The organism is Xenorhabdus sp. TS4 (genome assembly GCF_014467265.1).
GTDB lineage: Bacteria > Pseudomonadota > Gammaproteobacteria > Enterobacterales > Enterobacteriaceae > Xenorhabdus > Xenorhabdus ehlersii.
The window spans coordinates 1-57,671 of record NZ_NKHQ01000074.1 but is presented as its reverse complement, the minus strand read 5'-3'; the positions used below and the strand labels follow the sequence as shown (position 1 = coordinate 57,671).

Genomic DNA, 57,671 nt, shown 5'->3' with positions numbered 1-57,671 from the left:
AACCAAGATATAATGTCACCAAGATGATAAATATTAATAAATAGGTCGTAAACTGACTGCCATGTGATATGACATTATTGTAAATAATAATGGCAATCAAAATGATAAATATCAGCGCATCAATTCGCTGTTTTCTTTTGAGTTTGATATTTAACAGCGTTTTTCCTTTGAGCTGATTGATAATAAATTCATCATAAATCGCAAAAGCGAGCATTAATACAATTAAAACTATTAGAACAATATCATTCAAACTCATTTTTAATCCCTATTTTTATAGTGCATGGGAAATTATTGTCTTGACAAAGAAAGGGGAGGTAAAACCTCCCCGAATATTCAAGTCATGCAGGAATATCAGATCTAGCCAAGGAAACCAAAACGGAAACCGACGATCCCCAGCACGAAAAAGCCGATGATAATCCATAACGGATTGACTTTCTTCCGCAGTAGCCACATACAGCCAAATGTTAACAACAATGGCATTAGCCCAGGCATTAACTGGTCAAGGATGGTTTGAACTGTAGTCACTTTCATCTCACCCGTGATTGGATCAGGAACTTCAGAAACCACTAGCGGAATATTCACTTTGGTCCATTTGTTGACGAGTGCACCCATGACAAACAAGCCGAGAATTGATGCTCCTTCCGTCATTTTCTGCAAGAACCCCCCCCCCATATCTTTAACGATATCCAATCCTTTTTTGTAGCCATAAGCCACACCCAAGTAACGGGTAAGTAATCGCACTAAATTAAACAGGAGGAAAAACAGAATAGGGCCTAGCAGACTGCCACTCATGGCAATACCTGCACCCAGAGCAGCGAATACCGGACGAACAGTTCCCCAGAAAATAGGATCACCTACACCCGCTAAAGGACCCATCAAACCCACTTTGATACCGTTGATAGCCCCGTCATCAATGTCAGCCCCATTGGCCCGTTGCTCTTCCATTGCCATGGTGACACCAAGAATAGGCGCTGCAACATAAGGATGGGTATTAAAAAATTCCATATGTCGTTTGAGAGCTTGCTTCCTTTCTTCGGTATTCTCTGGGTACAGACGACGAATGGCTGGTATCATTGAGAAGCAGAAACCGAGTGCCTGCATACGCTCAAAGTTCCACGATCCTTGAAAGAGGTTAGAACGGAGGAATACACCACGAATATCGCTTTGTGTCAGCTTTTTCTGACCCATATTTGTTGCCTCTGACATGTTGTTTATCCTCTTAATCTAATTCGTTATCAAGGTCGTTTGGGGTATTACCAGCATGGGTGGCTGCCTGTGATTGATTATATTTTGGGCTAAGCTGGATATATAGGATTGCCATGACAATACCAATCACACCTAATGCGACAAGGTTGAAGTTAGTGAAGGCCGCAGTTACGAAACCAAGGTAGAAGAATGGCATCAGATAACCTGCGCGCATCATGTTAATCACCATTGCATAACCGACAACCACGATCATACCACCGGCGATATTCAGGCCGCTGGTAACCACTTGTGGAATGGAATTCAACATATGCTGAACTTCAGAAGTTCCTACTGATACAGCAACAATCAGGGCAGGGATGGCGATTCGCATAGCCTGGAGCAGCAAAGCTGAAACGTGAATGACGCTAATTGCGCGAAGATTGCCGTTTTCTGCTGCTTTGTCGGCTGCGTGTTGGAAACCAACAGTCAAGGTACGGACAATGATAGTCAGAACCTGGCCCGCTGCTGCCAGTGGAATAGCCAGTGCGATACCGGCACCGACATCTTGCCCACCTGCGATAACCAGAATGGTTGAAATGATAGAAGCCAATGCTGCATCGGGGGCGACTGCTGCACCGATATTCATCCAGCCAAGGGCAATCATTTCCAGTGTACCGCCGATGATAATGCCGGTTTTTATATCGCCAAGCACTAAACCGACTAATGTACAAGCAACTAATGGTCGGTGAAATTGAAATTCATCAAGAATTGAATCCATACCTGCGATACAGGCAACGATGAATATCAACACAAATTGAACAACGGTAATTTCCATTGTTTTTCTCCTGTAACCAAATGTAATTTGGTAAGAATTTTGTTATTGAGTAATGGTTAATAAAATGACATTTGTTTTTATGGTTAAACTTTTTTCAGCAGATCCATCATGTTCAAACGGGTATCACTAGCAACTTTACGAGCTTCAAGTTCTATGCCACGAGAGTTCAGTTTTTCAAAGGCTTCAATGTCAGTCTTATCAACGGAAATCGCGTTGTTGATCTGGGTTTTTCCTTGACGGAAAGCCATGCCACCGATGTTTATGGATTCGATAGCGACGCCACCTTCGACAATGCGCAGAACATCTGTTGGATTGGTGAATAGTAGCATGACACGTTCACCGGCATATTTGGGGTTGTTATAAACCCGAACGCACTTGGCAACGTCTATAACATGAGCGCTAACACCGGGAGGTGCAACTTGTTTCAACAAGGTGGAGCGAACAGTATCCAGGGCAACTTCATCACTGACGACAATGATACGCTTGACGTTAGTTTCCTTAGTCCAACGGGTAGCAACTTGGCCGTGGATAAGGCGATCATCAATGCGTGCGAGGGCAATCTTCATATGGCCGCCCACAGAGGTTGATGAAGCGGAAATGACTGAAACAGGTGCAGCGGGTTTCACGGGTTCAGGTTTGGCAGGCTCTTCATCTTGTTTTGCTTTAAGGGCTCGGATCCCTTCTTTGCCGGTTTCCAATGCAACAGCAACCAGCTCTTCCATCGTTGGATCATCGTCACGACACATGAAAGCTTCAACCAGCATCGGAACATTGACACCAGTAACGATTTCATAGTTGTCTTTATCAATCACAATGCGGTTTGCGGCATTGAATGGACTGCCACCCCAGGTATCGACGAAAAACAGTACGCCTTGTTCTGTATCAAGCGATTCCAGCTTTTGGTTGTATTTCTCGAATAACGTATCAGCATTTTCACCGGGCACAAAGTCGATATAAGAAACATTTTCCTGTTCCCCAATCAACATCTCTGTGGTTCGAAGCAGCTGTTCCGCCGCGGCCCCGTGTGTGCCAATCATAATGGCTATACTCACTTGTTTTCCCCTTTCTATAACAATTGAACTCAGACTACTGCAAGCTCATACTCAATATTTCTAATGTATTTAACTTCCTATCAATCAATAGGATAGTCGTGAACATAAAACTGTTATGGTTTTATATTTTGTTACATAAGTAAATATATAGTTAGAATATCATTTGCAGCCTTCAAGAAAATTGCTATCAGTCAGAAAAATTAAGACAGACTATTTTGACAGGTTAAAACAATATTTTATTCTGTTAAATAATAAAATTTTATTTTAAAATTCTAATAATTTCTTATAACTTGGTGTTTGTTTTTGTTTCCGGTAACATTTTCTTAATTTTCTTATAAAAAAATTGTGATGTTTTTACCGTAAAATGGAAAATAATGTACTTTAGTAACTCGTTTCAGCCAAAAAAATATCCCTACCAGATGGAAGGGATATTATTTCAGCTAAAATCCAAATGTAGAAAAAATAGGCAATAATACTGCTCATTGCATAATAAATGGGCAGTATTTTATATTAGTCACATTGAACTTTTATCGCCAAACCACCGCGTGAAGTTTCACGGTATTTCGCGTTCATATCTTTGCCCGTTTCATACATGGTCTCAATAACTTTATCGAGAGAAACACGTGGTTCACTGGTACGGCGAAGTGCCATACGGGAAGCATTGATCGCTTTAACTGATGCAATGGCATTACGTTCAATACAAGGAACTTGCACCTGGCCTGCAACAGGGTCACAAGTCAAGCCGAGGTTATGTTCCATGCCAATTTCTGCTGCGATACAAACCTGCTCAGGGCTTGCGCCGAGTAATTCTGCAAGACCGGCTGCCGCCATAGAACAAGCAACTCCAACTTCGCCCTGGCAGCCAACTTCCGCACCAGAAATAGAGGCATTCATCTTATATAAGATACCAATTGCACCCGCGGCTAGGAAATAGCGCGTGTATAGTTCCGCTGTCACAGGTTCAATGCAATGGTTGTAATAGGCCAAAACAGCAGGGACAATACCACACGCGCCATTGGTTGGGGCCGTAACAACACGGCCACCAGCCGCATTTTCTTCATTGACGGCCAATGCAAACATATTGATTAAATCGACAACATTCATTGGGTCATTAGACAATTTGTTTGATGATGTCAGCATACGGTGCAGTGCGGCGGCACGACGAGGAACACGCAATGGGCCTGGTAAAACCCCTTCTGTGTTCAGGCCACGCTCAATACAAGCTTGCATGGTTGCCCAGACATCTGCGAAATACTCAGCAATTTCTTCTTTGCTGTGTAGATCCAATTCATTTTTCATCATCAGGCCAGAAACAGACAAACCTGTTTTATTACAGTTCATCAGTAGTTCAGCCGCAGAGCTGTAAGGATAAGAAACAGGTTTGGAATCTTGGGATGGCTTGCCAAAATGTTCTTCATCAACAATAAAACCACCACCGATGGAGTAGTAGGTTTTGCTGTAAACTTTTTCGTCACCGGCGAACGCATGAATTTGCATGCCGTTTTCGTGCAGTGATAAGTTATCGCTACGGAAGTTCATACCGCCATCGCGAGGAAAATCGACTTCGTGTAAACCATTTGCCAGCGGCAAACGTTCAGTTTGCTCAACATCACGAATAAAACCTGGAATTGAATCAATATCAACAGTTGCCGGCATATTACCTGCCAGACCCATGATGATAGCGATATCCGTATGGTGACCTTTCCCGGTTAATGAAAGTGAGCCGTATACATCAACAGCTACACGCGTGATAGAGGACATTACCCCCTGGTTTACAAGATCATCGACAAATTGTTTGCCTGCTTTCATAGGACCAACAGTATGAGAGCTGGATGGGCCAATACCCACCTTAAACATGTCGAAAACGCTAATCACGCCAGACTCCTTTAAAGAAGAGAGATATAGTTATTTATATAAAGCGCGCTACTTTACTGTTATTTGGTAGTGTTGATAAAGGAGTTTACAGTTTTTTTTTAATTATAATAGCAATTGATATGATTATGGATAAGTAATGCACAGTTTTGTGGCGTTTTGTGTCCAATTTAGGGCGTTTTTTGCACTTGCTGTGCTAAACGATAAATAATGGCTGCGGTTAATCCCCAAATCATATGCTCTTGGTGCCAATAAAAATAGACTCGGCGCTGTTGATTGTGGCGTTTTATATCCAGATACCGATAATGGGGAAGGGAAAGTGCATCAAACAGCGGGATTTCAAAAATGCTCGCTACTTCTGCTGGGTTGGTTCGAAAAGAGATTGGTTCGGAAATAAGCCCAATTACCGGAGTGACACGATAACCTCCAATGCTATCCAAGGGGGCTAATTGCCCCAGTATTTGTACCTTATCTTGCGGTAGACTGACTTCTTCTTCTGCCTCACGCAAGGCAGTGGCAATAAGGGAAGCGTCTTCAGGATCTGCCGCTCCGCCCGGAAAAGCAATTTGCCCGGCGTGGGAGCGGAGGCTTGCGGAACGTTGGGTGAATAACAGCGTTGGCTCTGGCTTACATATAATCGGTAATAATACCGCAGCATTCCGTTGGTTGCTGGCTAAATGTACTGGTCGTGCAGGAAGCTGCAATTGAAACCGATGAATGAAGTCAGAGAGCGATGTCATGGTATAGATAGTTCCCCTAATTGAGGTAAGATCCGTCCGAGTTTATCAAATGTTTCCTGATATTCTTTTTCAGCAATACTATCTGCGACGATACCACCCCCTGCCCAACAGTAAATTTTTCCTTTTTCTGTCAGTAAGGTACGAATAGTAATATTGCTGTCCATTGTACCGCAGAAACTAATATAGCCAACAGCACCACAATATCCATGTCTGCGATGTGGTTCCAACTCTTCAATGATTTCCATGGCTCGGATTTTAGGAGCACCCGTGATTGAGCCGCCGGGAAAACAGGCACGCAGTAAATCTGTGGCATGATATGTGTCGGGCAAGGTTGCTGTGATGGTGCTGACCAGATGGTGTACGGCCGGAAAAGGCTCAACAACAAATAATTCAGGTACTTTGACCGAGCCTGGAGTGGCAACTCGCCCAATGTCATTTCTCAACAAGTCAACAATCATCAGGTTTTCCGCACGATCTTTGCGTGAGTTTGCTAATTTCTCTGCTTGCAATTGATCCTCTGTGGGGTTTTGTAATCGGGGCAGCGTTCCTTTTATTGGGCGTGTCTGAATGTGATGATCTTTCAAAAGAATAAAACGTTCAGGTGAAACGCTGATAACACAGTGTTCAGGCAAGCGAATAAAGGCAGAAAAGGGAGCTTGATTACTTTCATTGAGCTGGATAAATGCCTGCCATTCATCTCCCTCATAATTAGCATGGAACCGTTGTGATAAATTGACTTGATAGCAATCCCCTTCTCGTAGGTAGCAATGGATTTGAGCAATTTTTTCGTGGTATTGCTGTGCTGTCATATTGGATTGCCACGGACTTGTCAGGGAAAAACCTTCTTTCCTGTTTTCTCGTAGAGACTCTAACCATGTCAGCCGTTCGTCAATATTGTGGTAGCTCAGTAACGTCGCTTTCTTTAGCTGATGATCAATAATTAATCCCCAATCGTAGATACCTATAGCCATATCAGGAAAGTTCAGTTCATTGGTGGCTAATTCAGGTAACTTTTCAATACGTCGTCCGAGATCGTATCCCCATATACCTAATGCTCCTCCTTGAAAAGGCAGGTCCGGATCAAATTGAGCATCAATACCCCAGGGGTGAAGATGGTCTTTTAATAGCTGGAAGGGATCTTCCTGAGAAAGAGAAACCTTACCATGACAATTAATTTCGGTAGATGCTCTTTGGGTGACAAGGGTTGTCACAGGTTCGGCGACAATAATATCAAATCGATTATGCGGATGTTCGGCGGTTCCAGAATGTAACAGCATGGCCCAAGGTAATGCAGAAAGGGGGGCGAAATAGTGAATGGCGAGATCAGGAGAATACGGTAATTGTCGTTTTTGTAATGCAATTTTCATGACGGCATCAATATTGGTGTTTAGCAATCCATAAGGAATAACATATTAATCCACGGAGATTATCACACAATCTCGCTCCTGACTTGAGATAAAACAGGCTATAATCGCCGTTTGCCATTAATTGTTATGTTTTGTTTGAGGTTATAACGATGTTTTCAGGTATGCCAGCATTATCCCATGAAGAGCAGCAAGCAGCCGTAGAAAGGATCCATCAGCTTATTTCCGAAGGAATGGGCAGCGGAGAAGCCATTGCTATTGTTGCTCAGGAATTACGCGAAAAGCACCAGAACCATGAGCAGATCCATGTTTTATTTGAAGACGGTGAAAACTAGTCGCAACGCATTTTTAACAAAACTCACATAATTACTTTCTACTACATGTTAATTTATCGCAACTTTTAATCCATACTCTTTGGGTGGTAATAGGAGGTAATATGAAGGCAAGTCAATTTATTCGTCGTATTAGTTTATTGAGTGCAGGTGTTTTGTTTTCTGTTTCGTTTACTGCAACCGCTGCTGATAATGAGCGTGTGGCGAAGTTTATTTCTTGTAAAAATTTAACCAAAGATCAAGTAGCGGCACAGGTTAAGCAAGATTTTTTACAAAATCGTATTAATCACTGGGATGAAGACAGAAAGCAATTAGGTACTGTAAAACCGATTGCGTGGGTAAATGTCAATGATATTACTGGTGATAAGGACGCATTGCAGGTTCCTCTGATCGTCCGAGGTACGAAAAAAGATAAAAGTTACAACGTCATAATTGATTGCCAAAAAGAGACTATTAGTTATAGTGAAGTAAAGTAAATAACTTGTCACACCATCTTTTCTTTAAATATGTACGGGATACTGGGAAAGTATCCCGTTTTGTTTAAACAGTGAGAGGGCTTTATGACGGAACAACGAAAACTCTATCCCGCTTATGATGCGTATCAAACAGGGTATCTGGATACGGGAGATGGACACCAGGTTTATTGGGAATTGTGCGGTAACCCGAAAGGTAAGCCCGCAGTATTCATACATGGTGGTCCTGGTGGTGGGATAGCAAACTATCATCGTCAGTTATTCGATCCCGAACGCTATCATATTATGTTATTTGATCAGCGTGGCTGTGGGCGTTCTAAGCCCTATGCTAGTCTGGAAAATAATACAACATGGCATTTGATAGAGGATCTTGAACGGCTGCGTAATCTTATGGGTGTTGAGAAGTGGCTGGTTTTTGGTGGCTCATGGGGATCAACACTGTCTTTGGCCTATGCTGAAAAACACCCGAATAGTGTGTCAGAATTAGTGCTAAGAGGGATTTTCTTGCTTCGTCCACAAGAGTTGCATTGGTATTATCAAGAAGGCGCTTCTCGTTTTTTCCCGGAAAAATGGGAGCGTACATTATCTATCCTGTCGGAGGAAGAGCGTAAAGATGTAATTGCTGCCTATAACAAACGGCTGACCAATGAAGATTTGCAAGTACAGTTGGAAGCTGCACGCTTATGGAGTCTCTGGGAAGGAGAAACGGTAACATTACTGCCTTCTACAAGTTCAGCTTCTTTTGCAGAAGATAATTTTGCCTTGGCGTTTGCACGTATTGAAAACCATTACTTTATCAATAATGGTTTTATGGATGAAACCGAGCAATTACTGGATCATATTGATGTGATCAGACATATCCCTGCTGTGATTATCCATGGTCGCTATGATATGGCATGTCAGATACAAAATGCGTGGGATTTGGCAAAAGCGTGGCCGGAAGCTGAATTGCACATTGTGGAAGGTGCTGGCCATTCTTTTGATGAAGCCGATATTTTACACCAACTCATCAAGGCAACTGACAAATTTGTTGGAAAATAGATTTACTGGAAATAGTTAAGATAACCACCACGTTGCGGGTGGTTATCTTTTCTCATATCATTCCTTCAGCGACTTTTAGGCTCATAAGGCAGGCGTGACAGTAATTTTGATTGCTGGCGGTAATGCTGTAAGCGTTGTTGGAAATATTCCCGCAGATGTGCTGGTTGTGATTGTTCAACAGTGTCAGGAATGACAGGCATGTTATAACGTTCTTTAAAAGCAACACCGGATGCGGCTAAATCAACATTGACCTTATTCATTTCATCTTTAGATAATTTGGCTAAGTTATGTTCCATTTTGGCCTCTCTGAAAACTCATTTTTAATTTCTCTAAAAGAAAATTAATAGACTCTTTTTTGTTTAGCAAGTTGTTTAAAAAAGGGTAAAAATACATCTAATAAACATAAATAATATCAATTCTCATTTTTATTAAAAATGTTTTTTTGAATAAAAATTTAATTAAACAAAACTGATTCTTATTTTCTCATATTTAATGAGATTTATTCTTGTTTATTTGTTGTGAATAAAACCTTATTTATCAAATTCTTATATATTTTTATTTTGTTTTTTGTATTGTGTGGTTTTAATTGGCATAATACGCCAAGTTTAATGAATTATTAGGAGAGTTGGCCGATGTTAAAACAAGAAATGATCAAAAAATTAAATGAGCAATTAAACCTGGAATTTTATTCTGCGAATTTATACCTGCAAATGAGTGCATGGTGCAGTGATAAAGGATATGAAGGCGCTGCAGCGTTTTTAAAGACTCATTCACAGGAAGAGATGCAACATATGCAACGTTTGTTTGATTATTTAGGTGACACTGGTTCAATGCCTGTATTGGGCGCTATTCAGGCCCCGCCTGTAGAATTCAAGTCTATCTCTGATGTATTTAATCAGACTTATGAGCATGAAAAATTGATCACAGAAGAGATTAATAAACTTGCCCATGTAGCGATGACGACACAAGACTATTCCACTTTTAATTTCTTGCAGTGGTATGTTGCTGAACAGCATGAAGAAGAGAAACTGTTCAAATCCATTCTGGACAAACTGGAGATGGTGGGCGAAAGTGGAAAAGCTCTGTTCCTGTTGGATAAAGAACTTAAGGGATTGTCTATGGTACCGGCACACGCCTGATATAGCCTTCGTCTTTCAATTTGATCGGTTTTTCCATCGTAACTCCCGTTTCTTTGCGTGTTTTTTCATGCATGGTGAAACCGGGGTTACGGTTCTCCTTCTTTTATCCCCATTTTTGCGTAGTGTCTCACAGGTCAGGACATTACTCGTCAATTACCGCAGATTAAACAGATTTTTTGGTATAGAATCTCCCTTCAAGTATAAAGAATTCATCTACATATTAAAGGGTTATCTATATGTTTATTCTTAACATCCGTTCATTCTGGACCAAATTATCTACTCTTGTGGTTCTGTTTGTCGGCATGTCTTGTCAGCAGGCTTTGGCCCATGCACATTTGAAAGATCAGACTCCCGCAGAAAATACAACGGTTGAAGCTGCCCCACAAACTATCACCTTGAACTTCTCAGAACGTATTGAACTTGGATTCAGTAAGGTAAAATTGATTGGCCCAGAAAGAGCCGTAGTGAAAACAGGTAAGTTGGAACTCGATCCTGAAACCAAAACCAAGTTAATCCTGCCAGTTGAAGGCAAACTTACTGCGGGAAAATACAGTGTTGATTGGAGTGTACTCTCTGTCGATGGTCATAAAACAAAAGGCGTTTATAGCTTTACCGTAAGATAATGATCTCTCTAGAGGCGCTATACATATTCTGCCGTTTCTCTCATTTTGTGGTCGTCATATTGATGTTCGGCCTTAGCTTATTCACCGTAATGCTTGTTTCTGGGCATTTCTCGATCCTAATGAGAGAACGGTTAAAAGTTGGAATCTTAATCAGCACTGTGCTGGCTTTGATAACCTCAATCATCTGGTTTATTGTACAGGCTGGATTAATGGGGGATGGCTGGCACGATGTTTATGCTCTGGATATCTGGCTGGCTGTCTTGGGAACCTCTTTTGGGCAAGTATGGAGATGGCAGTTATTGATAGCTGTACTTGCTGTTGGTGGACTGTTCCTTTCCAATATTAAAGTCAGAAATTTCCTGTTGTTAGGTTGCTCGATTATTTTACTCTCAAACCATGCTTTCATTGGACATGCAGCTATGTATGAAGGAAGCATAGGGCTATTACTTCAAGCCAATCAGGTTATCCATTTACTCAGTGCAGGTTACTGGTTTGGTGGATTGTGGCCATTCTTAGTGTGTCTGCAATTCTTGCGATTACGGCCGTCAGCAGAAACAAACTTATCGCCGAATGCGACTAACCTATATGCAGATAGCGTAATAGTCATGAGAAAATTCTCTCTTTATGGGCATTTTGCCGTGTTTCTGGTGATTGTGACAGGAATTGTGAGTAGTGTGATTCTCATTCCAGATTGGCCCATTTTCAGTCGAGCTCTGTCTGAATACCAATCCATGCTATGGTTAAAAATAGTTTTGGTTATTGGAATGGTTCTTTTGGCTTTGATTAACCGCTATATTTTAGTTCCTAAGTTAAAACAGAAAAGGTGCTATCAGCAATTGATGATCAATAGCTGGCTGGAAATTATTCTGGGTACAACCGCATTGCTATGCGTAGCGATTTTTGCAACGCAACCTCCTGCGTGATTCTTGAATGATTGGTGCAAATCTGGGTACATAAACAGGAAAATTAACGATAAAATCACGGTATGTCTCTATCAGGGGAAAAATAATGAAACGACTATTTTGGGCTCTGCCTCTTTTGCTTCTCTCTTTTCAGGGAGTGGCTGCACCAATAAAAACCATTAGCAAGCTACAGTTTGGCAAACAGTGGGCATTTACTCGCGAAGAGGTTATGCTTGATTGTCGAGCAAATGGCGCGTTGTTTGTGATAAATCCCAGCACATTGATGCAGTATCCGTTGAATGATCGAGCAACACAACTTATGCAAGCCAATAAAGTGATTGCATCATCATTAGAGACAATCCTTTTAAATGATCCCGATCATCCCAATCAAAAAATGAGCGTTGAGCCATTCCAGAAAGCGGCATTGGCTTTATGTGACCATCTATCCAACCGGTAATGGTTAAAATTTGGTAAATCATTGTATGTCAACTACGCTTTAAGTCGTAAGTTGTTCTACGTCTCAATGGCAACTTTTAGCGCAAGGCTCTTTGATAGAGCTATTTTTCCCTAGGCCGAGTAGAGGAGTGAACTCGGCCTTTTTTTTGCTTGTGCTTAAAGTAACAAGACACGATCCTGGGTGCAAGTCACGCTAGTTTTTAAATAAGCTGTGATATCTCCCTAAATTTTACAAGTGAATACTGGTAAAAATAATTAAAGAAAATTTAAATTCAGGAAGAGAGACGGTATTCTGAAAGAAAATTTAAATCATAGTGGCAGATTATGCTTAGAAATAGTCTGTTAAATATGGTAAAAATTTTATGTAAAATCATTGTTTTTATTTTGTTAAATATTGTCTATTGCGTAGGAGCTTATGGATAAGAATGAATTTTATCAAGAGCTAGCAGATAGTCTGATGGCACTGCTATCAGGGGAGTACGATCTTATCGCTTCTCTTGCTAACACAAGCGCATTGTTATACGAACGTTTGGATACTGTTAATTGGGTTGGCTTTTATTTAGTTGATGATGATACCCTAGTTTTAGGGCCATTTCAGGGTAAGATCGCTTGCGTTCGTATTCCTGTAGGAAAAGGTGTATGCGGAACGGCTGTTGCAAATAAGAGTATACAGCGTATTTCTGATGTGCATGCTTTCCCCGGTCATATAGCCTGCGATGCCACCAGTAATGCTGAAATTGTACTTCCTTTAGAAATCAATGGGCAAGTTATTGGCGTTTTGGATATTGATAGCACAGTTTTTGATCGGTTTGACGAGAATGATGAAAATGGCTTGAAAGCGCTAGTTATCAGGCTTTGTAGTCATTTGGAACAATGTGTTGTGTCAAAATATCTACAACAGAACGTAACTTAACATACGTATAACGTGGCATTTATCAGCAACGCTATTATAATGTCGCCTGTTCATGCCTGCGCTGGTTGGCAAAACCGTTGTAATCAGGAAATTTCATGGAAAATCAACCTAAGTTGAACAGTAGTAAAGAAGTCATTGCTTTCTTGGCTGAGCGCTTCCCGCTTTGCTTTGTAGCAGAAGGTGAAGCACGTCCTTTGAAGATTGGGATCTTCCAGGACATCGTTGAACGTATTCAGGATGAGGAGTGTTTGAGTAAAACACAGCTCCGTTCTGCTTTGCGCTTGTATACCTCCAGTTGGCGTTATCTCTATGGTGTAAAAGAAGGAGCCCAGCGTGTTGACCTTGACGGAAACATGTGTGGCGAGCTGGAAATTGAACATATTGAACATGCGCGTCAGCAACTGGCAGAAGCGAAAGCACGGGTACAGGCTCAACGATCTGAACAGCGTGCCAAGAAACGTGAAACTGAAAACGTATCTGACAAGAAAAATGAACGCCCTGTGAATAAAAAGCCGGCTCCTCACCGTCAAAAGAGATCAGGTGAGGGTGAAAAACGTCCGGTGCGTTCGCAAAACCGCCCGCAACAATCGCGTAAACCAGCAGATAAAACCATAAAAAAAATTGCACAACCTGAGTTAAACTCAGTCACTGACGTATCCTCTTTGAAAGTCGGTCAGACTATCAAAATAAACGTAGGAAAAAGTTTAATGGATGCATCTGTGCTTGAAATTGCAAAAGATGGTGTCAGAGTGCAGTTACCTACTGGTTTAGCAATGATTGTACGCGCAGAACACTTAAAGTTCTGATACGGAGGCCAACTTGGGCATGAACAAACTCATTACATTGGCTTTCGTTTTAGGTCTATCATTTTCTAGTATAGGTTATGCAGATACTATTAATGACAATGTCGCGAATGGTAGCCACGCTACTAACGCCAATGTCATTAATGATCACAATACGGCTGTTATCAGCCTGAGCCAACTGCCAGATTTAAAACCGGAACCACAGCATCTCACAGTAAGTAAGCGGATTGTTTCCCGCTTTCTTCGTTCTCATTATCGCCAGTTTTATCTGGATGCAGATTTTTCAGGAAAAATTTTTGATCGTTACCTGAATCAACTGGATTATGGACACAATGTTTTTTTGGCATCTGATATCGTCCCATTCGCGTCTCAAAAGGGAGAATTAGGAAAAGAGCTTGAAAATGGCGATCTAAAATTTCCTTATGATCTATTTAATCTTATGCAAAAGCGCCGCTTTGAACGTTATCAATATGTGCTCTCCCGTTTAGAACAACCCGTTGACTTAAACGGTCATGACACCATTGAAACCGACCGTATCAAAGCACCATGGCCAAAGAGTATTGAAGAGTTGGATAGGCTTTGGGATGCCAAAATCAAATTTGATTGGATAAACCTCAAGTTATCCGGCAAAAAAGATGATAAAGAAATTAAAGAAACTCTGACTAAGCGCTATCGGACGTTATTAAAACGCCTCACACAAACCAAGAGTGAGGATGTTTTTCAAAGCATTATGATGGCTTTTGCCCGTGAAATAGATCCGCATACCAGTTATCTCTCTCCTCGTGATACAGAACAGTTTAATTCAGAGATGAGCTTATCTCTTGAGGGCATCGGCGCTGCTTTACAATATGATGATGAGTATATTGCCATTCGTTCATTGCTTGCAGGCGGTCCGGCGGCCAAAAGCAATTTATTGAAAGTTGGAGATAAAATCATTGGTGTTGGGCAAGTAGGCAAGCCAATTGTCGATGTTGTTGGATGGCGTTTGGAAGATGTTGTTGCTCTTATTAAAGGGCCGAAGGGGAGTAAAGTCCGCCTTGAAATCACTCCAAGTACAAAAGGGGCAAAAAACCACATTGTTACCTTAACCCGCGAGAATATCCGCCTTGAAGATAATGCTGTCAAGATGTCGGTGAAAACGGTAGGGAAAGAGAAGGTTGGTGTTTTGGATATACCAAGTTTCTATGTCGGCTTGACTAACGATGTAAAAGTGCAGTTACAGAAACTCACTAAACAGAAGGTTGTCTCGGTTGTTATTGATTTGCGTGGCAATGGTGGTGGAGCGCTAACAGAAGCGGTATCGTTATCTGGCTTATTTATTCCTACTGGTCCCGTTGTCCAGATTCGGGACAATACCGGTAGAGTTAAAGTGGAGGCAGATACAGATGAGGCAAGATACTATAAAGGGCCTCTGGTTGTTCTGATTGACAATAGAAGTGCTTCTGCATCTGAAATTTTTGCGGCTGCGATGCAAGATTATGGACGTGGATTAATTGTGGGAGAGTCTTCTTTCGGTAAAGGTACCGTTCAGCAATATCGCCCTTTGAATCGTATTTATGATCAAATGCTACGACCTGAATGGCCTGAAATTGGCTCTGTGCAATACACGATCCAGAAATTCTATCGGATAAATGGTGGTAGCACCCAGCTTAAGGGGGTAACGCCTGATATCATTATGCCGACAGGAAAAGAACCGTCTGAAATAGGGGAAAGTCAAGAGGATAATGCGTTACCTTGGGACAGCATTCAGCCTGCGCATTATACTTCCTTGAAAGTGATTTCAGAGTTAACCCCACTACTGACTAAGCTGTATAATCAACGGATTGCTAATGATCCTGAGTTTAAATATATCAAACAGGATATTGCTTACTATAAAGTCATCAAAGAACGTAACGGCGTTTACTCCTTGAACTATGCTCAAAGAGAGAAAGAAAACAAGGAATACGAAACAAACAAATTGAATCGTCTTAATGAACGCTTTAAACGGGAAGGTAAAAAACCGCTCAAATCGCTTGATGATTTACCAAAAGATTATAAAGGGCCGGATCCTTACTTAGATGAATCTGTAAAAATTGCCCTGGATTTGGCGCATCAGCCTGCTGAAATGGCTGTAACGAGGTAGTTTTAAAATTCGTTATAGATAAAAGGTCGGCTTGTTAGTCGGCCTTTTTTATCATATTGTAAAGTTATGTTGTTTCTATCGCTTAACGTCTTAAAAAACTTGAATAATATGGGGTTAGTCCCCACCTTATAGTTTAACTCTTAGTTGAACTGTTTGATAATTAAAGGAAGCAAATTTATATGATGAGAATCGCCTTATTCCTTCTCACAAACCTTGCTGTCATGGTGGTGTTTGGAATAATACTTTCACTTACAGGAGTTCAGCGGAGCAGTGTTGCTGGCCTCATGATTATGGCTGGTTTGTTTGGTTTTGGTGGTGCATTCATTTCTTTGTTAATGTCGAAATGGATGGCTCTGCGCTCTGTTGGTGGTCAGGTTATTGAAAAACCTTCCAATGAAACTGAAGCCTGGTTGATGGAAACTGTACGTCGTCAGGCGGATCAAGTTGGAATTACTATGCCACAAGTGGCTATTTATGATGCCTTGGATATTAACGCATTTGCTACAGGGGCACGCCGTAATGCTTCTCTGGTTGCTGTTAGTACAGGGTTACTGAACAATATGAGCCGTGATGAAGCTGAAGCCGTCATTGCACATGAAATTAGCCATATTGCTAATGGTGATATGGTGACGATGACATTGTTGCAGGGTATTGTGAATACATTCGTTATCTTTATTTCACGTATCATTGCACAAGCTGCTGCAAGTTTCCTTTCCAGCAACGATGATGAAAGTGAAAGCAGCAGTAATGGTAATCCAATTGTTTACATGGTGATTTCCATGGTGTTGGAGATCGTATTTGGTATTCTGGCAAGTATTATTACCATGTGGTTCTCCCGTTACCGTGAATTCCATGCGGATGCAGGATCAGCGAAATTGGTTGGTCGCGAAAAGATGATTGCAGCATTGCAACGTCTTAAGACCAGTTATGAACCTCAGGAAGAGGGGAGAATGATGGCATTCTGTATTAATGGCAAAGCTAAGAGTTTCAGTGAGTTATTCTTATCTCATCCGCCGTTGGATAAGCGTATTGAAGCCCTTCGTAGCGGCGAATATCTAAAATAATGCAATAACCAGTAGCCTAAATAAAATAAGCCAAACTATATATTAATTTGTATGGCGGCATAAACCGCCATATTATTTATATTTCATTGCCGCGATAACCGGTCAAAATCCGTTCCCATTCTTGTTGGGCGAACCAGGTTTGAGTTTTGCCATTATAATGCATTTCATCGGGTAGGAAGACGCCATATTCAGAAGCAATGCCAGTGTAATTTGGCGAATTCCTTGCATCAATTAAAGTACGATATTTAGGTGCAGCGGCAATAACATCTTTAATTGCTTCATTCACATAGCTGGTATTGATGGGATCAAAAGCGACTGAAAGTGGGTAATATAACCGCCACGGAATATTATGAGAGCCGATAGCATCGTTAATACCTGTAATAATGCGGGTAAAATTCATCTCTGATGCTTTGGCTGCATCTAAACTCTCTGTTTCTGCTTCCCATTGATTCCAATGAATAGCCAAAATACGCGTTTTTTTGCCCATATTACGCAATGAATGAATTGCCATGCGTAAGGTTCTAATGACACGGGGATAGAGGGACTCCACATCCCTGGCATCACGCTCTGGTGCCCAGCGGTTATCAGGGGAATTATCTAGATACATTCCTTGTCCTCCCCAGCCCATTAAAATCACGTAAAGATCCGGTAAATACAGTGCATTTCCCTGATTGATATGATCTTGCCAAAATTTAGCAAAGCGGTTGGCTGCGTTGTAAGGATGATCTTGGTTGCCGCGAGGTAAACCGATGGGAGCACCAATATTGGCACTTCCGAAGCTGGTTAATCCTGTCCAGTGAATTTTGGAAAAGTGAGTGCTATAGACCTCTGGTAGGGATAGAGTGAATACATTATTTAAACCTTGAGTAATCCTTTTATTTGGCGGCAATTGTGTGCCATGACCATAGCTGTTAGATTGTCCAAGGATGATAAATAATGGAGCATCATTGGATTTCCATGATGGATATTTTGTTTCGGGAGAGTGAAGCTGTTTGTATGTCATCATTTTCCCCTTGAGTTATATGAATTAATTAGGTATTGCACTCCTTGCGAAAAAATTATTTATATAAGGTAAAGTGTACATGGTTAATCAATTTGATTTATTTTTCTTAACCTAAAACAGGCGTTAATATACATCTGGATTTTTGATTTTATAACACTTAATAATTGTTGGTAACTAGCTATAATTGTCAGATATGTAAATAAGCACATTATATTCAATATTAGATGAGTAATATTTTACATTGTGATTAATTAATCTAATTTTATTGAGGGAAAACTCTGTTCAACACGTTATCAACTATTTAATGATTAACCAAGTATAAAAAAAGACATAGCAAGATAATTAAAAAATAATATTCTGGGAGATATGATGATTGAATGTTTTTTTATGAAATTAAAACGCACTATCTGGCAACGAGATAACATCTATTTTGGATAAATTGATATCCAGTCTTAAGTCAATACCTTAAATACACCATGCTAACTGATATATAAATTCTAAGAAGAAATGAGGTCAATGGTATTGCTTGATTCTCCATTTAGGGGTCGAGAACCAATCTCAGTTATAAAAATATTTGGTATCACCTGACCATAAAGAATTGTGTAATGAGATTTTGTTCCTGTCCTTAAAAATAGAACCCATTTGTTAATGATATTTGATATTACACGGTAAGCTTTGAAAATATATCAATGAGGGTAATAAAATGATTCGATTTGAAGATAAAGTTGTCATTATTACTGGCGCAGGTAGTGGCATTGGCGAGGCTACAGCAAAGCGTTTCTCACAAGAAGGAGCCATTGTGGTGTTAGCTGGGCGCGATACAGAGAAGCTTAATCGTGTATTGAGTGAATTGCCTTCGGGCAAAGCGTTAGTGATTCAGACAGATGTTGCGGACCGAGAATCGGCTAAAAATATGGTTGATGAAACAGTCAGGCATTTTGGCCGAATAGATATTTTGGTGAACAACGCAGGTTTGTATGTGGTTGGTGATTTATTGAGTACTTCACAAGAAGACGGTAATGCAGTACTGGCTACGAATCTCAATGGTGTACTCAATTGTAGCTATTCTGCTTTACCTTATTTGCTAAAAAGTAAAGGATGTATTGTCAATAATGCCTCGGTATCTGGCTTGGGGGGAGATTGGGGAGGCGCTCATTATTGCGCAGCAAAAGGTGCTGTCGTGAATTTAACCCGTGCGATGGCGCTGGATCATGGTTCACAAGGAGTTCGTGTCAATGCTGTTTGCCCAAGTTTAGTATTGACGCCAATGGTGGCTCGTTTTGATGATGAAACCCTTGCGCATTTCGATAGTCGTATTCCGCTAAAAAGAGCGGGTCAACCTTTTGAAGTGGCAGCAGCTATTGCATTTTTGGCTAGCGAAGATGCTAGTTTCATTAATGGGGTGAACTTACCGATAGATGGCGGGGTAAACGCATCTAATGGGCAACCTAATTTTAATTAAAGGCGTTTTCTGAAAGGTACGGTTCAGAGGAAATATTATTTATCCGGCATTGTTTGTCGAAGGTGGCTCCACAGGCTGTGGAACCACTTAATTTTATTTTGGCTAATGGTATCAGTTTGGGCTATTTGCTACAGTTGAGCGATTTGAGTTTATAACCCTGGCCAGTTCACATAGTGTAGGATGAGTGAACAAGGTCGCTAATGGAATTGCCATGTCTTGTTCATGCATACGAGCCAACAATTGTATTGCTATCAATGAATGACCTCCCAATGCAAAGAAATTATCATAACGACCGACTCGTTCCCGTTTCAGCAATTTTTGCCAAATCTCAGCCAGAGCAGTTTCCACATCACCGAGAGGCGCTTCGTAACCGGAAATTGTCCCAATAGTAGATTGGCCTGATATTGGTGTGTCTTGCGGTAAGTCAGCCTGAATAGCGTTGAAATCGGTCAGTAGCTGCTGGCGTTCTGTGGCAGACAGGGTAGCAATGTTCATGATGGGTTTTTGGGGCTCGGTTTCCAATGTTTTTACCAGATCCGCTAAAGCAGTTGTCATATCAGCAATCAGGCGTGCCGGATCGATTCCTGGTATAGCTTGAGCTGTCAGCAGGAAACCTTTCCCCAAATCATCTACAGCCAGATAGATGGGATAGTTAGTTCTTTCTCGTCCTGTTACCAGACGTATACCTTCCCATAGGGTATTGGCAACATTTGGTTGGCTATGGCGATAATTAAGGAGTGTATTAAAAAGCGGCAGAGGATGTGCTACACCGCTGCAACGTTGAGCTAGCGCCAGTGGTGCCTGTTCATGTTCAAGTAACTGCGTCAAATTGCGGTAAGCTGCTTGCACAGTTTCTTGTGTGCTGTTCCCCGCAAGCGTGATCCGCACGGGCAGGGTGTTGATAAACAGTCCCAGAATTCGCTCAATATCGGCACTTCCTTGCATACGTCCTGACAAGACTGTGCCGAAGATGACATCATCTCGCCCACTTATTTTTGCCAGAACTTGTGCCAAGGCGACATGAAACAAGACTCCGGGACTAACTCCTTGACGGCGTGCCTGTTTGCGAATAGCACGGGTTAGTGTTGCATTAAGTGGCTTGATGATCTCAGTGACAGGTCTGTTCCCACTGTGAACATCTAATATGCCGAAAGGCGTAGTTGGTGTATCCACATCAGCGAGTATTTTCCGGAAATAGGCTTCGTGATCTGGCATCGGCACACGCAGGGATTGGGCGATAAAATGGCGGTACGGTAAGATAGACGGTAATTTTTCAGTACGATGATGCAGGAGTTCATTGATTTCAGCAATGATGATATTCAGCGATATATGGTCATTGAGGATATGGTGGCAACACAACGCTAACAACCACTCGCCCTGATTCGGATCATGCGTGATATCAGCAGAGAATAGCGGAGCCTGGCTGATATCGAGGCGGTGTTGGTATGGATCTGTCTGTGCCAACAATTGAGACGGAACGTCCTTATCGTTATCTGGCACAAAGGTTTTGATACACAGAGGTGCCTGGCGCCAAACAACTTGTACTGGCTGTGTTAAACCCTGCCAGCAGATGGCAGTGCGTAGAATATCGTGACGATTAATAACCTGTTGTAAAGCAGCCAGAAAAGCATCAAGACGCTCGCGGGTGTTGAAAGCAAGCAAGAGGTGCAACAGATAAACATCTCCTTGTGTTTGTAGCAGATGATGGAACAGCATACCTTCCTGTAATGGCGCAAGTGGGTAGATATCCTGAATATTGTTGGCATCATTAGGAACGGTATCAGCGATAGTCTTAATCTCGTGCTGTGTCAGAGAAACCAGCGGCAGCATATCGGGAGTAATGGTGGAGCAACCATCGGGGATGAGATTGGGCGGAGCGGTAAACGAGGATTCATCATCTTGAATTACCTGCATTATTTTCGCCATTTTCGCCAGTGTTGGTGTGGAAAATACAGTACGAACATCAAGGTGCCAACCTCGGTTACGTAGCCGCTCAATCAGGTTGACAACCATCAGGGAATGACCACCGAGTTCAAAGAAATGATCATAACGCCCAACCTTTTCCAGCCCTAATAATGCTTGCCAAATCTCAGCCAGGGCAATTTCCATTTCACCGAGCGGCTCTTCATAAGTATGGGTTGCAATGGATGTTTGATCTGGCATCGGTAGTGCCTGGCGGTTAATCTTGCCATTAGGCGCCAACGGAAAAGCATCTAGTATCACAAATGCGCTGGGCAGCATATAGTCGGCGAGATGTTGTGCCAGTTGCTGACGCAGTTCTGTCGGTCCCAGTTTCATATTCGGTTCGGCGATCAGATAAGCAATCAGGCGCTTATCACCCAGTTTATCTTCACGGGCAAGCACGATAGCCTCACGCACGCCGGGGCATTGCATCAATCTGGTTTCGATTTCTCCCAGTTCGATACGGAAGCCGCGTAGCTTGACCTGAAAATCATTGCGGCCAAGATACTCGATATTGCCGTCAGATCGCCAGCGAGCCAAATCTCCGGTCTTATACATGCGAGCGTTGGAATGTTCGCTAAAGGGATCGACAACAAATTTCTCTGCTGTCAGCTCTGGTTGGTTGGAATAACCACGGGCGACCCCCATTCCGCCGATATAGATTTCGCCACTCACGCCGATAGGAACCGGTTGACCAAGTGAGTCCAAAATATAGATACGTGTATTGGACAGTGGCCGGCCAATCGGAATATTATTGGTGATGGACGGAATATGTTTGTTATCTATCACCATTGCTTTATCTATCAGCATAGCCGTAGCCGTGATGGTAATTTCTGTCGGGCCATAAGCGTTAAACCAGCGGCAGGATTGGGTTTCCGGGTACGACAGCCAATCCATTAAATAGCGGTGTTCCACTTTATCTCCCCCAACAATAACGGTGCGTATATAGGGGCTGAAACCGACACGTCTAGCCTTCATTTCTTGCGCCCAATGGTGCCAGAAAGCAGTCGGTATATTAATGATTGTCACTTTCTGTTCACGTAAAAAATCAACAAACGTGCTATTCGGTATTTTGATATGAGGTGGGCGCAGAACCAGCGTGGCACCCGATGCCAGAGTAGGAAAAATATCTGACACTGAAATATCAAATGCGAAGGTCACAAATTGCAGAATACGATCCCCCAAGGCAGGTTCACTGATCTGGCAATGAGCATGGATAAGGCTGACAACATTGCGATGTTCCAGCATGACGCCTTTGGGGTTTCCGGTTGAACCTGAGGTGTAGATGATATAGGCCAAATGATGCGGCTGAACGCCTGTTTGCCTGCTGTCAGGATTATATTTAGGCTGTTTTTGCAGGTTATCTTGATGAATTTCATCGTCCAGCAACCAGATTGGAATATCTTGTATTGGTAAGCGTGTGTGTAAATGTTTCTGGGTCAGCAATATGGCAGGATTGCAGTCTGATAACTGATAAATCAGCCGTTCGGCAGGATATTCTGGATCAAGCGGGATATAACCGGCACCTGCTTTTAAGATCCCGAATAGACCAACGATCATATCCAAACCCCGTTCAACCTGAATTGCTACGCGGTCATCAGGGCGTACACCAAAAGCAATCAAACTATGTGCCAGTTGGTTGGCTCGGCAGTTCAGTTCGTCATAATTCAAGGATTGTTCTTCAAAGATCACCGCCGTAGCATTTGGTGTGCGTTGTACCTGAGCTTCGAACAATTGGTGAATCAACGTATTATGCGGAAAGTCAGCTTGAGGGGCATTGAAATCAACCAATAATTGCTGGCGTTCTGTAACGGGCAACATCGGCAGGCGAGCAATAGCCTGTGTTTCATCGGTTGTCATGGCAGTCAGTACATTGGTGAGATAACTTACCATGCGTTCAACTGTCGTCCGGTCGAATAGACTTGATGCATATTCCAGATAGCCACTGAGACCACTCTGGCTTTCGGTCAGTGACAGTGTCAGGTCGAAGTACGCGCTGTGGTGGGGCGGCGCCATCAACGAGACTGATAAATCGGGTAATTCAAGGGATTGAGTGGGCGTATTGTTCAGGGCCAGCATAACCTGAAAAATCGGATTGTAACCCAAGCTGCGTTCAGGTTTTAGGGCTTCCACCAATTGTTCAAAAGGCAGGTCTTGATGTGCATAAGCTGCCAGCGTCTGTTCACGAACATAAGTAAGCAGATTTGCCACCGAGTTGCACTGTTCCAGTTTGATGCGTAAAGGTAAGGTGTTGACAAAAAAGCCGATCAAACCCTCAAGTTCACTTAATGAACGGTTGGCAACAGGAGTGCCAATGACAATATCATCTTGTCCGCTCAAACGGGCAAGCACGATGCTCCAGGCTGTAAGCAAAGTCATAAATAATGTTGCATCCTGCCGTTGTCCGAGCGCTTTGAGAGCCGACAATAAATCAGCATTCAGGTGAACGGGCACATGAGCGCCTGTATAACTTTGTTCTGGCGGACGTGGGTAATCAATAGGGAGAGCCAGTAATGTTGGTGCGTTTTCCAGTTGTTTCTGCCAGAAATCCCGTTGTGCAGTGAGAACCTCACCTTGCAGCCATTTCTGTTGCCAGACGGCATAGTCCGCATACTGGATGGGAAGGTGGGGTAAAGGATCGCTACATTTCCCTTGTGCAATACGGTAGAGGGCACTCAGCTCGCGGAGCAATATTCCTACTGACCAGCCATCGGTGATGATGTGATGCTGGGTAAGGATCAGCACATGTTCTTCATCAGACAGTTGTAATAATTGACCTCGAATCATTGACTCATTAGCGAAATCGAATGGGGTTTGTGTTTCAAGTTCCGCGAATTCGTTAATACGGGCCATGTGGGAAGTTTTGTCTAATTTGCGCAGATCCCGATAGGTCAGAGAAAAAGCCGTATCTGCACTATCGATGTGTTGGTAAGGCTGTTCATCAATCAGGATAAAACGGGTGCGCAAACTTTCATGTCGGCTGACGAGATGATCAAGCGCAGCTGTAAGTGCAGCATGATCGAGATACCCGTTAAGATGCAGGATTATCGGGATATTATAGGCCAGATTGGCTTTGGTATTGAGTTGAGCAAGGAACCACAAGCGTTGTTGGGAGAAGGAGAGTGGCAGTGGTTGATTGCGATTGGTAGCGGGAATAACGACTTGGGTTGTCATAGGCGTGTCGATGAGCAAGGTAGCTAAATCCGCCAGGACAGGATGGGAAAAGAGTTGCTGCAAATGCAATTCTCGCGTCAGTTTCTGGCGTATGCGTGTGGCAAGCTGAATGGCGAGTAAGGAATGCCCGCCGAGTTCAAAGAAATGATCATGACGACCAACTTGTTCCAATGTCAGCAATTCTTGCCAAATCTTGGCCAACGTTGTTTCTATGTTTCCGATGGGCGCTGCATAATTGCGGGTCGCGAGTGCTGTTTGATCTGGCACTGGCAGTGCCTGACGGTTGAGTTTGCCATTGGGTGTTAATGGAAAGGTTTCAAGCGTCACAAAGGCACTGGGTAGCATATACTCAGCGAGGTGTTGTGCCAGTTGCTGGCGTAGTTCTGCTGGTATCAATATCGTATTGGGTTCGGCGAGCAGATAAGCAACCAGGCGCTTTTCATTCGGTGTATCTTCTCGGACAATCACAACCGCTTCTCGCACACCGCGACATTGCGCTAATGTCGTCTCAATTTCGCCGAGTTCGATACGGAAACCACGGATCTTGACCTGAAAATCATTACGACCAAGGTATTCAATATTACCGTCAGGCAACCAACGAGCCAGATCGCCACTTTTATATAGGTGGGCATCAGGATCTGAAGAAAAAGGATCAGCAAGGAAGCGTGCTGCGGTTAGTTCTGGAAGGTTCAGATAACCGCGGGCAACCCCGATTCCGCCAATGTAAAGCTCCCCTGTAACACCGAGTGGCACGGGTTTTTTGTGACTATCAAGCAGATAAATTTGAATATTGGCTATGGGTTTCCCAATCGGTACTCGTCCGATATAACGGTCAGGCACGCATTGCCAAGCGGTGACATGAATTGCAGCTTCAGTTGGGCCATATAGGTTATGTAACTGACAGTGCGCAAAATGGGACAGACATTTCTGCTGCAAGACATAAGGAAACTCTTCACCACTGCATAAAATATGGCGTAAAGAAGGGCAACATCCGGCAGAAATGGCATGGACAAATTGCTGTAGCATGGCAGGCACGAAATAGATAATAGTAATCTGGCGTTTTTCTATCTCAGACAGTAAATAGTGTGGATCTTTATGACCATCGGGGCGAGCCAAAATTAATTGTGCTCCAAACATCAGGGGTGGGAATAGCTCCCAAACGGAAACATCAAAACTAAAAGGTGTTTTCTGTAAGACCCGATCCTGCGGGGTTAGTTGATAAGCCTTTTGTGACCAAAGCAGACCATTCACGACACCACGATGTTCATTCATTACCCCTTTGGGCAAGCCTGTTGAACCAGAGGTATAAATCACATAAGCCAGATGGCGTGAGGTGAGGCCAAGCACTTTGGGATCTGGGTTGTTGATTGGCATGTTTGCTGTAAAGAATGCAAGATTATTGAGATCCACAATGGGTACGTTGGGCAGTCGATTGATTAACGTTGTTTGGGTGAATAAAGTCTGGGTGAGCAAGGCAACGGGAGCTGCATCTTCAAGTATATAAGCCAGTCGCTCGGCTGGATAGCCTGGATCAAGCGGGACATAGGCACCGCCGGCCTTAAGGATAGCGAGTAATCCCACCATCATGGCCGGACTGCGTTCAGAACAAATTGCCACCCGATCATCAGGGCGGATACCTAAGGTAATCAGATAATGCGCTAAGCAATTGGCTTGACGGTTCAATTCAACATAACTCAACGATTGCTCTTCAAAGATGACAGCAATTGCATCGGGGTTTTGCTGTACTTGCTTTTCAAACAGTTGGTGAATAAACGTGTCTTGTGGGAGGTCAGTGGCTGTATTTTGGGAGAATATAGCGTCTTGAGAAGATTGGAGCGCATTGAAATCCACCAGCAGTTGTTGGCGCTCCACAACGGGTAAAATCGAAATAGTCAAAATTGGCTGGTGGGGTGAGGTTTCTAGCGCTTCGGTCAGCCCCGTCAGGGCAGTAGTCATATAGCCGATCAGACGAATTGGATCGATGCCCGATACGGTTTGGGCAACTAAACTAAACCCATCACCCCAATCATCAACAAACAAACCGATAGGATAATTGACTCTCTCTTCTTGCATCAGCAGACGCACACTTTCCCATTTAGCAAAAGTGGTATCCGCCTGGCTATGACGATAATTGAGTAGTGTATTAAAGAGTGGCAAAGGAGGGATCACGTTACTGCAATGTTGAGCCAGCGTCAGCGTTGCTTGTTCGTGTTCCAGCAACTTCATCAAATTGAGGTAGGTCTCTTGAACGGTTGCCTGTGCGCTATTATCTGTAAGCCTGATCCGAATGGGCAGGGTATTGATAAGCAGCCCCATAACGTGATCAATGCCGGTACTGCCCTGCATACGTCCCAGCAATACCGTACCGAAGACGACATCGTCGCGCCCACTGGTTTTTGCCAGCACCAGTGCTAAAGCAACATGAAACAATATACTGGGACTGACCCCCTGACGTCGGGCTTGTGTGCGGATGGCCTTGGACAATGTCACATCCAGTGGCTGTTTAGCCTCTGATATCTGCTTATCCTCACTGTGAATATCCAGTATCCCGAAAGGCGCTGTTGGTGCATCGATATCAGAGAGTACCTGACGGAAATAGGCTTCATGATCTGAAGTCGGCAAATACAGGGATTGAGCGACAAAGTTACGATAAGGCAATGTTGGGGGTAATTTTTCAGTATGACGGTTGTCAAGATAACTATTCTTGGTATGGTCAGGTAATAATGCATCAATTTCATCAATGATACGTTCCAGTGTGACATGATCACAGATTAAATGATGGATGCACAAAACCAGTAACCACTCATCCAGATGCGGGTCATAGGCTATGTCAGCGGAAAATAGTGGTGCCTGACTCACATCAAGACGGTACTGGTGGGGATTGGTGTGCGCCAGTAATTGGGAGGAGATATCCTGTTCGCCATTGGGTAAGAATGTATTAACGGTCAAAGATGCCTGTCGCCAGACGACTTGCACTGGTTGTGCCAATCCCTGCCAGCAGATTGAAGTGTGCAAAATATCGTGACGGTTAATAACCTGTTGTAAGGTTGCCAGAAAGGTATCGAGCCGTTCGCGGGTGTCGAAGGCAAGTAAATTGCGTAACAGATAAGTATCGCCCTGTTTCTGCAACAGATGATGGAACAAAATACCTTCCTGTAGCGGTGCGAGAGGGTAGATATCTTGGATATTGGCTGCACCACCAGGAAGAGTTGCGGCGATGGCATTAATCTCGTGTTGGGATAGGGAAACTAGCGTCAACATATCTGGGGTAATGGCAGTACAGCCTTCAGGGATGAGATTGGGCGGTACAGTGAATACCGTTGTCTTTTCTTGCTCTGTATTTCCTTGAACGGTATTTTTTTGAACCGACAGTAGCGTTTTTGCCATCTCTTTCAATACGGGTTTAGTGAATATAACCTGAATGTCAATAGACCAGCCCAATTCACGTAGTTGTTCGATCAGGCTAACGGCTATCAGCGAGTGCCCGCCAAGCTCGAAAAAGTGATCGCAGCGGCTGACATATTTCACTCCGAGCAACATTTGCCAAATTTGACTCAAGATGGTTTCTGTTTCTCCTCTGGGGGCTTGGTAACTGCGTGTGACGATTGCCGTATGATCGGGTTTGGGAAGAGCCTGACGGTCAAGTTTGCCATTAGGTGTGAGTGGGAAAGCGTCGAGTGTTACGAAGGCACTGGGTATCATGTATTCTGCAAGGTGTTGTGCGAGTTGTTGCCGTAATGCCATTGGTTCCAGTTCAGTATCTGTCTTCGGTAGCAAGTAGGCGACCAGCTGTTTTGATGCGGGACTGTTTTCACAGGGCAGTACCACGGCTTCACGTATGCCGTGGCATTGCCGTAGCCTTGCTTCGATCTCTCCTAGCTCAATGCGGAAACCACGCAGTTTGATTTGGAAATCATTACGGCCGAGATATTCAATGTTGCCATCGGGCAGCCAACGTCCCAGATCGCCGGTTTTGTACATACGAGCATTTGGATTCTGGGAAAACGGATCGGCAAGGAAGCGTTCGGCAGTGAGTTCGGGACGGTTCAGGTAACCGCGGGCAACACCGACCCCAGCGATATGAATTTCTCCCACGACTCCTCGCGGGACGGGTTGACCGTGCATGTCAAGGATATAGATCTGGGTATTGGCGATGGGACGACCAATCGGTGGGGCATTGTCTTCCTGACTTTCACATCGGCAAAGAGTAGCACACACTGTGGATTCTGTCGGGCCATATGCATTGATCATCTGCCGTCCTTGTGCCCAGCGTTTGGTCAGCGTAGGTGGACATGCTTCCCCTCCCACCAATAAGGTTTGCAGGGTTGCCGGAAGTGTGTCCATGCTTGCCAGAGCAGTGGGGGACAAGAGGGTGTGAGTAATGGCGTGAGTCTCTAAATAGTGAGACAAGGTTGTTCCCGGCAGCAGGCTCTCCCGCCTGGCAAGGTAAAGGCGAGCACCTGCCAATAGCGCCATGCAGCATTCCCAAATACAGGCATCGAAACTGTTTGAGGCAAATTGCAAGATCCGATTGTTTGGAGTGATGGCTAGCATGTCTTGCTGGGTGGTAATCAAGTTACACAAACTGCGATGTTCTATCATGACCCCTTTGGGCTGTCCGGTGGAGCCGGAAGTATAGATAACATAAGCCAGATGACGGGAGGTCAGCCCCAATGCTTGGATCTCTGGGTTTTCTTCCGATTTTTCATTCAAAACAGAATAGTCTGGAATATCCAGCAGAATGGTTGGCAGGTGACGGTTCCCTATTTTTGTCATCGTTGTTTGAGTAACCAGCGCCACGGGGGCTGAGTCATTGAGCATATATGCCAGCCGCGTGGTTGGATAAGTCGGATCAAGGGGAACGAAAGCGCCACCGGCCTTGAGAATAGCTAATAAACCGACCACCATTTCCAGACTACGCTCAATACAAATTGCCACCCGATCATCAGGACGCACGCCGAGAGCAATCAGATGATACGCCAGACGGTTGGCGCGTTTGTTCAATTCATCGTAGCTCAGTGATTGCTCTTCAAAGACCACGGCAATGGCATCTGGTGTGCGCCGTACTTGTGCTTCGAACAGTTGATGAATCAGAGTATCTTGCGGGAACTCGGCTTGGGTGGTATTGAAATCCATCAATACCTGTTGGCGTTCAATATCGGGCAGGATTGGCAGATTGACTATTTTTGTCTGCGTAAGAGAGGGCATCTCCAGAGAAGTGAGAGCGGCGTCAAGCAGGACAGTAAGACGGGAGCGGAGCGCCATAACTTCTGTGATACTCAGATAATCAGGAGAAAAATAGAATTCAATGGAAATCGGGGAATGAGTATCTTCAGGACAGGCGGTATTTATGTATTGCTTCATTCTGATACAAAGAGGATAGGGAATACCAGAATGTAGCTCTAACTGTTTGACGTTGACGTTTTCTCCTTCCATATGCAAATTGGCTTTAAACGGTTCGAGAGATAAAGTCACGTCAAATAATCGCGCATTTCCGCTTTGTTGCCGCGAGTGTATTTGTCGGTTGAGTTCTGCGATGGGAAAATGTTGATGCTCATGGCAAAGACTCATTTCAGTTGCGGCTTTGCGCATGACATCACGAAACGTATCTTCCGGTGAAAGGGTGATACCAATAGGGAGCACGGATGCGAACATTCCCATCGTGGACTTTTGTCGCGTATTTTTGCGGTTGTGCACGGGAACACCAATGACAATTTCATTGACACCTGTTGTTCGGGTGAAATAGCAGGTCAGGATGGCATACATGAAATGCAGGAAGGGTAATCCCTGTCCGCCAGCCACTTTCTCGATACGTTTAAAAAGAGCCTGATCGATTGACCAAATGACAGGCTGAGGAGCAGCGGGTTTGGTTTGTTTATGGTTTGTCGTGTTATTGCCATTGACAGGCTGGAGCAAGGGAGGAGGCAGGTTTTCATAGCGTTTCAACCAAAATTGCCTGTCGTGTGAGTAGTGTTCGGAAGCAAGATAATCGAGGTTATCCGTAATAAAATCCAGATAAGAGTGAGCGGAGTTGTTCAGGGTTTCTCCTTTCATCAGGCGGTTATAGGCATCAATAACCTTGTTGATGAGTAGGAACATCCCTGTGCCATCAATGACCAAATGATGACAGCAAAATTGCCAGTACCGACAGGTATCGCTGACTCGCAATAATGTGGTGCGCCACAGGGTCTCACTCAGGTGAAATGGGCGCATGAACTCGGCATCCATGTATTGTTTTACTCTGGTTTCAGCATCTGGACGGGATGAAAAATCCTGTATATCCAGGGTGATAGGGAGAGAGTGAACAACTTTTTGGCTGGGTAAAGCGTGGGTGTTGATAAACTGCAAACGCAGAGTGTCATGACAATCAACAACAGATTCAAAGGCACGGGCAAATAATGTTTCCTTCAATTCTCCTTCAATGCAGATAAAAATGCTGAGGTTGTAGTTAGAAGAATGGGGATGAATAGCCTGATCAAACCAGATGGCTTGCTGGGGAGAACTAAGAGGATAGGTAGGAGAAGAGAGAGAGTTGTTATTACAAATTACTGAGGAAGTTTGTGAAGAGTTGTTATGTAACATTTTCATTTCTCCTTTGTAATTATTTGGTTTTAATTTGTTGCGTCCATCTGAAAATAAAATAAATACTGCCGATAACTGTTTTTTCGTGAAAATGAACTAGCTATAGGTTATTTGGCGAATTTTTATGCTAAATACATACTTGATAGTAACATTACAAAATTAAATTAACTAAAATAAATACTCTATGTCGATATTTTTTGTTGTAAAAGTGTTAATTTTAGATGCGGGTACTATGGTGGATGGTTGAAGAGGAATATCAGGACAAGATGGAAGTTATCCCGCCAGATTGGCGGGTTGATCAGAAAAATAACAGCTACAGTACCAGTTCATGAATGATTATCGCCAAATGGTCAAACATTTCTCCAAATAACCGCTCAGTGAATGGCACCAATGTTGGAAATAACAGGGAAAGCGTGAAAATCCCTACAGTCAGAGTCAACGGAAAACCGACCACAAATACAGAAAGTTGTGGTGTCATGCGGTTTAACATGCCCAGGGAGAAGTTCAAAACCAAAAGTAGGGTAATCATTGGCATTGCCAGCATCATGCCATTGATAAAAATTAGACTGGCACTTTGGGATAGCAACAGAAAACCCTTTGGATTCAATTGGGCTGATTGAACGGGAATGGAATAAAACGTATCTGCCAGAATTGATAATAGCCATAAATGTCCATCAAGAGCCAGGAACAGCAACATCATCATCATATTGAGGATGCGGGCTAAGATAGGCATATTCGGGCCACCAGTAGGATCAAAAAATGTGGCGAATGAAAGTCCCATTTGTAAGCCGAGTACTTCACCTGCATGCCGCACTACGGCAAAGGCGATTTGCATGGTCAGTCCCAAGGCCATACCAATCAATATTTGTTGTATCAAGACCCAAATTCCGGCAACAGAAAAAATCGGAATTTGCGGGGAGGGGAGAGTTGGAACGAGTAAAGCGGTGATCGCTAAGGCCAGACTAATTTTAACTTTTATCGGTATCTGCTTTTCACTGAAAATGGGGGCTGTGCTGAACAAGGCCAACAGACGCACCAATGGCCAGAAAAAATCGCTGACGAGGCGGGAAAGTGTTTCGCTATCAAACGGGATCATAATTAACCGATAATAGTCGGAATACTGCTAAACAGCGTGCGCATGTAATCCAGCAATAAATTTAGCATCCATGGTCCGGCAGTGACGATAGTCACGAAGACGGCCAGGATTTTCGGAATAAACGATAAGGTCATCTCGTTTACCTGAGTTGCCGCCTGTAATAAGCTGATGATCAAGCCACTGATTAAGGCAGATAAAAGGGGGGGGGCAGCCAGTGCTAACGCCACTTTCATTGCTTCAACACCGAGGGCCATTACCGATTCTGGAGTCATAATTTTCTCAAACCGCTTTTTGCTCTTTATTCCAATAAGATTTCACGCTAGACATAACACTATTGATTAAACATAAAAACTCTGTGCCAGTGAACCAAGCAAGAGTTGCCAGCCATCTACCAAAACAAACAGCATAAGTTTGAACGGCAGTGAGATAGTAGCTGGTGGAACCATCATCATCCCCAACGCCATCAAGACACTGGCAACAACCAGATCGATGATCAAGAACGGAATGAAGAGGGTAAAGCCAATTTGGAATGCGGTTTTCAATTCACTGGTAATAAACGCGGGAACGAGCACGCGCATTGGAACAGCATCCGCCGTTTCAAATGCGCCCTGATCGGCAAGACGGGCAAACAGTGCCAGATCATTTTCCCGTGTCTGACGTAACATAAATTGGCGTAAAGGTTTGGCTCCCTGATCCAGTGCGACTTCCAGTGTGATTTTATCCTCACTGTAGGGTAGGTAAGCGTTTTGGTAAACTTTGTCAAATACTGGCGCCATAATGAAAAAAGTCATAAACAACGCCAAACCCAACATAACCTGATTAGGCGGGGCAGAAGGCGTTCCCAGCGCATTGCGCAGCAAACCAAGTACAATGATGATGCGGGTAAAACTGGTCATCATTAGCAGAGCAGCAGGGATGAACCCCAGTGCCGTGATGAAAATCAGGGTTTGGACTGGCAATGACCAACTTTGTCCGCCATTGGCTAAGGGCTGGCTGATGATACCAGGAAACTCGGCTGCCGCGTTCATGGGGAACAGTGGCAGCAGGAGCGCCATAAACAGAGCCGTCAAACGCATTGGATAAAGCCGCGAGACAAATTTTTTGCCTGTCATAAAAAAAACGCTATTTTTCATCATCGTCCTTGTCATTTTTGCTGTTTCGCTGGAGTGTATTTTTTAGCATCTGACCAAATGGCAGCGACTTGAGCGCGGTCTCCTTGTCCACGTTGTCAGGGGGGGCAGGCATTTGATGCAGCATATTGATCTGGTGGGATGTGACTCCTAAAACTAGCCAGTTATCCTCGACTTCTACCACAACAACCCGTTCTTTCGGCCCAAGGGAACAGCTTGCCTTAACGTTTAGCAAACGATGATTTTTGCTTTTAGCCGGGGAAAAACCCAAACGGCGAACTAGCCATGTTATGAAGAAAATCAGCAATAAAACACCGCCCAGGGCACTGCTGACTTGCATCAGCGTTTGACTGGCTGGCAGGGGATCACTATTGCCTGTCTGTTTGATCATATTCACATGGGCATGGCTGGCGGCCGTGTTAACAGGTGCAGCATCAAGTGCTGCATCCTGTTGAAAAGAGGTATGAACGAAAGGCTGGTTCGCCATCATAGTTAACGACTCAAGCGACGCATACGCTCAGAAGGAGTGATGATATCTGTGATACGGATACCGTATTTATCGGATACGACAACCACTTCTCCCTGCGCGATCAAATAACCATTAATCAGAATATCCAATGGTTCTCCCGCCAGACCATCAAGGGGAACGACTGAGCCTTGTGACAGTCTCAACAGTTGTTTGATGGTCATTTTAGTACGGCCTAGCTCGACAGAAAGCTTGACAGGAATATCCATGATCAAATCAATATCGGAAAGCTGGGCCAACGCATCCTGCGCTTCCAGATTCTCAAATATTGACGCGCCGCCGTCAGAGGTTTGCTGTGCGGCCTGTTGTTCCAGCGCTTCTGCCCACATATCTTCAGTCGAGCTGGTATCTGTAGGTTGTTTAGCATCACTCATTGGGCTTTTCCTCATCCAGAGCAGTTAAAACAGGGTTAATCAGGTGTTCAACACGCAGGGCATATTGCCCGTTTAGTGTTCCATATTGACTGGTGAGCACAGGCACACCATCAACGTGAACGATTAAACGTTCGGGTCTTTCAATCGGTAAGACATCGCCTTTTTTCAATTCAAGGATCTTTGACAGCCGTAAAGGGATATCAACAAAGTTGGCCACCAGTTCTAATTCTGAATGTTGAACTTGCTTCACTAAACTTTCGCGCCACTGGCTCTCTTCCTGACGTATATTTTCCACTGGGGGATTGGTCAGGCGCTCGCGCAGAGGCTCGATCATGGCGAATGGAATACAAATATTGAATTCCCCGGTCAATGCACCGATTTCTACTTGAAACGGTGTAGTCACCACGATGTCATTCGGTGAAGTGGTGATATTGGTGAATTTCACCTGCGTTTCGGAACGCACGTATTCCACTTCAAGTTTAAAGATGGAATCCCATGCATCACGATAGGCATCCAGTGCCAATTTCAGCATCCGATTAATGATCCGCTGTTCGGTATAGGTAAATTCACGACCTTCCACTTTGGTTGGAAAACGGCCATCACCCCCAAACAAGTTATCAACGGCGATATAAACTAAGCTGGGTTCAAAAGCGAATAGCGCCGTTCCCCTCAATGGTTTCAGGTGAACCAGATTGAGGTTGGTTGGCACGGCCAGATTGCGGGCAAATTCGTGGTAAGGCTGAACCTTGATAGCGCCGACCGTAATATCCGGGCTACGGCGTAGCATGTTAAACAGCCCCATTCTGAATTGGCGGGCAAAACGTTCATTGATGATTTCCAGTGACTGCAAACGTTCGCGTACAACACGGCGTTGTGTATTGGGATCGTAAGGGCGAACCTCATTTTCTCGGGACGCAGTTTGTTCTACGTCATCAGCAGAGGCACTGTCACCATTGAGCAGAGCGTCGATCTCTGCTTGTGAAAGAATATTGTCACTCATTGTGATTATCGCAGAATAAACGTGGTGAATAACACATCGGTGACTTCTTGATCGGGTTCACCGGGTATTAGTGTCGGGTGTAGTATCTGTTTGATATCTGTCACCAAATGCTTCTTGCCATCATCTTTTGCCAGATCGGTGGCTTCCTGACGAGATAATAACAGCAACATGCGGCTACGAACTTCTGGCAGATATTCATGGAAGCGCTGACGGGTTTTCTCGTCAGTCAGACGCAATGTGATGCCAACGTAGAGAACACGATCGAAATGCTCTTCGTTGTCGATCAAATTGACGGTAAAAGGCTCCAAGGTCATAAATACGGGGGCATCAATGGCTTTGGTTTTTTCTGTACTGTTATTGGCTGACTGATTCATTACCCACCAGCTATACCCTCCGATGGCAACACCAAGAACAGCAATCAGTACTAACAGTATCATCCAAATTGGATTTGTGCGTTTATGCTCGTAGCTATAATCAGACATGGACAGATAAATTCCTGTTTTCTGTTGCGAATAAGTCTCCGCGCATTCCGTGGCGAAGCCCTTATCCATCAAAATCGAGATCAATTATCCCGCGTCTTTGTTTCGGCAATGGCTGGAACAAACGGGGAAAAAACCATTAACTCACACGTTTGTTATCGACCTGTTTTCGTTTTATTCCGACGTCCCACGAAATTAGGCTAATGTTTAGGTGGTAATTAGGCAAAAATATCAATACCTCCTCTGGCCGAGGTGAGTTGTTGAGGTGTCACCCTGATGGCTGATACAGAGGGGGTTGTGATCCCGGTTGCAGCCACTAAACCAGACTCTTGCGTTTCAGCATGGGAATCAGAATTGCTGTTCGGGTTATTGGCATGGTTATCAGCAAAATACTTTTGTTGACTGTTGCCTTGGGCATCACTGTTGACACTGCTTTGTGCCAATTGAATGCCGTTTTCAGCCAATGCATGGCGTAACCCGGGTAATGCCGCTTCCAGAGCCACACGAACATTCTGATGGGCAGAAACAAAATGCAATTGTGCCTGATTGTCTTCAACACTCATGCGGATGTGCAATGCTCCCAGTTCTTGAGGATGTAAGCGAAGTTCTGCCTGTTGTAGACCGTTACGGTTAAAGAACAGCACATGTTGATTGAGCTGTTGCTGCCACTCTTCGCTGCCAAGATGAGCCTTTAATAAAGGTGTAGTGAAAGGTGTAGTGGTACTGTTAAGCTGAAACTGCTGTCCGGTTGAAAGCAGGGAAGGGGTTGCCAATACCGTAGGTGAGTCAATAGAAGCTGTTTCTGCCGTCGAAGATGGCAATGCAGGCGTTGCCTGAATTGCCATCTGGAGCAGATTTGGATCTTTGCTATTGCCTGAGATTGTCTCTTTGAGAAGAGCCTTGCCAGATTCAACCTTATTATTGGTGGCAAGGTTATTGGTAGCCAGTTTGAGTTGTCCGGCGAGCGGTGCCAATTCAGATTGAAGGCTGACAGAACTCTCTGTCTTATTGTTCAGAGGGAGCGCCACCTGTTTAGCCGAAAGTTGAATGTCTTCACCTTGCTCACCCGCTTTAGACAGTTCAACAAAATTGTTGTCAGTTAATCTGCTATCTTTGGCGTTGCTGACCAACAGTGTATTAGCAGGGCTGTTTTCGCTATCCAGCCAGGCAGTTTCCGGCAATGCATCTTCTGGTGAAGAATTTTCCAGCAATTTATTTTCTAACAATTCATTGCCCATCAAACCCTGTGAGTTTTCAGTAAGAACAGCGGAATTTGTATGAGGAGTCAGCAGCTCAGCAAGCTGGATTGGTATCGTCGCACTTAATGTTTCGGCTGATAAGAGATCTTCATCTTTTAATACAGCAAATTCGGCACTGTTTTCTTGCGGTGCTGTTTCTACCGATGATTTATCCTTGACCATGCTGTTATCTGGCACTGCTGCCAATTGCGGCCAGCTGCTTTCTGCTGTTTTATCAGAGGTGGATTTTTCCTCTTTCAGACTATTTTTATCCACTTGAGTAGTGGGCTTCCGCATAGAGGTTGTTTCTGCATTGAGAAGTTGCCCAAATTGAGAAGAATGGTTACCGATCACGGTATTATTTAAAGTCGGCTGACTTTTATCCGTACCTTTGTCCGTGAATTTTAAATCAGTAGGCAAAAGAGTGAGATTCATTGTTTCATTCTCCGTTGTGCACCGCGTTGTGCGTACTCGTCCATTTGTTTTTGCTCCATGCGATTTTGGTGTAACTTCAAATTATGCTCTGCCCGCTGTTGCAGTGTGTCGAAGGCATTCAGGCGTTGCTGTTTTTCCTGCCATTGTGACATGGCTTGTTCAAGACGCTTTTTCCATTGGTTGAGCTGTAATCTGTGCTGTTCAATTGCCATTTCCAGCGTTCTCATAAACTGCTGGTAATTTTGCCAAGTAGAGCAGGACATACCACTGCTGAGCGTGTCATTCAGACGGGTACGATACTCATCCTGATAATTCATTAACGCCGTGAGTTGTTGCTCCATTTGTTGGTGACTTTGCCGAATCTGCGCAAGTTGCGATGCTGCTTTTTCTGCCGCATCCTGGGCAAGTTCACGCAAAGTCATGAGAGGGGAGTGTTGTTGCATGTATTTCCTCGTATTAATCACCAAACAGACATCAGCGTTACTGAATGACATCAATAGTAAATTTATATCGGCACCGTATTGATAAATGTTATACCCCTTGGCAAAAGTATTTTTTGGTTAAACTCCCATAGGCAAAATATTATGTTGGCAATAATTGTTGAAGCTGAGTGCAGGCTTCATCGTATTCGCTGCGCTCGTCAATGCCTTGTTGCAGGAATTGGGCCATATGAGGATAAAGCTCAATCGCCCTGTCAAGCAGAGGATCACTACCCGCAGCATAGGCACCAACGTTGATCAAATCCCGGTTGCGTTGATAGCTGGAAAGCAACTGTTTGAAATGTTGTACTCGCCGATAATGAGTATTGTCGATCAGCGCGGTCATGGCACGACTGATAGAAGCCTCGATATCAATAGCAGGATAATGACCAGATTCCGCCAGTGAACGTGATAGTACGATATGACCATCCAGGATGGCTCGCGCAGCATCGGCAATTGGATCTTGCTGGTCATCACCTTCTGTCAACACGGTGTAAAATGCAGTAATAGAGCCGCCATCACTGACACCATTACCGGCTCTTTCCACCAGTGCCGGTAACTTGGCAAATACAGAAGGAGGATAACCTTTGGTTGCTGGTGGTTCGCCGATAGCCAGTGCAATTTCACGTTGTGCCATGCTGTAACGGGTCAGAGAATCCATGATCAACAAGACATGTTTGCCTCTGTCTCGGAAATCTTCGGCGATGCGCGTTGCATAAGCGGCGCCTTGCATTCTCAGTAAAGGTGAAACGTCGGCGGGAGCGGCAACGACGACCGAGCGTGATAATCCCTCCTTGCCCAAAATATTTTCGATAAAGTCTTTAACTTCACGACCACGCTCACCAATTAATCCCACAACGATCACATCAGCTTGGGTATAACGAGCCATCATGCCAAGCAGCACACTTTTACCGACGCCGGAACCGGCAAATAATCCCATACGTTGCCCACGTCCCACTGTCAGTAGGGCATTGATGGCACGAACGCCAACGTCCAATACATTGCTGATAGGGGTTCTTTGCAGGGGGTTAAATGGCGTTGTTGTCAAGGGGGCGCGATAACCTGTATCGGGGGCAGGTAAACCATCAAGGGGGCGGCCTGCACCATCCAGAACTCTGCCGAGTAATTCCGCTCCCAGAGGTAATCGGCGTCCGGCGCTCGCATCTTCGCCATAAGAACGGGCATAGACGCGAGCGCCTGGCACAATACCTTCTAATTCTTCCAGTGGCATCAGCAACAGTTTTTCGCCGTTGAAGCCGACGACTTCACTTTCAACCTCTTCAATGGCGTTGCCATTCTGGCGCTCGATCAGGCAGGTAGCACCGAGAGGCATATGTAAGCCAGTGGCTTCCAGTACCAAGCCTGTGGCGCGGGTCAGGCGCCCATAGCGACGTACTTTTGGTGTTTTTTCCAGCCGCTTTTCTAATGAATCCAAAGTTGCCAACCAGCAACCCAATCTTGCCGTCATCACAATTCTCCCGGTGCTGCCAGACGACACATTTCATGCCAGCGGGTAGCTAAACTGGCGTCCATATCCCCTTCATCGGCGCTGACTTTACAGCCGCCCGGATGCAGTTTGTTATCCGCAACTAAACGCCAGCCGTGTAGCGCCAAAACTTCCCCCAGTTGCTGCTCAACCAGAGGAATATTTTGTGGATGGATACGCAATTGGGGTTTGCCGCTGAACATAGGTTCTTGCTGGATAAATTCGCGGATCTGATTCAGCAGGGCAGTGCCATCACAAACCGCAGGTTGCCCCAGAATATGATGGGCAGCAGTTAATGCAAGTTGCATCAGGCGGGAAGCAATCACGGTATCCAACCCATCCAGTGAATGGCTAAAGTCCGTTAGCAAGGCTTTCCACTGATCAGTAATAACTTGCTGTTGTTGTTTGGCTTCCTGCAAACCTTGTTCCAATCCGGCTTGGTGGCCTTCCTGAACCCCTTGTTCATAGCCTTGAATCTGGCCTTCTGCAAAGCCCTGCACATGACCAGCCTGACGCGCCTGCTCTTTTAGCTCGTCCAGTATTCTTGCTTGTTCCAGCAGCCGATCTTGTTCGCTTGGCTGCTGTTCCTCATCTATGGGTTCCAGTTTTGCCCGCAGGGTTTCCCACTGAGTCAATTCGCCTGGCTGCCATGGCCGCCAGTTTCCATTATTCGACTTATCAGACATAGGTATCGTCACCACCGTTTAGGATCATTTCGCCACTTTCTGCCAGACGACGAACAACAAGCAGGATGGCTTTCTGTTCGGCTTCCACTTGAGACATCCGTACAGGGCCACGGTTTGCCAAATCATCGCGCATGATTTCAGCAGCACGCTGCGACATATTGTTGAGGAAGTGATCGCGCAATGCCTGATCGCAACCTTTCAATGCCACAAGTAAGGAATCGGTGGAAATCTCTTGCAACAGGCGTTGGATACTGCGATCGTCCACGCTGATAAGATTTTCGAACAGGAACATTTCATCAATAATTTTCTGTGCCAGTTCGTTATCGTAGGAACGAACTGCCTCAATGACACCTTCTTCTTGCTGGCTTTTCATCAAGTTGATGATTTCAGCCGCAGTACGAATACCTCCCATCTTGCTGCGTTTCAGGTTCTGACCATCCAGCAGGTTATTCAGTACTTCCGTCAATTCTGCCAACGCAGATGGTTGTACGCCCCCAAAAGTAGCGATACGCAGCATGACATCGTTACGCAGGCGATCATCAAACAGGGCGAGGATATCAGCAGCCTGACCACGGTTCAGGTGAACCAAAATGGTGGCGATGATCTGCGGATGTTCATCGCGGATCATGTCGGCCGCCATCTGCGGTTCCATAAAGTTGAGGGTTTCGATGCCCGTCGTCGTATCACGGGACTCAAGGATATCCTCAAGCAGGCTGGAAGCCCGTTCTTCGCCCAATGCCTTGATCAGTACATTGCGCAGATAGTCATTTGCGTTGATGCTGAGGGCAGCAAACTGTCCCGCATCTTCTTCAAACTCTGCCAGTACTTCAACCAGTTGCTGGTTAGAGACTTGTTTCATCCCCGCCATCGCGACACTCAGTTGTTGCACTTCTCTGGAATTCAGGTGTTTGAACACCTCGGCCGCCTGATCTTCTCCCAAGGTCATTAACATGACGGCACTTCTTTCTGTTCCGGTCAGGCTCATTGTTCGTTACTCATCCATTGACGGATCACCAGCGCGACGACGCGAGGATCTTTTTCTGCAAGTTCACGCAGACGCTGGCTTTGAAGCTCAACATTGACACGTTGGCGAGCTAGCTTACGGCGCATTTTTTCGTCCAATTCAGCATTGGTTTCTGTTTGCTGTTTCGGCGGGTTCTTTTGCGCTTCCAGCGCAGCTTTTTCTGCGGCACGTTTTTTAGCGATTTGTGGCACGATCATCTTACGCCACAGTAGCCATGCAACCAGTACCAACAGTAACCAACGACTTGCTTCTAACAGTTTCTCCAGCAGGGCAGAGTGCTGCCAGAATGGCAAAGGTTCTATCACTTCGCTGGTGTCATTGAACAGTGTGTTAACCACATTCAGGCTATCGCCACGGTCAGCAGAGAAGCCCATTGCTTCACGAGTCAACCCTTCGATTTGTGATAGCTGTTCTGGTGTCAGCGCTTGTGTTTCAGGGCCATTTTCTCCCTTCACGGTGGCATAGTTGACCACAACTGCAACCGAAAGGCGTTCCACTGCGCCAGCCTGCAATTGTGTATGACGAATGGTGCGATCTACTTCATAGTTAGTGGTTTCGTCATAACGGTTATTGCGGTTGTTGCTTAACATACGCTCGTAACTATTGTTTTTGTTAGCGTTACTGCGCTGTTGGTCAGATTTTTCGTCACCGTTGCCTTTGGCATTTGCGTTCGGTTTTTCGATTGGTGCACTTGGTGCAGCACTTGGCTGATTTGACAACGCCCCTGGCACGCCCCCGACCAATGGTCCGCCGCTTTGCTCGCTGGTGCTGCTCTGTTTAGAACGGATAGCAGCCTGATTCGGTGGCTGGTTAGGTTTATATTCTTCTGCTGTTTCTTCGCGACGAGAGAAGTCAATTTGTGCAGTGACCTGTGCATGCACATTGCCCCGGCCGACCACCGGCGCCAGGATGGTTTCAATCCGATGCTGGAAACGGTTTTCCACTTCCTGTGTATATTTCAACTGAGTGGTATTCAAATCGCGGCTAGTGGCATCACTTTGTGTTAACAGGCGACCGGATTGATCTACAATCGTGACATTGCTTGCGGGTAAGCCGGCAACACTACTTGAAACCATATGCACGATAGCATTAATTTGTCCTTCATCCAGTACACGGCCTTGTAGCAACCCCACAGTTACTGAGGCTGACGGCGATTTTTGTTCACGAACGAACAAAGAAGGCTTAGGCAGAGCCAGATGGACGCGCGCGCTCTGGACTGGGCCGAGCGATTCCACGGTACGAGCCAACTCACCTTCCAGCGCGCGTTGGTAATTTACCTGCTCACTAAACTGGCTGATACCGAATTTTTCTTTATCCAATAGTTCGAAACCCGCGGCTCCCCCTTTGGGCAACCCTTGTTGTGCCAGTTTCAGACGCGTTTCATGCACCTTATCGGTAGGTATCATGAGAGCCGCACCATTCTCGGCAAAACGGTAAGGGATATTCATTTGGGTTAATTGCGTAACAATCTCGCCACCATCCTTATCGCTCAGATTGCTGTAAAGTACCCGATAGTCGGGACTGCGCAACCAGAGAAACAGGGCGACGAAGATAGCGATGGCAGCAGAGCCAGCAACTAATAACGGAACTTTTGGATCAGTTTTTATCCTGCTGATGATAGCGTTGAAGCCTTTATTTTGGTTTTCAACGTCGGTTGTTGCTGCACTCATAGACGATCCTTGCCTTGCTGGTCAACATGAATACTAAAAGCGTGGCGTAACAAAACAGACTCCCCATACGCAAGCGAAAAGATTCTTCCTATTATTAATCCCGTCATTATTCGCTGTTCACACCTCTTTTAATGGCACAATAAGCTTCGAATTTTTACTTCAATTACCCGCTTTAGTTTAAAAAGGCTATGTTACGGTGGCAGTAGTGGAAAATTGCCAACCAGCCCACGGCTAATATGGCACTTAATCACATAATCAATAGGGTGATTTAACGCGAGGTTTTTATGTCAATTCCGGCAATTGAAGGTGTACTGCAACAGATGCAGGTTCAGGCTTTACAAGCAGCAAACATTGCCAAACCTATTCCAATACAAGGTGGTTTTGCCAGTCAACTGACTGCGGCCGTGGAAAAAATAAACCAAACACGCCTGAGAGCGACGAAGCAGGCACAAGATTTCACTCTGGGAGTTCCAGGGGTGGAGCTAAATGATGTTATGGTGAATATGCAAAAATCGACTATTTCTCTGCAAATGGGTATTCAAGTGAGGAATAAACTGGTCAGTGCGTATCACGAGATTATGAATATGCAGGTTTAGATATTTATCTCGTTGATAAAAAATAAATATTTATTTTTCATTAATTTCTTGGGGCATATATGGGGCAACTGCGAGTTTTTCATTGAGTAATTTAATTTGGTCATCGCTATTTTCACGCATCCACGCAAGGCTATGCAATGGTTTCTTACATCAGCAGCGTTAGATGATGGTTACGCTCACTTAAATTTGGAAATGATTTATGAACGTGGTCAGATTGAACCTCAAGATTATGAAAAAGCACTTGAACATTATCAACAAGCTGCCAGTAAAAATGTTCCCAATCTGGAAAGTAAAATAAAAGAATTAAAAGAAAAAATTAATTACCAATAGCAAAAACTTAGGGGGCTGGTTTCCCCTATCATCCAAATCTATCCCGATGGCAAATTCATCATCAACGACAAATCCGAGGGTACTACTGTGATTAAACTCGGTACCGGTTATTATCAGATATTTTGATTTGTATTATTCCTTGGATTCGCCTGTTAATTGCCTCATAGTAGCAGAATCGCCACTATCATTTGATGGTTAAATTTTTGTTAAAAAATATAGATAAGATACCTTGATTGTTTGCAAAATATCAATACAATAAAGTGCCGAATTAGATTAACCCAAAAAACGATAGTGACGAATTAACACCACCTGAAATAAAAAATAAATGACACCATTAATCAGAGTTATTGTTAAATGGAATCACGGGTGCCTTTGTGATATCTATTTCGATTCCGTCGTAATTAACTCCATTTCATAGTTATTAGTCGGGAACTGTCCGTATGTATCATGTAAGCGTTGTTTACAACTTTCCTGTTTAATCAGGTCACTGAGTTCATTTAACCTTTTTTGCAACAATCTCTTAGTTTCTTTTTCATTATCCAAGACAGTTTGCAAAATTTTGGTCAATTGCTGTTGTAATGAAATAGGTGCGTCTGAATTTTCTGATAGTAAAGTAACCACTTCGACTGCCTTCAGATAAGTGATCTCCATATCAATCAGTTCATCCCACTTTTCATTTCTAGCTAAATCAATCATTTGCTCACTTAAACTAAGGATCTGCTGATAAGCTGACAAAAGATCCGTATCATTTTTCATTAAACAATATCCTGACTGGCGTTGTAATGAGGACCTATTTGCCGCCAAGCATCTGAAATCTCGGTAAGTAAATCAATCACTTCGGTAATAGCCTTCTCATCATTGCGTAAATTGGCATGGAGTAAACGGCGACCCATATAATCATATAAAGCAAAAAGATTCTGGGCAATCTCGCCGCCTTTCTCGAAATCTAATCCCTCTTTGAGACCATTATCAATGATATTAATCGCCTTTGAAATAGCTATCCCTTTTTCTGGAATATTCCCTTGTTGCATCAGAATGATTGCACGACGCAGGGCGCTGAGCGCCCCGTTGAACAATATCTGAATCAATTGATAGGGAGAGGCATTCATAATTTCGCTCTCAAGATCTACCTGAGCGTATAACTGGCTTGCCGAACGTTGATACATTAGTGTCCTTTTATTATCTTAAAAGTTGGGCCAGGGATAAACCTGCCTGATTCATTGAAGTGGTGAGTTTATCCAGCGCGGTAAATTGTTTTTTATAACGTTGCATTGTGGCTTCAATATTTCTATTCGTCTGTTCTGCTTGTTTTTCCAGTGTCTTCAGACTTTTATTGATACCTTCGGTAACTGTTGCGATAGTCCCTTCGTGGCTATCCAAGGTTTTTTTCAAGAAATTATAAGTTGTGGTTGCAAAACCGGTTTTTTCTCCATCACCCATAAAGAAAGCCTTAACATCGGCTGATTTCTCTTTCAGTTTTTTTTCCAGTTTTTCGTTACTGATTTCCAGTGTACCATCCAATTTTTGTTTGATGCCCAGTTTATTTAGAGTAGCAATATCAGCAACATTTTGTGCTGCAACGAGCTGGTGTTTTAGCTGGCTTTGAATACCTTTTAAAGTACTGTCACCAAGCAAGGGACCATTATCTTTTGAAGGTGCTTCACCTGTTCCAACTTTCTTGTATTTGGTTAATGAACTGAACGTGTTTTGTAGCTCATTATAGGCATCAACCCACTTTTTAATCGCTTCTTTCATTGGCTCAATGTCACGAGAAACCACCAGTGTTTCTGGTACCGGTCTTTTTTCAGTCTTGCCGTTGATTTCGACTTCTTTTTTTTCTGAAACCTTTTTCAGATTCAGCGTAATGCCTTCTGGTGCATCTTTTATTTCATTAGTCTGGCGTTCAATCTTAATGCCATTGATTGTTAATTTTGCATTGGCAGGTTCCACCACTTGTGTCATTTTACCAGTGCCACTGCCTTTGTCGTCAGACTTGTAGTTCAGCCACTCACCCAGTTTAGTATCACCCTGAACCTCAATCGTCATAACTGATTTTGTGCCTGCTTTTTTCGAGGTCAGGATTAAATAGTTTTTATCATCTTCTGCTTTGATAATGCTGGCATTAACGTTGCTTTCTTGTTTATTAATCGCATTACGAATTTCAACCAGAGAAGTTTCATTATCTTTCAGGGAAATGCGCATTGGCTTTTCTTTTTCTTCACCGGCTTTTTCTTCACCTGGTTGCGTAATAATAATGGTACGGGAGCCTTTACCCTGTTCCCCTAATTGGGCTTTTACATCAGGAAATGCCTTAGATTGCAAAGACTGAGCCTTGGCAAGCTGTTGAACTTCAATAACATAGTTACCCGGACTGGCTTTTGAATCTGTACTCGGAGTAAATGTTTTATGATCTTCGCTGGTTTTAGTGGTATTGAGTTTATCAAATTTTTTGAGTTCTTCAGATGCACTCTTTAATTTTTCCAAACTCCCTTTTAACGTACCGAAACCAGTAAGTTTAGCTTTATAGCTGGTTTGTTGCTGGGTTATTGGTTGTAAACGTTTTCTTTCGCTTGCTTCAAGCTTATCCAATAAATTTGGATCTAACCCGGATAAGGCTCCTGCCGAAGAGGAAATGCTAGCCATATTGACTCCTTTTAATAAAAAGCATCACTGGACATGTTATCGGATTAATTTACGAAAAGTTTACTGACAAAATAATTTTTTTGATGGATGGAATAGTTGATGAGAACAGGCGCTATTTGGGTTATCGAGGAAAAGCGGGAAAAAAATAAAAAAGTTTTTTCAAGAAATATTAAAGGTTCTTTTTAAGCAGCCGATAAAACTGTTGGCGGTGGTGAACACCGTGAGCAAAAGGCTCAAACTAATTATATCGACTTGATTTTAAAAGGAACTCTACTATGGCATCAGTCATTAATACCAACTATTCATCTCTGCTGGCTCAAAATAACCTGACCCGATCTAAAGGTGCTTTAGGTACAGCTATTGAGCGTCTGTCCTCTGGTTTACGTATTAACAGCGCGAAGGATGATGCTGCTGGTCAAGCGATTGCTAACCGTTTTACGGCGAACGTTAAAGGTCTGACTCAGGCTGCCCGTAACGCTAACGACGGTATCTCCATTGCTCAGACTACCGAAGGTGCTCTGAACGAAATCAATAACAACCTGCAACGTATCCGTGAATTGGCTGTTCAGTCACAAAACGGTAGCAACTCTAAGAGCGATATAGAATCCATTCAGAAAGAAGTTACACAGCGTTTAGAAGAAATTGATCGTATTTCTGAACAAACTCAATTCAACGGCATTAAAGTCTTGAATGACAATACAACTATGAAGGTTCAGGTTGGTGCTAATGATGGCGAAGTTATCAACATTGATCTGAAAAAGATCGATAGTCAAGAACTGAAGTTGGAAAAATTTAATGTGGCTGGCGGAAAAGCGCCTCATGGTAAATCTGCAGGAACTAAAATAGCGGGTAAAGATATTGATCTAGCCGATGCTAGTATTACGGCATTGAAGTTGACAGGTACGGAAGTAAATCATGCTCTTGATAAAGATGGCAATGAGATTGCAGATAAATTTGTATTAAAAGGTACTGATAAGGATGGTAAGACCAAATACTACGATGTAACTGTTGATAGCACAAGTGCTAAGTCTGTAGTGAAGGCTCCTACAGAAATTACTGCCAAGCCCAAGCCACTGGAGGTTTTGGATAAAGCCTTGTCAGATGTTGACAGCCTGCGTAGCTCCCTGGGTGCAGTACAAAACCGTCTGGAATCCACGGTTAACAACCTGAACAACACCGTTAACAACCTGAGCGCTGCAAAAAGCCGTATCGAAGACGCCGACTACGCAACTGAAGTTTCCAACATGAGCCGTGGCAACATCCTGCAACAGGCGGGTACTGCTGTTCTGGCTCAGGCGAACCAGATCCCACAAACCGTTATGTCTCTGCTGCGTTAATTGTTATTTTCCAGTTGAGTATTTATGCAGGGTAACCGGCATAAATGACGCTTATAAAATAAGGATCGGTTCGCCGATCCTTATTTTTTGGTCATAATTTTATAAAGACCGTCAAGGGCAGCCTGAAACTTGCTATGCATTTGGTCGGACATAAAAAATTTCGCATAGGTGAAAAAGAAGTGCTTTTACTTCATTGTTCAAACGATTGTACCGATTAGGGGATTGGATAATGGTATCCAGTCTCTTATCCAAAGGTGTCTGTTGTTGTGAGCGATTTGTATACCGCCGAAGGCGTGATGGACAAAAATAGCCTCTGGAAGCGCTATGTACCACTAGTTCGCCATGAAGCATTGAGGCTACAGGTCAGATTACCTGCCAACGTAGAACTCGATGACTTGCTTCAGGCCGGTGGCATAGGCTTACTGAATGCGGTGGAGCGGTTTGATTCCATGCAGGGAACCGCCTTTACCACCTATGCGGTACAGCGCATCAGAGGTGCAATGTTGGATGAGTTGAGGAGCCGTGATTGGGCTCCGCGTAGTGTGCGGCGTAACGCACGTGAAGTCACGCAGACCATCCGTAAACTTGAGCAAGAGTTAGGCCGTCCAGCCAGTGAGCAGGAAGTTGCTAAAGAATTAAAGATTAATCTGATAGAATATCGGCAAATACTGTTAGACACGAATAACAGTCAACTGTTTTCTTATGACGAATGGCACGAAATTCACGGTGAAAGCTGTGAGCCAGTGATTGAGGAGGAGCATGAGGCAAACCCTCTGCAACAATTACTGGAAGGTGATCTTCGTCAGCGGGTCATCGAGGTCATAGAATCGTTACCTGAACGGGAAAAGATGGTTCTTACGTTGTACTATCAGGAAGAACTGAATCTTAAAGAGATCGGCGCGGTGCTTAATGTGGGAGAATCCCGCGTAAGTCAGCTTCACAGCCAGGCGATAAAAAGGTTGAGGGCGCGTTTGAATCCAGAGAAGTAACTTTTTGCTTGTTTGTTTTTTTTGTTAAGACTATACACAGGGCTTTATCTCTTATGTCTATTACAACACAAAAGAAACGGCCTCTTAGCCGTTATATCAAAGATTATAAACACAGCCAGACTCATTGTCTGCACTGTCATAAAACCCTTGACCGTATTTCGCTGGTTTTTAACGGTCAGGTCATCAATAAAGAAGCTATTTCTGAGATGACTGAATTGGTGGATGACAAAACCTGGAATGAGTTGCAGGGTAAATTTGTGGCGTTGTGCCGCTTTTGTAGTGAGATTTATTGCAATAGCCAGACTGATTATTTTGACATTATGTCATTTAAACAGTATCTGTTTGAGCAAACAGAGATGAGTCATAGTACTGTGCGTGAATATGTGGTGCGTTTAAGGCGTTTGGATGAATTGCTGACTTCAAGTAATTATCCGACCGGTGAGTTTACGACAAAAAAGATTCAGGAAAAACTCAGCGAAAAATTATCCCAATCTGCTTTCAGCAATTACAATATTGCACTGCGTAAATATGAACAATATCTGAGTTGGCAACAGAATGGTCGTCATTGATTAATTATACCGATAGATAATGTTGTCAAATTGAAACGATTTCAGAGGGGAATGCGATTATCACGTATTCCCCTCTATGTATTTACTTTTAACCATTTAATTTAGCCACTTATTTTAATTACTAAATAAGTGGCTTCAACGAAAAAAATCATGCTAACCGTAATAATATTAACCAATTGTCATCAAGCTCGCATTACCGCCTGCTGCTGCCGTATTAACACTTAATGAACGTTCATGCAGTAAGCGTTCTAGCATCAAATTGGTTTCACCACGGGCAAACCCCTGTACGGCGATAATCGGCCCCTTACGTTGGGCAATCACCTCACATACTCGGCGCAATTGGTCGCAATCGCCATGATAAATAACCGCTTCCATCGCTGTTTCTTCATTCTGCCAATCGTTAACCCAATGGATATGCCGGTGAATTTCATTCGGTAACTGGCGTTGTAGCCCTTGATGCAGTTCGTCTTTCTCCCAAAGGACCTGACAACCGACAGAGAGTACTGCGGCTAATTGCACCAATGCATCCTGTTCATTGTCTGCAAGGCAAAGAACATGACCGCGCGGTAATAGGGTATAAGTATTGCGCTCTCCGGTTGGTCCCGGCAATAAACGTATTGTCCCGCCTTGTGCCAGTAAACTGTATTCCTGAATCACCTGGCCTAATGCTTCATTATTCTGTTCGGTTGCCCAATCCGCCAGTTTGTAGAGAGGTGAGTGCAGATCCACACGGGTTTTGGCATCAAGCTCATACTCTGTATCCTGTCGTTCCAGGGTTTGGCTGGCAGCATTGAGAGGGCGTTGTGACAGTAAGCGATACAGATACAGCGGCCCACCGGCTTTTGGCCCTGTGCCTGATAAGCCTTCACCACCAAATGGCTGCACGCCGACGACGGCACCAACCATATTGCGGTTGACATATATGTTGCCGACTTTTGCTTTACCTGTGACTTGGGCGATGGTTTCATCAATACGAGTGTGGATCCCCAACGTCAAGCCATAACCCGTAGCGTTGATTTGATCCAGCAGCTTATCCAACTCATTACGTTTAAAACGGACAACATGCAGGACTGGTCCGAAAATTTCTTTCTTCAATTCATCGAAACTTTCCAACTCGATAAGCGTTGGTTGGACGAAAGTGCCTTGTGACCATGCCAGGCTGTCGGTGGCATTTTCGTATGCCGCCTGATAAATTGTCCGACCTTTGGTACGCATGGTTTGGATATGACGTTCGATACCCGCTTTCGCTTCTGCATCAATGACGGGGCCAATATCTGTGAATAAGTGCTCAGTATTACCCATCCGGCATTCAGCCATCGCTCCTTTCAGCATGGCGATAGTCCTTTCAGCGACATCTTCCTGAATACACAGGATACGCAGGGCAGAACAGCGCTGGCCTGCACTGTCAAAAGCAGAAGCAATGACATCGGTAACAACTTGCTCGGTTAACGCGGAAGAGTCGACGATCATGGCATTCAGGCCACCGGTTTCTGCGATCAACGGTGTCGGGCGCCCTTGTGCATCAAGACGACCGGCAATATTACGTTGCAACAAGCTGGCAACTGCGGTAGAGCCGGTAAACATCACACCGCGTATACGTTCATCACCAACCAGTAGTGCGCCCACCGTTTCCCCTTGTCCGGGCAGTAATTGCAGCACATCGCGAGGAATACCCGCTTGGTGCAACATTTTTACTGCAACGGCGGCAATAAGTGGCGTCTGTTCTGCGGGTTTTGCCAGGACACTATTACCTGCTGCCAGTGCAGCGGCGATTTGGCCGGTGAAAATTGCCAGCGGGAAGTTCCACGGGCTGATACACACGACAGGTCCCAGCGGGCGGTGGGTATCATTGGCAAAGTCTTGGCGAACCTGACTAGCGTAATAATGGAGAAAATCTACGGCTTCGCGCACTTCGGCAATCGCATTGTTGAATGTTTTACCCGCTTCACGAACCAGAATGCCGAGCAAAGATTGCAGGTCATTTTCCATCAACTCCGCTGCACGCACTAAAATTGCGGCACGTTCTGAAGGGGGAGTGGCAAACCAAATTGCGCCGGCATCGGTAGCCACATCCAGCGCGTGGCTGACTTCTTGTTCAGTGGCTTCACGAACATAACCCACGATATCGGAATTTATGGCTGGATTATTCACCGGCTTAGCTGTAGGCAGTTCTCCTGTCGGTTGGTAGCTACCACCTAATAACGGTTCGCTGTTCCACGTTTCCATTGAAGAGCTGAGCAGGGCGCTGGAAAGAGAAGCTAAACGATGTTCATTGGAGAGATCTAGCCCTAATGAGTTAACACGGTTTTTGCCGTATAAATCACGTGGCAGAGGGATTTTAGGATGTGGCAGGCCGATTTGCCCTTCAATTTGTGCCAATTCTTGTACAATGTTTACCGGATCAGCGACCAATTCATCAATCGGCAGTGACGTATCGGCAATGCGATTAACAAACGAAGTATTAGCCCCATTTTCCAGTAAACGGCGCACCAGATAGGCCAGTAATGTTTCGTGTGTGCCTACCGGTGCGTAAATACGGCATGGACGATTGAGTTTACCTTCTGAGATCTTGCCGACAACTTGTTCATAAAGCGGCTCACCCATGCCATGCAGGCATTGGAACTCATATTGTCCGGGATAATAGTTTTGTCCAGCCAGGTGATAAATAGCGGATAAAGTATGAGCGTTATGGGTAGCAAATTGTGGGTAGATCAGATTAGGAACAGCGAGCAGTTTGCGGGCACAGGCAAGGTAAGAAACATCGGTATAGACCTTGCGGGTATACACCGGATAGTCTTCCAAACCATCGATTTGGGCACGTTTAATTTCACTATCCCAATAAGCCCCTTTCACCAGCCGGATCATCAATCTGTGACGGCTACGTTGTGCTAAATCAATAATGCTGTCAATGACGAAAGGACAGCGTTTCTGGTAAGCCTGAATGACAAAACCAATACCGTTCCAGCCTTCCAGTTTTGGCTCGAAACACAATTTTTCCAGCAAATCGAGGGAGATCTCCAGACGATCCGCTTCTTCTGCATCAATATTGATACCGATATCATATTGACGGGCCTGTAAGGTGAGGGAAAGCAGGCGAGGATAGAGTTCATCAATAACACGTTCGTACTGGGCACGGCTGTAACGCGGGTGCAGGGCAGAAAGTTTGATGGAAATACCTGGCCCCTCATAAATACCACGGCCGTTTGATGCCTTACCAATGGCATGGATCGCTTGCTGATAGGAAACCATGTAGGCTTGCGCATCTTCTTCGGTTAATGCGGCCTCGCCGAGCATATCATAAGAATAACGGAAGCCTTTTTCCTCCAGTTTGCGTGCATTGGCAAGGGCTTGGGCGATGGTTTCTCCCGTCACAAATTGCTCACCCATCAGGCGCATCGCCATATCCACACCTTTGCGTACCAACGGCTCGCCGCTTTTGCTGATAATACGGTTTAAGGATTTGGATAACTTGGCTTCATTATGGGTGGACACCAGCTTGCCAGTAAACAACAAGCCCCATGTTGCAGCGTTGACAAACATGGAGGGGCTTTGGCCTAAATGAGAATGCCAGTTGCCGTTGCTGATTTTATCGCGGATCAAGGCATCGCGGGTTGCTTTGTCGGGGATACGTAACAAAGCTTCGGCGAGACACATCAATGCCACCCCTTCCTGTGAAGAAAGTGAAAACTCTTGCAACAATCCCTGAACTAAACCTGATCGGCCAATGCCCTGTTTTTGTTGACGCAGTTTTTCGGCAATAGAATAAGCGAGTTTGTGAGCTGCCTTCGTTTGTTCTTCTGATAGCTGTGCACGTTGCAGCAGCATAGGAACCGCTTGAGTTTCGGGGAGACGATAGGCCGCAGTAATTGCAGAACGTTTCACCGATTGGGGTAAAATATGTTCGGCAAAATCCAGAAATGGTTGATAAGGTGCCTCAATCTGTGATTCTACTTCGGAAATCATTTCTTCTTTGTTATCCTGACCTGCTGATATTTCTGGAAGCTTTCCCTCATTTTCCAGACGTTCAAGATAATTAAAAATGGCTTGCTTAATTAGCCAGTGTGGTGTGCGTTCAATTCGTTGTGCTGCGGCTTTGATTCGATTACGCGTTGCTTCATCGAGCTTTACACCCATAGTGGTACTACCCATTTTTACTCCTTAATAGGTAAGACTATAACAAGTTACATAACAATATCTTTCATGTTGCAACTTTGTGCAACTTTGTTAAAAGCAGTCATTCTAAATTTGTGAAATTAATCTTGTTTTCATTATTTTTTCAGTGAAACTTATTATTGATTTTTATTTATTTTATTGATATTTATTGGTTTTATTATAATTGTTAAATTTCAGGTATAACCAGTTATTCAATTTCAAGTGCAACTTCTGGGGCGATAAATGTGATTTAGCAAGCGTTTTTTATAAAAATACAGTTAATTAGTTGTTAAAAATATTTTAGCTAAACTAGGATAGAATGTAATTCTAAAATAATTACAAGTGTAAATAGTACATATGAAAACTAATGGCATCTTCAGGTACAACTTGTTACAGCCTGGTCAAGAAGATGAGGTATCACTTAAAGGTACTTCAAGCATAGATGACATTATTTACGCAAATAACCCATTTGCAGAGACATAATTTATAAAAACACTATGGAGAAGAACCTGCATGACAGTAAATTCACCAATGCTCATTACCTTCATTATCTATATCGCAGGGATGTTGTTGATAGGTTTTGCGGCTTATCGTTCCACCAAGAATTTTGATGATTACATATTGGGTGGACGGAAATTAGGTAGTGTGGTAACCGCATTATCTGCTGGCGCTTCTGATATGAGTGGCTGGTTATTGATGGGATTGCCGGGAGTGATCTTTTTCTCCGGTATTTCAGAAAGTTGGATCGCGTTGGGCTGTTTGCTGGGTGCGTATTTGAACTGGCGTTGGGTAGCGGGCAGATTGCGTGTGCATACTGAGATAAATAATAACGCGTTAACTTTACCAGACTATTTCACCCATCGTTTTGAAGACCGGAGTAAAATCCTACGTATTATCTCCGCGCTGGTTATCCTGATTTTTTTCACCATTTATTGTGCATCGGGTGTTGTTGCTGGTGGATTGTTGTTTGAAAACACGTTCGGCATCAGCTACGAAAAGGCTATCTGGCTAGGTGCATTGGCGACAATTGCCTATACCTTCCTCGGCGGCTTTTTGGCCGTGAGTTGGACGGATACGGTTCAGGCAACTTTGATGATTTTTGCCTTGATTTTGGTGCCGGTGCTGATCCTGCTTAAAGTGGGAGGTGTTGGTACTGCAATCGATATCGTTGAAGCCAAAAACCCGGCTTACTTGGATATGTTCAAGGGGCTGAATATCATTGCCATTATTTCCCTGTTGGGCTGGGGTTTTGGTTATTTTGGCCAACCACATATTTTGGCACGTTTTATGGCGGCAGATTCCCACCAGACTATTCATAAGGCTCGCCGTATTAGTATGACGTGGATGCTGTTGTGTTTAGGGGGAACCGTGGCAGTAGGTTTCTTTGGTATCGCGTATTTTGAATTATATCCAGGACAGGCTGCTGCTGTATTGCAGAACCGTGAGCGCATCTTTATAGAACTGTCTGTCATTTTGTTCAATCCGTGGCTCACTGGTATATTGCTATCTGCTGTACTGGCTGCGGTTATGAGTACCTTAAGTTGTCAGCTATTGGTTTGTTCCAGTGCATTGACGGAAGATCTGTATAAAGCATTTATCCGTACCAAAGCTAGTCAGAAAGAATTGGTATGGGTTGGACGTATGATGGTACTGTTGGTAGCAGCTATCGCGATTGTGATTGCAACTAACCCGAATAATAAGGTGTTAGCACTGGCGAGTAATGCCTGGGCAGGATTTGGTGCAGCATTTGGCCCTGTGGTACTGATGTCAGTACTCTGGAAACGTATGACCCGTAACGGTGCGCTGGCTGGTATGTTGGTGGGAGCTATCACTGTACTGGTTTGGATGGAGTACCGCTGGTTTTCCCTGTATGAAATTATTCCAGGCTTTATCTTCGCGACGATTGCTATTATTGCGGTGAGTTTACTAGGAAAAGCACCAAGTCAGGCAACACAACAACGTTTTGCTGATGCAGAAGCGCATTATAAGACCAAATAACCCAATAAAATAAAAAGCCTCTGATTATTCAGGGGCTGATTTGTTATATCCATCGATCAGCTTGTGGTCGGGTTTATTGATAATTCTCGTAACCTTACCATTCTCAAAACCAACGAGCGTGGATCGCGATACCTTTAGGCATCTCCGTTCCTCCTGTAAAGGTCTCGATTTTATCGAGGTGCTGAGTGTAGACTGCCATCGTAATGGTATATCTGAAATTTGGGGGCTGTTTTACTGACGGGAAACACAAAATATGAGCAAAGTTTAGAAGGGGAAAAGCCCCTTTCGGGGCTGGTTTATATTTCTAGTGTAGCGGGGTCTACTCCTAATTTTTCCATTACTGCTTTAATCTCTTCGTTATTTTTCAAATTATCTTCGCCGTACTTAGAGATAGCAGAGGATAAACATTTCTGATCAATGGCGTTGCATGTTTTAAAATCTTCTGTTGCTACAGAAGCAACCTTAACAAAAAGAATTATTTGTTTATCATACTCGCTTGCTTTACTTGGATTTTTTAAAGCATTATTTGCAGATGATACAAGCTTATCGGTCAATTCATCTACGGCAACCGAAACTGGAGTACAATCCCTCACCGATGGAGATCCTATAATGACACTACTACCAACGCAGGCGTATTTAACCTTTTGATTTTTATTTAGCTCAGCGGCAAGGTCTCTATATTTTTTAGAAAAATTGACATGCACTTTATTAAACATATCACCTGTTTTTAATGTCACAACAGGAATATCGCCAAAGCTAGAATCTATTGAATCAATAATACCAGATACGATAATTTTTTTACCTTTGTAGATCTTATCACCTCTGGCTTCATTGTCTGCGTAGACTTTTTGCATTTCTCTGGCTGATACAGCTAAATACTCTGTATCTAGTTGTGAACTACCTCCATCAAAGCTGGTTTCCACTTCATCGTAAATCATCTCTTTGACGGCTTTTAGTTCATTTTCGGTCAACTTAATTGCTTTTTTTGATGATGTTGCCGCAGAGGAATTGCTACTTGATGATTTACTTTCATCATTTCCTGCAATGAAGCCTATAACGATAAGAACAACAAATACTATCCCTACCCATTTCAATACGTTTTTCATTTATATATCCACATACATTAAGTTATCTAATTATTTTAATTGCGTATTTAATTATCTAACGTCAAGGTTTTTGGTTTTTTATACAGATATTGTGTAATTATTAACCCTTTCCTTTTAGGGGGTATTTGCAGTTAACTTGCTGTAACGGTTTCTTTTTTACTTGCTTTTTTCTTCAAAATCATTGAGATAATAATTGCCAATACAAAAAGAACTATATGAAAGCCAACATAGAACCAATAAAGCCCTACGCCATCGCCACCATCGCTGTGTATTGAGGCCGCCGTCACCATGAGGCTTGGAGATAAAAAAGCCGTGGAAATGATGTTCATACCAAATGTTACACCAGATAATGTTGGGCTTTTATAAAATGACATTAGAGCAAGAACACTACAGAACATAGCGATAAATACGCCACCAACTGGAATAAAGATAGACAAAGCAGCAAATACAAGAGCAATAATAGATAATGCTTTCATTTTTAAACATCCCTAATTAAGGCGCCAAAATGTTCAGAAGCCTACCACTGAAAGGCTGGGCTGATTCCCCATTACTGGGTATTATATTCACCACCATCTCGGCATTGTTAAGTTTAAGTTTTATTCATATTCGCTTTATTTAAGCGATATATTTTCGGCAGTGGTTCTGACACCAATCGCAATAATATTTTTTTATTTCATTCTTGTCAAAAATATACAATGAACTATTAGCGGGATAAAATATTAACTAACGCACAATTCACTCTATTTAATTGCTAATATGATACCGTAATGGGCGTATTGAGCTGATTTTTCTGGTAATGGAGGTGCAATATTCTGTTAAATTTTGATATCTCCCTGTTTAATTATTGTCTGGTTTCTGTTGTTATTAATTGAGTGAGTGGGTAGTGACATCAATTTATTGAATCCAAGTATAGTATGCCTATTTGGAAAATATTCAGACGGCAAAGATTGATGTTACTGGGTCACGTATTCAATCCGTTGATGGTGGAATATAATTCCCTCTTTTCGGAGAAATTAAATGGCAACAGTTGAAGTGAAATGTCGATTTGGAATGTCAAATGGTGATGTAATTTGTTGTTATATAACGCGATGCTCGACTTTTATGGTGAGTTGAAATGACATAGCCGCTCCTTTATAACTTTAAGTTGACAAACAAAGAGAAATAAAGGAACAAAAGGCTATGTCACAACAAGATTTTATCATTTGGGTGTTTTGTTGGGTAGAGGATAA

General features: G+C 43.9%; 47 protein-coding genes (1 of these 47 running past the window's edge). 18 read left to right on the top strand and 29 right to left on the bottom strand.

Going from position 1 to position 57,671, the window contains the following annotated elements; genetic code table 11:
* The 7 genes from Xets_RS14445 to pabB form a co-directional block, all read right to left on the bottom strand.
* Positions 1 to 256, bottom strand: the 5' portion of a protein-coding gene (locus Xets_RS14445) for a DUF986 family protein (RefSeq protein WP_187651971.1). Its footprint begins 203 nt before the window's first position; 256 of the gene's 459 nt are visible here — the first part of the coding sequence; the start codon lies at positions 254 to 256; the stop codon falls past the left edge of the window.
* A gap of 101 nt (positions 257 to 357) precedes the next feature.
* Positions 358 to 1,206 (bottom strand): PTS mannose transporter subunit IID, encoded by an 849-nt coding sequence (locus tag Xets_RS14440; RefSeq protein WP_187651970.1) that lies wholly within the window; start codon positions 1,204 to 1,206, stop codon positions 358 to 360.
* A gap of 13 nt (positions 1,207 to 1,219) precedes the next feature.
* Positions 1,220 to 2,020, bottom strand: a complete 801-nt coding sequence (locus Xets_RS14435) for a PTS mannose/fructose/sorbose transporter subunit IIC (RefSeq protein WP_099131325.1) — start codon at positions 2,018 to 2,020, stop codon at positions 1,220 to 1,222.
* 83 nt (positions 2,021 to 2,103) lie between these two features.
* Positions 2,104 to 3,072: a PTS mannose transporter subunit IIAB gene (gene manX / locus Xets_RS14430; RefSeq protein WP_187651969.1), complete on the bottom strand. Its 969-nt coding sequence runs from the start codon at positions 3,070 to 3,072 to the stop codon at positions 2,104 to 2,106.
* A 510-nt stretch (positions 3,073 to 3,582) separates the two neighbouring features.
* A complete protein-coding gene (locus tag Xets_RS14425; RefSeq protein WP_099131323.1) occupies positions 3,583 to 4,947 on the bottom strand; it encodes an L-serine ammonia-lyase in 1,365 nt (454 codons plus the stop codon).
* Positions 4,948 to 5,114: 167 nt separating this feature from the next.
* Positions 5,115 to 5,684 carry a CoA pyrophosphatase gene (locus Xets_RS14420; RefSeq protein WP_099131322.1) on the bottom strand — a complete coding sequence of 190 codons (570 nt, stop codon included), beginning with the start codon at positions 5,682 to 5,684 and terminating at the stop codon, positions 5,115 to 5,117.
* The gene (pabB, locus tag Xets_RS14415; protein ID WP_187651968.1) at positions 5,681 to 7,051 is read right to left on the bottom strand and encodes an aminodeoxychorismate synthase component 1; all 1,371 of its coding nucleotides are present in this window, start codon (positions 7,049 to 7,051) and stop codon (positions 5,681 to 5,683) included. The genes Xets_RS14420 and pabB overlap by 4 nt, the downstream gene beginning before the upstream one ends.
* A 149-nt stretch (positions 7,052 to 7,200) precedes the next feature.
* Here pabB and Xets_RS14410 point away from each other — a divergent pair, with 149 nt between their 5' ends.
* The 3 genes from Xets_RS14410 (at position 7,201) to pip (ending at position 8,894) form a co-directional block, all read left to right on the top strand.
* The gene (locus tag Xets_RS14410; protein WP_099131320.1) at positions 7,201 to 7,383 is read left to right on the top strand and encodes a YoaH family protein; all 183 of its coding nucleotides are present in this window, start codon (positions 7,201 to 7,203) and stop codon (positions 7,381 to 7,383) included.
* Positions 7,384 to 7,484: 101 nt separating this feature from the next.
* Complete coding sequence (gene yebF, locus Xets_RS14405) at positions 7,485 to 7,856, top strand: protein YebF (protein ID WP_187651967.1); 372 nt, start codon at positions 7,485 to 7,487, stop codon at positions 7,854 to 7,856.
* Positions 7,857 to 7,940: 84 nt separating this feature from the next.
* Complete coding sequence (pip, locus tag Xets_RS14400; RefSeq protein ID WP_099131318.1) at positions 7,941 to 8,894, top strand: prolyl aminopeptidase; 954 nt, start codon at positions 7,941 to 7,943, stop codon at positions 8,892 to 8,894.
* Between the two features lie 65 nt (positions 8,895 to 8,959).
* Here pip and Xets_RS14395 read toward each other — a convergent pair whose 3' ends face one another.
* Positions 8,960 to 9,190, bottom strand: coding sequence for a DNA polymerase III subunit theta (locus tag Xets_RS14395; protein ID WP_099131317.1), 231 nt, complete (start codon positions 9,188 to 9,190; stop codon positions 8,960 to 8,962).
* Positions 9,191 to 9,526: 336 nt separating this feature from the next.
* Between Xets_RS14395 and ftnA the strand changes: the two genes are divergently transcribed.
* The 8 genes from ftnA (at position 9,527) to htpX (ending at position 16,916) form a co-directional block, all read left to right on the top strand.
* A complete protein-coding gene (ftnA, locus tag Xets_RS14390) occupies positions 9,527 to 10,033 on the top strand; it encodes a non-heme ferritin (protein ID WP_099131316.1) in 507 nt (168 codons plus the stop codon).
* A 236-nt stretch (positions 10,034 to 10,269) separates the two neighbouring features.
* Positions 10,270 to 10,656 (top strand): copper homeostasis periplasmic binding protein CopC, encoded by a 387-nt coding sequence (copC, locus tag Xets_RS14385; protein WP_099131315.1) that lies wholly within the window; start codon positions 10,270 to 10,272, stop codon positions 10,654 to 10,656.
* The gene (copD, locus tag Xets_RS14380; RefSeq protein WP_187651966.1) at positions 10,656 to 11,579 is read left to right on the top strand and encodes a copper homeostasis membrane protein CopD; all 924 of its coding nucleotides are present in this window, start codon (positions 10,656 to 10,658) and stop codon (positions 11,577 to 11,579) included. The genes copC and copD overlap by 1 nt, the downstream gene beginning before the upstream one ends.
* A gap of 85 nt (positions 11,580 to 11,664) precedes the next feature.
* Complete coding sequence (locus tag Xets_RS14375; RefSeq protein ID WP_099131313.1) at positions 11,665 to 12,015, top strand: YebY family protein; 351 nt, start codon at positions 11,665 to 11,667, stop codon at positions 12,013 to 12,015.
* A gap of 414 nt (positions 12,016 to 12,429) precedes the next feature.
* Complete coding sequence (locus Xets_RS14370; protein WP_187651965.1) at positions 12,430 to 12,927, top strand: GAF domain-containing protein; 498 nt, start codon at positions 12,430 to 12,432, stop codon at positions 12,925 to 12,927.
* A 95-nt stretch (positions 12,928 to 13,022) separates the two neighbouring features.
* The gene (proQ, locus tag Xets_RS14365) at positions 13,023 to 13,733 is read left to right on the top strand and encodes an RNA chaperone ProQ (protein ID WP_099131311.1); all 711 of its coding nucleotides are present in this window, start codon (positions 13,023 to 13,025) and stop codon (positions 13,731 to 13,733) included.
* Between the two features lie 19 nt (positions 13,734 to 13,752).
* Entirely contained in the window at positions 13,753 to 15,852 is a 2,100-nt protein-coding gene (gene prc / locus Xets_RS14360; RefSeq protein WP_099131310.1) for a carboxy terminal-processing peptidase, read from the top strand.
* A gap of 179 nt (positions 15,853 to 16,031) precedes the next feature.
* The gene (gene htpX / locus Xets_RS14355; RefSeq protein WP_099131309.1) at positions 16,032 to 16,916 is read left to right on the top strand and encodes a protease HtpX; all 885 of its coding nucleotides are present in this window, start codon (positions 16,032 to 16,034) and stop codon (positions 16,914 to 16,916) included.
* A 76-nt stretch (positions 16,917 to 16,992) separates the two neighbouring features.
* On the opposite strand, the gene Xets_RS14350 is transcribed toward htpX, so the two are convergent.
* Positions 16,993 to 17,922: a hypothetical protein gene (locus tag Xets_RS14350; protein ID WP_244208737.1), complete on the bottom strand. Its 930-nt coding sequence runs from the start codon at positions 17,920 to 17,922 to the stop codon at positions 16,993 to 16,995.
* Positions 17,923 to 18,622: 700 nt separating this feature from the next.
* Here Xets_RS14350 and Xets_RS14345 point away from each other — a divergent pair.
* Positions 18,623 to 19,381, top strand: coding sequence for an SDR family NAD(P)-dependent oxidoreductase (locus Xets_RS14345; RefSeq protein ID WP_208638577.1), 759 nt, complete (start codon positions 18,623 to 18,625; stop codon positions 19,379 to 19,381).
* Positions 19,382 to 19,492: 111 nt separating this feature from the next.
* Here the strand turns inward: Xets_RS14345 and Xets_RS14340 are convergent, their stop codons facing one another.
* From Xets_RS14340 to fliF, 14 genes are all read right to left on the bottom strand, one after another.
* Positions 19,493 to 31,099 (bottom strand): non-ribosomal peptide synthetase, encoded by an 11,607-nt coding sequence (locus Xets_RS14340; RefSeq protein ID WP_187651964.1) that lies wholly within the window; start codon positions 31,097 to 31,099, stop codon positions 19,493 to 19,495.
* 313 nt (positions 31,100 to 31,412) lie between these two features.
* Positions 31,413 to 32,195 carry a flagellar biosynthetic protein FliR gene (gene fliR, locus Xets_RS14335; protein ID WP_099131306.1) on the bottom strand — a complete coding sequence of 261 codons (783 nt, stop codon included), beginning with the start codon at positions 32,193 to 32,195 and terminating at the stop codon, positions 31,413 to 31,415.
* Positions 32,196 to 32,197: 2 nt separating this feature from the next.
* Entirely contained in the window at positions 32,198 to 32,467 is a 270-nt protein-coding gene (fliQ, locus tag Xets_RS14330) for a flagellar biosynthesis protein FliQ (RefSeq protein WP_099131305.1), read from the bottom strand.
* A 66-nt stretch (positions 32,468 to 32,533) separates the two neighbouring features.
* The gene (fliP, locus tag Xets_RS14325) at positions 32,534 to 33,271 is read right to left on the bottom strand and encodes a flagellar type III secretion system pore protein FliP (protein ID WP_099131468.1); all 738 of its coding nucleotides are present in this window, start codon (positions 33,269 to 33,271) and stop codon (positions 32,534 to 32,536) included.
* 46 nt (positions 33,272 to 33,317) lie between these two features.
* Complete coding sequence (fliO, locus tag Xets_RS14320; RefSeq protein ID WP_099131304.1) at positions 33,318 to 33,815, bottom strand: flagellar biosynthetic protein FliO; 498 nt, start codon at positions 33,813 to 33,815, stop codon at positions 33,318 to 33,320.
* 2 nt (positions 33,816 to 33,817) lie between these two features.
* Positions 33,818 to 34,225: a flagellar motor switch protein FliN gene (gene fliN, locus Xets_RS14315; protein WP_047767905.1), complete on the bottom strand. Its 408-nt coding sequence runs from the start codon at positions 34,223 to 34,225 to the stop codon at positions 33,818 to 33,820.
* Complete coding sequence (gene fliM, locus Xets_RS14310; RefSeq protein WP_099131303.1) at positions 34,218 to 35,225, bottom strand: flagellar motor switch protein FliM; 1,008 nt, start codon at positions 35,223 to 35,225, stop codon at positions 34,218 to 34,220. The genes fliN and fliM overlap by 8 nt, the downstream gene beginning before the upstream one ends.
* Positions 35,226 to 35,230: 5 nt before the next feature.
* Positions 35,231 to 35,707 carry a flagellar basal body-associated protein FliL gene (gene fliL / locus Xets_RS14305; RefSeq protein ID WP_099131302.1) on the bottom strand — a complete coding sequence of 159 codons (477 nt, stop codon included), beginning with the start codon at positions 35,705 to 35,707 and terminating at the stop codon, positions 35,231 to 35,233.
* 215 nt (positions 35,708 to 35,922) lie between these two features.
* A complete protein-coding gene (locus Xets_RS14300) occupies positions 35,923 to 37,377 on the bottom strand; it encodes a flagellar hook-length control protein FliK (RefSeq protein WP_187651963.1) in 1,455 nt (484 codons plus the stop codon).
* Positions 37,374 to 37,820: a flagellar export protein FliJ gene (gene fliJ, locus Xets_RS14295; protein WP_099131300.1), complete on the bottom strand. Its 447-nt coding sequence runs from the start codon at positions 37,818 to 37,820 to the stop codon at positions 37,374 to 37,376. Before fliJ ends, Xets_RS14300 begins: the two co-directional genes overlap by 4 nt.
* A gap of 139 nt (positions 37,821 to 37,959) precedes the next feature.
* Positions 37,960 to 39,324, bottom strand: a complete 1,365-nt coding sequence (gene fliI / locus Xets_RS14290) for a flagellar protein export ATPase FliI (RefSeq protein WP_187651962.1) — start codon at positions 39,322 to 39,324, stop codon at positions 37,960 to 37,962.
* Complete coding sequence (gene fliH / locus Xets_RS14285) at positions 39,324 to 40,028, bottom strand: flagellar assembly protein FliH (RefSeq protein WP_187651961.1); 705 nt, start codon at positions 40,026 to 40,028, stop codon at positions 39,324 to 39,326. Before fliH ends, fliI begins: the two co-directional genes overlap by 1 nt.
* Positions 40,021 to 41,013: a flagellar motor switch protein FliG gene (gene fliG, locus Xets_RS14280; RefSeq protein WP_099131297.1), complete on the bottom strand. Its 993-nt coding sequence runs from the start codon at positions 41,011 to 41,013 to the stop codon at positions 40,021 to 40,023. The genes fliH and fliG overlap by 8 nt, the downstream gene beginning before the upstream one ends.
* Positions 41,010 to 42,722, bottom strand: coding sequence for a flagellar basal-body MS-ring/collar protein FliF (gene fliF / locus Xets_RS14275; protein ID WP_099131296.1), 1,713 nt, complete (start codon positions 42,720 to 42,722; stop codon positions 41,010 to 41,012). The genes fliG and fliF overlap by 4 nt, the downstream gene beginning before the upstream one ends.
* Before the next feature lie 284 nt (positions 42,723 to 43,006).
* Here fliF and fliE point away from each other — a divergent pair, with 284 nt between their 5' ends.
* Together fliE and Xets_RS14265 are read left to right on the top strand one after the other, a co-directional pair.
* Positions 43,007 to 43,318 carry a flagellar hook-basal body complex protein FliE gene (gene fliE, locus Xets_RS14270; protein WP_099131295.1) on the top strand — a complete coding sequence of 104 codons (312 nt, stop codon included), beginning with the start codon at positions 43,007 to 43,009 and terminating at the stop codon, positions 43,316 to 43,318.
* 132 nt (positions 43,319 to 43,450) lie between these two features.
* Positions 43,451 to 43,648 (top strand): SEL1-like repeat protein, encoded by a 198-nt coding sequence (locus Xets_RS14265; RefSeq protein WP_099131294.1) that lies wholly within the window; start codon positions 43,451 to 43,453, stop codon positions 43,646 to 43,648.
* Between the two features lie 381 nt (positions 43,649 to 44,029).
* Here the strand turns inward: Xets_RS14265 and fliT are convergent, their stop codons facing one another.
* The 3 genes from fliT to fliD are packed head-to-tail and all read right to left on the bottom strand — an operon-like array spanning position 44,030 to position 46,291.
* Complete coding sequence (gene fliT, locus Xets_RS14260; RefSeq protein WP_099131293.1) at positions 44,030 to 44,404, bottom strand: flagella biosynthesis regulatory protein FliT; 375 nt, start codon at positions 44,402 to 44,404, stop codon at positions 44,030 to 44,032.
* Positions 44,404 to 44,814 carry a flagellar export chaperone FliS gene (fliS, locus tag Xets_RS14255; RefSeq protein ID WP_099131292.1) on the bottom strand — a complete coding sequence of 137 codons (411 nt, stop codon included), beginning with the start codon at positions 44,812 to 44,814 and terminating at the stop codon, positions 44,404 to 44,406. Before fliS ends, fliT begins: the two co-directional genes overlap by 1 nt.
* A gap of 13 nt (positions 44,815 to 44,827) precedes the next feature.
* Positions 44,828 to 46,291, bottom strand: coding sequence for a flagellar filament capping protein FliD (gene fliD, locus Xets_RS14250; RefSeq protein ID WP_187651960.1), 1,464 nt, complete (start codon positions 46,289 to 46,291; stop codon positions 44,828 to 44,830).
* A gap of 275 nt (positions 46,292 to 46,566) precedes the next feature.
* Here fliD and Xets_RS14245 point away from each other — a divergent pair, with 275 nt between their 5' ends.
* The 3 genes from Xets_RS14245 (at position 46,567) to fliZ (ending at position 49,186) form a co-directional block, all read left to right on the top strand.
* Positions 46,567 to 47,628: a FliC/FljB family flagellin gene (locus Xets_RS14245; protein ID WP_099131290.1), complete on the top strand. Its 1,062-nt coding sequence runs from the start codon at positions 46,567 to 46,569 to the stop codon at positions 47,626 to 47,628.
* 266 nt (positions 47,629 to 47,894) lie between these two features.
* A complete protein-coding gene (locus tag Xets_RS14240) occupies positions 47,895 to 48,617 on the top strand; it encodes an RNA polymerase sigma factor FliA (protein WP_099116287.1) in 723 nt (240 codons plus the stop codon).
* Positions 48,618 to 48,670: 53 nt separating this feature from the next.
* Positions 48,671 to 49,186, top strand: a complete 516-nt coding sequence (gene fliZ, locus Xets_RS14235; protein WP_187651959.1) for a flagella biosynthesis regulatory protein FliZ — start codon at positions 48,671 to 48,673, stop codon at positions 49,184 to 49,186.
* A 168-nt stretch (positions 49,187 to 49,354) separates the two neighbouring features.
* Here the strand turns inward: fliZ and putA are convergent, their stop codons facing one another.
* Entirely contained in the window at positions 49,355 to 53,335 is a 3,981-nt protein-coding gene (gene putA, locus Xets_RS14230) for a trifunctional transcriptional regulator/proline dehydrogenase/L-glutamate gamma-semialdehyde dehydrogenase (protein WP_187651958.1), read from the bottom strand.
* A gap of 516 nt (positions 53,336 to 53,851) precedes the next feature.
* On the opposite strand from putA, the gene putP reads away from it, so the two are divergent.
* Positions 53,852 to 55,336, top strand: coding sequence for a sodium/proline symporter PutP (gene putP / locus Xets_RS14225; protein WP_099131287.1), 1,485 nt, complete (start codon positions 53,852 to 53,854; stop codon positions 55,334 to 55,336).
* Between the two features lie 296 nt (positions 55,337 to 55,632).
* Here the strand turns inward: putP and Xets_RS14220 are convergent, their stop codons facing one another.
* Together Xets_RS14220 and Xets_RS14215 are read right to left on the bottom strand one after the other, a co-directional pair.
* Complete coding sequence (locus Xets_RS14220) at positions 55,633 to 56,442, bottom strand: hypothetical protein (RefSeq protein WP_099131286.1); 810 nt, start codon at positions 56,440 to 56,442, stop codon at positions 55,633 to 55,635.
* Between the two features lie 131 nt (positions 56,443 to 56,573).
* Positions 56,574 to 56,918, bottom strand: a complete 345-nt coding sequence (locus Xets_RS14215; protein WP_099116282.1) for a hypothetical protein — start codon at positions 56,916 to 56,918, stop codon at positions 56,574 to 56,576.
* Between the last annotated feature and the right edge of the window lie 753 nt (positions 56,919 to 57,671).

Bases quoted from the DNA above. Each gene is read 5' to 3' on its own strand.
- Xets_RS14375 (WP_099131313.1), top strand. From the start codon at position 11,665: ATGAAACGACTATTTTGGGCTCTGCCTCTTTTGCTTCTCTCTTTTCAG.
- fliL (WP_099131302.1), bottom strand. From the start codon at position 35,707: ATGTCTGATTATAGCTACGAGCATAAACGCACAAATCCAATTTGGATG.
- fliR (WP_099131306.1), bottom strand. From the start codon at position 32,195: ATGATCCCGTTTGATAGCGAAACACTTTCCCGCCTCGTCAGCGATTTT.
- yebF (WP_187651967.1), top strand. From the start codon at position 7,485: ATGAAGGCAAGTCAATTTATTCGTCGTATTAGTTTATTGAGTGCAGGT.
- fliP (WP_099131468.1), bottom strand. From the start codon at position 33,271: ATGCGTTTGACGGCTCTGTTTATGGCGCTCCTGCTGCCACTGTTCCCC.
- fliJ (WP_099131300.1), bottom strand. From the start codon at position 37,820: ATGCAACAACACTCCCCTCTCATGACTTTGCGTGAACTTGCCCAGGAT.
- Xets_RS14245 (WP_099131290.1), top strand. From the start codon at position 46,567: ATGGCATCAGTCATTAATACCAACTATTCATCTCTGCTGGCTCAAAAT.
- Xets_RS14265 (WP_099131294.1), top strand. From the start codon at position 43,451: ATGCAATGGTTTCTTACATCAGCAGCGTTAGATGATGGTTACGCTCAC.
- Xets_RS14370 (WP_187651965.1), top strand. From the start codon at position 12,430: ATGGATAAGAATGAATTTTATCAAGAGCTAGCAGATAGTCTGATGGCA.
- Xets_RS14350 (WP_244208737.1), bottom strand. From the start codon at position 17,922: ATGATGACATACAAACAGCTTCACTCTCCCGAAACAAAATATCCATCA.
- fliS (WP_099131292.1), bottom strand. From the start codon at position 44,814: ATGTATCAACGTTCGGCAAGCCAGTTATACGCTCAGGTAGATCTTGAG.
- fliQ (WP_099131305.1), bottom strand. From the start codon at position 32,467: ATGACTCCAGAATCGGTAATGGCCCTCGGTGTTGAAGCAATGAAAGTG.
- ftnA (WP_099131316.1), top strand. From the start codon at position 9,527: ATGTTAAAACAAGAAATGATCAAAAAATTAAATGAGCAATTAAACCTG.
- fliG (WP_099131297.1), bottom strand. From the start codon at position 41,013: ATGAGCCTGACCGGAACAGAAAGAAGTGCCGTCATGTTAATGACCTTG.
- fliE (WP_099131295.1), top strand. From the start codon at position 43,007: ATGTCAATTCCGGCAATTGAAGGTGTACTGCAACAGATGCAGGTTCAG.
- putP (WP_099131287.1), top strand. From the start codon at position 53,852: ATGACAGTAAATTCACCAATGCTCATTACCTTCATTATCTATATCGCA.
- fliF (WP_099131296.1), bottom strand. From the start codon at position 42,722: ATGAGTGCAGCAACAACCGACGTTGAAAACCAAAATAAAGGCTTCAAC.
- fliH (WP_187651961.1), bottom strand. From the start codon at position 40,028: ATGTCTGATAAGTCGAATAATGGAAACTGGCGGCCATGGCAGCCAGGC.
- fliI (WP_187651962.1), bottom strand. From the start codon at position 39,324: ATGACGGCAAGATTGGGTTGCTGGTTGGCAACTTTGGATTCATTAGAA.
- Xets_RS14410 (WP_099131320.1), top strand. From the start codon at position 7,201: ATGTTTTCAGGTATGCCAGCATTATCCCATGAAGAGCAGCAAGCAGCC.
- Xets_RS14435 (WP_099131325.1), bottom strand. From the start codon at position 2,020: ATGGAAATTACCGTTGTTCAATTTGTGTTGATATTCATCGTTGCCTGT.
- fliN (WP_047767905.1), bottom strand. From the start codon at position 34,225: ATGAGTGATGCTAAACAACCTACAGATACCAGCTCGACTGAAGATATG.
- proQ (WP_099131311.1), top strand. From the start codon at position 13,023: ATGGAAAATCAACCTAAGTTGAACAGTAGTAAAGAAGTCATTGCTTTC.
- Xets_RS14395 (WP_099131317.1), bottom strand. From the start codon at position 9,190: ATGGAACATAACTTAGCCAAATTATCTAAAGATGAAATGAATAAGGTC.
- fliZ (WP_187651959.1), top strand. From the start codon at position 48,671: ATGTCTATTACAACACAAAAGAAACGGCCTCTTAGCCGTTATATCAAA.
- copC (WP_099131315.1), top strand. From the start codon at position 10,270: ATGTTTATTCTTAACATCCGTTCATTCTGGACCAAATTATCTACTCTT.
- Xets_RS14300 (WP_187651963.1), bottom strand. From the start codon at position 37,377: ATGAATCTCACTCTTTTGCCTACTGATTTAAAATTCACGGACAAAGGT.
- copD (WP_187651966.1), top strand. From the start codon at position 10,656: ATGATCTCTCTAGAGGCGCTATACATATTCTGCCGTTTCTCTCATTTT.
- fliD (WP_187651960.1), bottom strand. From the start codon at position 46,291: ATGGCTAGCATTTCCTCTTCGGCAGGAGCCTTATCCGGGTTAGATCCA.
- fliM (WP_099131303.1), bottom strand. From the start codon at position 35,225: ATGAGTGACAATATTCTTTCACAAGCAGAGATCGACGCTCTGCTCAAT.
- Xets_RS14215 (WP_099116282.1), bottom strand. From the start codon at position 56,918: ATGAAAGCATTATCTATTATTGCTCTTGTATTTGCTGCTTTGTCTATC.
- Xets_RS14420 (WP_099131322.1), bottom strand. From the start codon at position 5,684: ATGACATCGCTCTCTGACTTCATTCATCGGTTTCAATTGCAGCTTCCT.
- Xets_RS14220 (WP_099131286.1), bottom strand. From the start codon at position 56,442: ATGAAAAACGTATTGAAATGGGTAGGGATAGTATTTGTTGTTCTTATC.
- Xets_RS14345 (WP_208638577.1), top strand. From the start codon at position 18,623: ATGATTCGATTTGAAGATAAAGTTGTCATTATTACTGGCGCAGGTAGT.
- pabB (WP_187651968.1), bottom strand. From the start codon at position 7,051: ATGAAAATTGCATTACAAAAACGACAATTACCGTATTCTCCTGATCTC.
- prc (WP_099131310.1), top strand. From the start codon at position 13,753: ATGAACAAACTCATTACATTGGCTTTCGTTTTAGGTCTATCATTTTCT.
- Xets_RS14340 (WP_187651964.1), bottom strand. From the start codon at position 31,099: ATGTTACATAACAACTCTTCACAAACTTCCTCAGTAATTTGTAATAAC.
- fliO (WP_099131304.1), bottom strand. From the start codon at position 33,815: ATGATGGCGAACCAGCCTTTCGTTCATACCTCTTTTCAACAGGATGCA.
- putA (WP_187651958.1), bottom strand. From the start codon at position 53,335: ATGGGTAGTACCACTATGGGTGTAAAGCTCGATGAAGCAACGCGTAAT.
- pip (WP_099131318.1), top strand. From the start codon at position 7,941: ATGACGGAACAACGAAAACTCTATCCCGCTTATGATGCGTATCAAACA.
- Xets_RS14440 (WP_187651970.1), bottom strand. From the start codon at position 1,206: ATGTCAGAGGCAACAAATATGGGTCAGAAAAAGCTGACACAAAGCGAT.
- htpX (WP_099131309.1), top strand. From the start codon at position 16,032: ATGATGAGAATCGCCTTATTCCTTCTCACAAACCTTGCTGTCATGGTG.
- fliT (WP_099131293.1), bottom strand. From the start codon at position 44,404: ATGAAAAATGATACGGATCTTTTGTCAGCTTATCAGCAGATCCTTAGT.